Raw genomic sequence first — 56,494 nt, 5'->3', positions numbered from 1 at the left:
ACCTGCGCTGGGAATTCGGCAAGGATTACAGCGTGCAGACGGTGGGCGTGCACCGCGGCCTGCAGCAGGCCGGTTCCGCCGCCTACAAGAAATGGCAGGAGCAGGTGCTGCAATTCCGTGGCGGCGAACCGCCGCCGTACGGCGCCATCTGGCTGACGCTGTATCCGAACATCATGGTGGAATGGTATCCGCACGTGCTGGTCGTCTCGACCCTGTGGCCCGATGGTCCGCAAAAGACGCGCAATGTGGTGGAGTTCTATTACCCAGAAGAAATCGTGCTGTTCGAGCGCGACTTCGTCGAGGCGGAACGGGCCGCCTACATGGAAACCTGCGTCGAGGACGATGAAATCGCCCAGCGCATGGATGCGGGCCGCAAGGTCCTGATGGCGCGCGGCGTCAACGAAGTTGGTCCTTACCAGTCGCCCATGGAAGACGGCATGCAGCATTTCCACGAGTGGTACCGCAACAATATCGAACTGTAATATCAGTAGAGGGGCCGCATGACGCGGCCCTCTTTCGTTTAGTTCTACACTTACAACACCTGACAAAACCGTAGCGAGCGGCAGCGCGGCGTGGCTAAGAAGCGCAGCTGTACTTTAGTACAGCGAGCATCGCAGGCCGCGCCCCGCGACGCGCAGTAGGTTTGGTCAGGTGAAAGGCCAAAATGCAGTCTTTGTGGATGTTATTTGCCAGTTTCATGTTCGCCATCATGGGCGTGTGCGTCAAGCTGGCGTCGGAGATGTATTCGACTTCCGAAATCGTCATGTACCGCGGCATCATCGGCATGACCGTCATGACCTGCACCATCCTGTACCAGGGCGGCAGCTTTAAAACCACAATGCCGGGCCAGCATCTGTGGCGCGGCGTCGTGGGCGTGATCGCCCTGTGGCTGTGGTTTTACGCCATCGCCATCCTGCCGCTGGCCACCGCCATGACCTTGAATTACATGGCGCCCATCTGGATCGCCGTGATCCTGCTGGCCGGCGGCTGGTGGAAAGGCATGAAACAGGTCGAGTGGCCGCTGGTGGCGGCCATCGCCATGAGCTTTGTCGGCGTGACGCTGCTGCTGCAGCCCGTGTTCGAGACGGACCAGGTGGGCGGCGCCATCACGGCCTTGATTTCCGGCATGCTGTCGGCCCTCGCCTACTTGCAGGTGCGCAAGCTGGGCTTGCTGGGCGAACCCGAATACCGGGTCGTCTTCTATTTCTCCATCGTCAACTTCCTGGCCGGCGTGATCGGCCACGTGGCCAGCGCCGGCGGCGGCCCCGTCGTCTGGCATGCACACACGAGCGGCTATGGCATCGGCTTGCTGGCCGCCATCGGCCTGTGCGCCACCATGGCGCAGATGGCCATGACGCGCGCCTACCGCCTGGGCAAGACCCTCGTCGTGGCGAATCTGCAATACACAGGCATCGTCTTTTCCAGCTTCTGGGGCGTGGTGATCTTTGGCGACCTGTTCGACTGGCATGGCTGGGCCGGCATCGGCATCATCCTGGCCTCGGGTATCGCGGCAACCTATTACAATACCCGCAACACGGCCCGTGGCGCCGCCATCGCGCGCACGGATCCGATTGCCAGCGAAGTGTAAAGGAGCGTTCCTGATGTACACCACCTTGATCCAGGCCAGCGACCTGGCCAGCCATGTGAATGACAGCAACTGGGTGATCCTCGATTGCCGCCACGACTTGCTCAACCCCAATGCGGGCAGCGATGCGTTTGCCGCCGGGCACATCCAGAACGCGCAGTTTGCCGATATCGACACGGCCCTGTCCGGCCCCAAGACGGCGCGCGGCGCGGAGTTTACCGGACGGCATCCTTTGCCGGACCGCAACGCCCTGCTGGCCACCCTGCGCGGCTGGGGCATCGACGACGACACGCAAGTAGTCGCCTACGACGGCCAGGGCGGCATGTTCGCCGCGCGCCTGTGGTGGCTGCTGCGCTGGGTCGGCCATCCTGCCGTTGCCGTGCTCGACGGCGGCCTGGCCGCCTGGCAGACGCAGGGCTTGCCGGTGGTGACGCCCGTGGCACCGCGTGCTGTCGGCAGCATCACGGAAAAAGCCAGCCTGACGCGCACGGCCAGCGCACAGGAGATCGTCGCCAACCTGGAAACCCAGGCCCTGACGATCATCGACGCGCGCGCACCCGACCGTTATCGCGGTGAAAACGAAACCATCGATCCTGTGGGCGGCCATATCCCCGGCGCGAAAAACCGTTTCTTCAAGGATAACCTGCAGGCGGACGGCCGCTTCAAGCCGGCCGAGGCATTGAAAAAGGACTTCAGCGCGCTGATCGCTACGCCGCAAGCGGCCATCATGCAGTGCGGTTCCGGCGTGACGGCTTGCCATAACTTGCTGGCCATGGAAGTGGCCGGATTGTCTGGCGCCGCCCTGTATCCGGGCTCGTGGAGCGAGTGGTGCGCCGATCCGGCGCGGCCGGTAGCAACGGGAAATTAAAAAATGGCGGACCAGAGGGTCCGCCATTTTTCTACCTGTGGGTAACTATCAACTTATCCCCAGCACCTGATTCAGGCACTCCAGCTCCGCCAGCCACGCCTGCTGGCTGGCCGGCTTCTGATGCCGCGGCTTGCGGGCCAGGTCTTGCGCCAGCAATTGCTCCAGTTCGCACAAGCGTTCCAGCTGCACGTCGACATCGCCAGGCGCTGGCGCATGCGCAGCCGCGTCCACGCGCGGCGCGGACAGCGGCCCCTGGCCATCTTCCGTACTCAGCCGCGCATACGCGCTGGCGGCGTCCGGCCACTCCTCCAGTTGCCCATCGGCCACCACCCAATAGCGGTTGCAGGCCGTCTCGATCAGGTCGCGGTCGTGCGACACCAGCAGACAGCCACCCTCAAAACCCTGCAGGGCCAGGCCCAGCTCCGCCTTGCCCTGCATGTCCAGGTGGTTGCTTGGCTCGTCCAGCAGCAGCAGGTGATAGCTGGCCAAGGACAGTCCCAGGAACAGCAGCCGCGCCCGTTCACCGCCGCTCAGGGTCGCCACCGTCTGGCCGTGGCGCGCATACGGAAAGCCGGCCGAGATCAAGGCCTGCCTGCGCGCCACCTGGCTGCGCGCGGCCTCGTTCTGCACGGCAAACGGGTACAGGGCGTCGGACAGGTCGGCGTCATCGGACAGCTGCCTGAGCGACTGGTCGTAGTAACCGATGTTGGCGGCGTGGTGGTAGCGCAGGTCGCTGCGTTCCTCCTGCGCCTGGATGGCTTGCCAGCACAGGCGCAGCAGCGAGGACTTGCCGCTGCCGTTGGCGCCCAGCAAGGCAACCCTGTCCCCCGGTTTCAGCCACAGCTGGTCCGTCCGGAACAGTACGGCAGACGTGGGCACGGCGCGCACATCGAGCCCGTCGAAGGCCAGCAGCTGGTCGGCCGCCAGCGCCTTGCCGCGCAGGCGCAAACACCACGGCGCGCCATCGCTGACAAACGCTTGCGCATCCTTCAATTTATCGATGCGCCGCTGCATGGTCTTGGCCTTGCGCGCCAGGTCTTCGTTGTCATAGGTGCGCCCCCACAGGGCCAGGCGCGCGCTGCTGGCGGCCAGGCGGTCGATTTCCTTTTGCTCGGCCGCATGGCGCGCGGCGGCGGCCACGTCCATCTCTGCCAGCGCCGCCAGCGCGGGGCCGCACGGCAGCTCGAAATCGTAGAGGCGGCTATCACGCAAGATCCAGCTGCGCGTGGCCACGTTGTCGAGCAGGCGCTGATCGTGCGAAACGAGGATGAAGGCACCGCGCCAGGCCAGCAGGAATTGCTCCAGCCACAGCAGCGACGGCAAGTCCAGGTGGTTGCTTGGTTCATCGAGCAGCAGCACGTTCGGTTCCTGCAGCAGGGCGCGCCCCAGCAGCAGGCGCGTGTGCTGGCCGCCGGACAGCGAGTGCACGGGCACTTGCGCGGTTTCTTGGTCGAAACCCAGCTCAGCCAGCAGGCTATCGACGCGCCAATGCAGTTCCGGCTGCTCCAGCACGGGCGCCAGCAAGGCGTCGTACAGGCTCAGGCTGGCCAGCGCCGCCGGCAAGTGCTGTTCCACGTGCTGCAAACGGCAGGCGCGGGCGTAGTGAATAGTGCCGGCGGTGGCTACACGCGTGCCGCCGAGCAGGCCCAGCAAGGTGGATTTGCCGCAGCCATTGTGGCCGATCAGGCCGATGCGGTCGCCCTGGCGCAAGGTAAAGGCGAGTTCATTGAACAGGAAACCGTCGTGGGTATCCAACTGTAAAGCTTGTGCAGAGATAAGGGTAGTCATGGCTCTTGTCTTTGTTCGGGATGCAAGCATCCGCGTTAACAGGAGCGCTAACGACAACCATGAGCCGAGAAAGACTCTATAGAGAGGGGTGACTTTGCTCTGACCCGGTTATCGCAGCGCGATAGAACGTGGGCAAGAGCTGGCAAATGCGCTTAAAGAACGCGCATCCCATAGGGCGAGCATAAAAATTTCCATATTTTCCTCCTTTCTGTTCAAGTTGGTCAGAAAGGCAATACTACACCCGCACAGTCAGTACATCAACCGCCGTGGCGCTTGTGCGTCAGGAACAGCACGATGCACACGCCCAGCGCGATCAGCAGCACTTGCGGGATGGTTTCGCGCAAGGTGGAGCGGCGCTGCATCTGCGGCATCAGGTCGGACAGGGCAATATAGATGAAGCCGGACGAGGCAAACACCAGCACATAAGGGATCAGGTTGCTGGCGCGGTCCAGGGTGAAATAGCCGAGCAGGCCGCCCGCCACCGCCATCAGGCTGCACAGCAGATTGAAGATGTAGGCGCGCAGGCGCGAGAAGCCGGCGTTGAGCAGCACGATGAAGTCGCCGATTTCCTGCGGGATTTCATGCGCGATGATGGCCAGGCCCGTGACCAGGCCCAGTTTCGGGTCGGCCAGGAAGGCGGCGGCGATCAGGATGCCATCCGTGAAATTGTGCATGCCGTCGCCGACCAGGATCATCCAGCCGGCCTTGCCCGCCTCGTGCTTGTCGTGGCCGTGCGCATGGTGGTGGCCGTCGCCTTCGTGGTGGTGCGAATGGCGCAGGATGGCAAATTTTTCCAGCATGAAAAAGGCCAGCAAGCCCGCCAGCAGGGTAGCGAACAGGCTGCGCGGGTCGGCTTGCGATTCGAACGCTTCGGGCAAGGCGTGCAACAAGGACGTCGACAACATGATGCCGACAGACAAGCTGACCATGCGCTCGACCACCTTGGACAGGAATGCAAACGAAAAGATCGCCGCCGCGGTAATGCTCAACACACCCGCGATCGTGGTCGCGAGCAAAATGGATATAAGGACGGGATCGATGATTTTCTTACCTCAAAATGGCGCCGGCCTACGGGCGCCCGCTATGCTGGCGTCTGGCTTGATCTGTATGGTATTGCTTATTATTTAATCTTGTGCGCACCTGGCGGCGGCGTGGCGCAGCGAAGATGCAATTGTACTGCATTGGCGCGAACCGGGCATTTTACAGCCCGGTGCGCCTTTCGCGGCAATTTCCGGAAAATTTAACTATTTTGCTGTTGCGGCGTCACGCCACGCCGTGTGCCTTGAACCATGCCAGGCAGCGCGCATAGCCGTCCTTCGCATCGGCTGCTACATAGCTGGGGCGGTAATCGGCATTGAAGGCGTGGCCCGCATCGGCGTAGACGACAAACTCGGACTTGCTGGCGCCCTTGGCCAGCGCTTCCTTCATCTTGGCGATCGATTCCTGGCTGATGCCTGTATCCTTGCCGCCGTACAAGCCCAGCACGGGTACCGTCAGGGCCGGGGCGATATCGACAGGGTTCTTCGGCTGCAAGGCATTGGGCTCGCCCACCAGGCGGCCATACCAGGCCACCCCCGCCTTGACGGCCGGATTGTGCGCCGCGTACAGCCAGGTGATGCGCCCGCCCCAGCAAAAGCCCGTGATGCCCAGGCGGCTCGTGTCGCCGCCATTCTGTTTCGCCCACGCCACGACGGCGTCGAGGTCCGCCATCACCTGCGCATCCGGCGTCTTGGCGATGATGCCTTTCATCAGCTCCGGGATGCTGCTGACTTTGGTCGGATCGCCCTGGCGCACGAACAGGTCGGGCGCCAGCGCCAGATAACCCTGCTTGGCGAAACGGCGCGCCACGTCGGCAATGTGTTCGTGCACGCCAAAGATCTCGGAAATGACCAGCACCACGGGCAAGCCCGTCTTGCCTTCCGGCTGCGCCGCATACACGGGCACGGCCTGGCCGTCGACCATCACCGACATTGTGCCCGTCACCAGGCCGGCGGAATCCGTCTTGATGACATTTTGCGCCGCCACCGGCAACACGGCCACGGCAAAGCCCGCGCCCAGCGCCACTTTCAGGAAACCACGCCGGCCGTCGGGCCCGGACACGCTGCTCTGGCCCAGCAAACTTTCACAATCGGTGATCATGTCGCTCATGCGTTTCTCCTGAAGGGGGTGTTCACAAAAAATGTCGGCTTACGCGCTGCGCGCCAAGCCGACCTACGGTCATTGCCAATGTTAAACATGGAGGTCGGCTTAGCGGGAGCATGTCCCGCATAAGCCGACATCGCATCAGTGCGCTTCGTCCCAATTCCTGCCCACACCTACCTCGGCAGTCAGCGGCACTTTCAGCGCGGCCACGCCGGCCATCAGTTCCGGCAGCTTGCGCTTGACCAATTCGAGCTCGGCGTCCGGCACTTCCAGCACCAGTTCATCGTGCACCTGCATGATCATTTTTGTTTGCAAGTTGTCCGTTTCCAGCCAGCCCTGCACGGCAATCATGGCCAGCTTGATCAGGTCGGCGGCCGTGCCCTGCATCGGCGCATTGATGGCCGCCCGTTCCGCCCCCTGGCGGCGCGGGCCGTTGGGCGAATTGATTTCCGGCAGCCACAAACGGCGGCCAAACACGGTTTCCACATAGCCACGCGCCTTCGCTTGCTGGCGCGTGTCTTCCATATACTGTTTCACGCCGGAGAAACGGGCAAAGTAACGGTCGATATAGCTTTGCGCGGCCGTGCGGTCCACGCCCAGGTTGCCGGCCAGGCCAAACGCGCTCATGCCGTAGATCAGGCCGAAGTTGATGACCTTGGCATAGCGGCGCTGTTCGCTCTGCACTTCCGCGGCCGGCACGCCAAAGATCTCGGCGGCCGTGGCGCGGTGAATGTCGATGCCGTCGGCAAATGCGCGCAGCATGGCTTCGTCGCCCGAGATATGCGCCATGATGCGCAATTCGATCTGCGAATAGTCGGCCGACACGATGTGGCTGCCCGGTGGCGCAATAAAAGCTTCGCGGATGCGGCGGCCTTCCGCGCTGCGGATGGGAATATTCTGCAAGTTCGGGTCGTTCGACGCCAGTCGTCCGGTTACGGCCACGGCTTGCGCATAGTTGGTATGCACGCGGCCCGTCGTGACGTTGATCATCTTCGGCAACTTGTCCGTGTACGTCGACTTCAGCTTGGCCATGCCGCGGTATTCCAGCAGCACTTTGGGCAGCGGATAATCCTCGGCCAGCTTTTGCAGCACCTCTTCATCCGTCGATGGCGCGCCCGTCGGGGTTTTCTTAACTACCGGCAACTTCAGTTTTTCAAAGAAGATCTCGCCGATCTGCTTGGGCGAACCCAGGTTGAATGGCTGCTCGGCCAGTTCGTAGGCTTTCGTTTCCAGTTCCAAAATCTTCACGGCCAGCTCGGCCGACTGGATGTTGAGCAAGGCATCGTCGATCAGCACGCCGTTGCGCTCGATCTTTTGCAAGACCACGGCCGTCGGCAGCTCGATCTTTTCATAGATGAAAGTGAGCTTTTCATCGTTCGCCACATTGCCCCACATGGCATTGTGCAGGCGCAAGGTAATGTCGGCATCCTCGGCCGCATATCTGGCCGCCTGCTGCACTTCCACCTGGTTGAAGGTGATCTGCTTGGCGCCCTTGCCGCATACATCCTCGAACGGAATCGTCGTGTAGTTCAGGTGGCGCAGGGCCAGGCTGTCCATGTCGTGTTTCTTGTGCGACTCGAACACATACGATTCGAGCAGGGTATCGTGGGCGATGCCGCGCAGGGTCACGCCATGGTTGGCGAAGATATGGCTGTCGTACTTCAGGTTCTGGCCCAGCTTGGGTTTATTGGCATCTTCCAGCCATGGGCGCAGTTTCGCCAGCACGTGTTCGCGCGACAACTGTTCCGGTGCGCCCGCGTAATCGTGGGCCAGCGGAATGTAGCAGGCGGCATGTTCGGCCACCGACAGGGAAATGCCGACCATTTGCGCCGTCATCGGTTCCAGCGAGGTGGTTTCCGTGTCGACAGCCGTCAAGGGCGCCGCGTCGATCAGGGCGATCCATTTATCCAGCTGGGCGTCCGTCAGCACGGTTTCATATTCGGCTTCAGGGGCCGGAGCGGCATCGGCGAACATGTCGCCTGTCGTGTTGGCAGCAGTGCCACCGGCAAGCGGCGCACCGACGGGCGACATCGGCGGCGGCGCAGCGCCCAGTTCGCGCAGCAGCGCCTTGAAGCCGTAGCGGTTGAAGAAGGCCAGCAGCGCTTCCTTGTCTTCCTGTTTCGCCGCCAGCGAGTCGGCGATGCTGCCCATGTGGTCCGACAGGTCGCAGTCCGTCTTGACGGTGATCAGGGCGCGCGCCTGCGGCAGCCATGGCAGGGCCGTGCGCAGGTTTTCGCCCACGGCGCCACCCACGCTGGCCGCATTTTCCATGATGCCTTCCAGGCTGTCGTATTGCGTCAGCCATTTGACGGCCGTCTTCGGGCCGCATTTCGACACGCCCGGCACGTTGTCGACCGTATCGCCGATCAGCGACAGATAATCGATGATGCGGTTCGGCGGCACGCCGAACTTGGCCAGCACGGCCGCTTCGTCGAGCTTTTCATTGCTCATGGTATTGATCAGGGTCACCTGGCTGTTGACCAGCTGCGCCAGGTCCTTGTCGCCCGTCGACACCACCACGTTCATGCCGGCGGCGGCCGCCTGCACGGCCAAGGTGCCAATCACGTCGTCCGCTTCCACGCCGTCGACCATCAGGATCGGCCAGCCCATGGCGCGCACGGCTTCGTGGATGGGCTCGATCTGCAGGCGCAGGTCGTCCGGCATCGAGGCGCGCGTGGCCTTGTATTCCGGATACATGTCATCGCGGAAAGTTTTCCCTTTGGCATCAAAGACGCAGGCGATATAGGCGGCCGGGTAGTCGGCGCGCAGGCGGCGCAGCATGTTGACCATGCCGTGCATGGCGCCCGTGGGATAGCCGTCCGGGCTGCGCAAGTCTGGCAGCGCATGGAAGGCGCGATAAAGGTAACTGGAACCATCGACTAACAGCAGGGTGTTTTGCATAATGCCAATAAAATAAGGTGAGCCGCGCCTGCCTGGGAGAAACAGTGGCGGGCGGGTGGAATATCGCACAATTATCGCAGAGTTTGGGGCTGCGCCACCGGGTGCGCCGCACGGGTTTTTCACGCTTCCAGCCGGGCCAGCCGCGCCGCCCGGGCGCCCGGGCGACGCCCACGCCGCATTTGTGCGCGTTTAATCGAGCGTATTAAACAGCATTGCTTACCAGTTTGTTACAATGCCCTATAGATAAATTGACGGCATGACCCCACTGCACGCGCTGCAGTCCACACATGGAAGCGAACCCCATCATGATGCGTACATCGACACTCTGGAAATTCCTCGCCCTGCCACTGTTGGCATGCTCAGCCATTGTCAGCGCCCAGACGCCTGCCAAGCCCAGCGAAGCGCCACCGCAGCTGGAGCGCATCGAGGAAATGGGCGAAGCTCCCATCACCGTGGCGCCAGCGGCAGCCAAACAGCAGATTACGGAAAAACGCGAAGCGGGCGTAACGTCCGAAGTCAAGGTCACCAGCGGCGGCAGCACGTATTACATGAAACCGGCCGCCGGCGCCGACCAGGCCAATGGCGGCGCCTTGCGCGGCCCGCAATGGAAAGTGCTGGAATTTGACCTGGGCAAGAAGAAACAGAAACAGCGCGACGACGAAGCGGCTGACGCGCCTGTGCCGCCAGAAGCCACGAAATAAGCGGCACGGCAAGCCGCCGCGCCCTGACGCCCTGCCCCGGCCACACGCGGGGCAGCCGGCTTTTTTACTCTCTAGACCTCTTTTTTCCCATGGCAGTTTTTACCGCGCTACAACTGGACGATATCGGCCAGTGGATCACGCAATTTCCACTCGGCAAGCCTCTGGCGCTCAAAGGGATCGCTTCCGGCATCGAAAACAGCAATTTCTTCCTGAACACGGAGCGCGGCGAGTATGTGCTCACGATCTTTGAAAACCTGAGTTTCGAGCAATTGCCGTTCTACTTGCAGCTGATGCGCCACCTGGCGGACCGCGACGTGCTGGTGCCCGCACCGATTCCCAATGCGGAAGGCGAACTGGTGACAGCCCTGCAAGGCAAGCCGGCCGCCATCGTCAGCAAACTCGACGGCAGCTCGCAGATGGCGCCGCAAGCCGTGCATTGCGCGGCCGTTGGCGCCATGCTGGCGAAAATGCACCTGGCGGCGCAGGACTTCCCCCTGCAACAGCCAAATCTGCGGGGCCTGGACTGGTGGAACACCACCACGCCACTGGTCTTGCCGCACCTCGATGATGCCCGTGCGCATCTGCTGCGCGCGGAAATCCATTTCCAGGACGCCTTTGCCGCTTGCGCCACCTACAAGGCCCTGCCGCGTGGTCCCGTGCATGCCGACTTGTTCCGCAACAACGTCATGTTTGACGGCGAACAACTGACGGGCTTTTTCGACTTTTACTTTGCCGGCTGCGACACCTGGCTGTTCGACGTGGCCGTCACTGTCAACGACTGGTGCGTGGACCTGGACACGGGCGTGCTCGACACGACGCGCGTGCGCGCCCTGCTCGACGCCTACCACGCCGTGCGTCCGTTCACGCAGGAAGAACAGACGGCATGGCAACCGATGCTGCGCGCCGCCGCCCTGCGTTTCTGGCTGTCGCGCCTGTACGATTACTATCAGCCGCGCGCAGCCGAAATGCTGACGCCGCACGATCCCACGCATTTCGAACGCATATTGCGCGAACGGATTGCCACACCTGCTCCGGAACTGTTTTAAAAAATGGAAAAATTACCTGCAAGTACAGGCTGGCTCTGGGTGAAACAAGGCTTTGGCCTGTTTCGCAAGCAGCCTGGCGGCATGTCGATGCTGTTTCTCGGCTATATGTTCTGCATGCTGGCCGTCAGCATCGTCCCCGTGCTGGGCCAGTTGCTGCCCGTCATCCTGGTCCCCGTGTTTTCCGTCGCCTTCGTGCAAGGCTGTTTGAACATCGACCGGGGCAAGCGCGTCCTGCCCAGCCTGTTGATTTCAGGCTTCCGCAAGCCTGCTTTCCCCGTACTGTTCGGCCTGGGCGTGCTGTACATCATCATGGCCATTTTGGCCATCGGCGCCTCGACCCTGGTCGACGGCGGCGTGCTGTGGCAAATGGTCACGGGCCAGCTGGACCAGGAAGCGGCCAAGGAAGCCATCCTCAATTCCAACATCGGCATGGCCATCCTGACAGCCATCGCCCTGTACGTACCGGCCGCCATGGCCTTCTGCTTTGCCGCGCCGCTGATCTACTGGCAAAAAGTGAGCCTGGGCAAGTCGCTATTCTTCAGCTTTTTCGCCGTCTGGCGCTCGTTGTCGGCCTTCATCGTCTTCGCCGCCACCTGGTTCGCCATCAGCGTCGTCACCAGCCAGCTGCTGGCCATCATCTTTGGCCGCAGCCCGCTGATGATGCAACTGATGATGCCGCTGTCCATGATACTCACCATCATCATGCACTGCTCGTTCTACGCCGCCTACCGCCAGATCTTCGGCGTGCCGGTAGATGAGGGCAAGAGCGTGTCGCTGGACAAGCCGAACGACTGATTTCGGCTTTGCACAAAAAAGGGCAGCCTGCACAGGCTGCCCTTTTTATTTGTCGAATGCCAGGCAATGCCACAGCGTAGCTTGGATTAGCGGCGGCAGGCCGTGTAATCCGACGCTGCGAGGCCAACAATGGTGTCGGATTACGCTGCGCTAATCCGACCTACGCGACGGTTTTCCTTCCTGCGGTGGTGTCGGATTACGCTGCGCTAATCCGACCTACGCGACCGGCCGGTAGGTCGGATTAGCGCGCAAGCGCGTAATCCGACAACATTGTCAGCCCCAGCGCGGGATCACCCCCCCAATCGTTCCAGCTTGGCAATCCCCAGGTCCAGCACCTTCATGCCGTGCTGGCCGAAGTTGATCTGCGCGCGCGCATTGCCGCCGCCGCCTTCGATGTTGACGATCACGCCTTCGCCGAACTTGGCGTGCGCCACCGATTCGCCGATGCGCCAGCCGCCGCCCGTGGCTTTTTGCGCGATCTTTTGTGCAATCGCATTGTCCGAACCGAGGCTGGCCACGCGCGGCGCCTCGTCCCAGGCCGACTTGCGGTTGCCGAACCAGTTCGCCTGCACCTTCGGCGACAGCCATTTCAACGACTCTTCCGGCAATTCGTCGAAGAAGCGCGACTTCATGTTGTAGCGCGTCTGGCCGTGCAGCATGCGCGTCTGCGAAAAGCTCATGTACAGCCGCTTGCGCGCGCGCGTGATGGCCACGTACATCAAACGGCGTTCTTCTTCCACGCCATTGTCTTCCTTCGAGCTGCTTTCGTGCGGGAACAGGCCTTCTTCCAGGCCAGTGATAAACACGTTGTCGAATTCCAGGCCCTTGGCCGAGTGCACCGTCATCATCTGCAGCGCATCCTGACCCGCCTGCGCCTGGTTGTCGCCCGCTTCCAGCGACGCGTGCGAGAGGAAGGCGGAGAGCGGCGACATCACGGCCGGCAACGGCGCGTCGGCATCGAGGATTTCGATGCCATCCTGGTTGACGACGGGCGCGCCCGACTGCGCCTGGGCGGCAGGCCCCAGATGGGCCGGTGCGCCCTGGCCAAAACCTTCCTCGGAAATGAACTGGCTGGCCGCGCTGACCATCTGTTCCAGATTCTCGATGCGGTCGGCGCCTTCTTTTTCATTCTGGTAATGCTGCAGCAAGGTACTCGCTTCCAGCACCACTCTGACCATTTCCGGCAAGGACAATTGCTGGGTTTCAAAGCGCACGCCCTCGATCAGCTTGACGAAGCCGGCCAGCACGCTGCCCGCCTTGCCCGCCACGTAGGGCACGGACGCATACAGCGAAATGCCGTACTGTTCCGACGCCGCCTGCAATTGCTCGATCGAGCGCATGCCGATACCGCGCGTAGGGAAGTTCACCACGCGCAAGAAGGCCGAATCGTTGTGCGGGTTGTCCATCAGCTGCAAATAGGCAATCGCGTGCTTGACCTCGGCGCGCTGGAAGTAGCGTTGGCCGCCGTACACGTGATATGGAATGGCGGCCGAGAACAGCGCGTGCTCGATCACGCGCGACTGCGCATTCGAGCGGTACAAAATCGCGATTTCGCTGCGCGAGGCGCCCTCGGCGATCAGGCTTTTCGCTTCCTCGATGATCCACTGCGCTTCCTGCAGGTCGGAACTGGCTTCATACACGCGCACCTGTTCGCCATGGCCCGCGTCCGTGCGCAGGTTCTTGCCAAGGCGCTTGCTGTTGTTGGCGATCAACAGGTTGGCGCTGTCGAGGATGTGGCCGTGCGAGCGGTAATTCTGCTCCAGCTTGATCAAATTCCTGACCTGGAATTCGTGCTCGAAGGCGCTCATATTGCCCACGTTGGCGCCGCGGAACGCATAGATGCTTTGGTCATCGTCGCCGACGGCAAACAGGGCGCCGCCATCGCGGCTGCCGTGGCCGGCCAGCAATTTGAGCCAGTTGTATTGCAGGTTATTGGTATCCTGGAACTCGTCCACCAGGATGTGGCGGAAGCGCGCCTGGTAATGTTCGCGCAGCGGCTGGTTGCGGCTCAGCAATTCATACGTGCGCAGCAGCAATTCGGCAAAATCGACCACGCCTTCGCGCTGGCACTGGTCGTCGTACAGCTGGTACAGCTCGACCATCTTGCGCTCGTGCGCGTCGTACGCTTCCACGTCCGTGGCGCGCAAGCCCTGGTCCTTGGCATTGTTAATGAAATACATCACCGTCTTCGGCGGGAATTTTTCATCGTCAATATTGTTTGCCTTCAACAAGCGCTTGATCACCGACAGTTGATCCTGCGAATCGAGGATCTGGAAGGTCTGCGGCAAGGCCGCGTCGCGGTAATGCGTGCGCAGCAGGCGGTTGCACAGGCCGTGGAAGGTGCCGATCCACATGCCGCGCGTGTTGATTGGCAGCATGGCCGACAATCGCGTAAGCATTTCCTTGGCGGCTTTATTCGTGAAGGTCACGGCCAGGATGCCGGGCGGCGACACCTGCTGGGTCTGGATCAGCCACGCGATGCGGGTCGTCAGCACGCGGGTCTTGCCCGAGCCGGCGCCCGCCAGGATCAGCGCATGCTGGGCCGGCAGGGTGACGGCGGCGTATTGTTCGGGATTGAGGTTGTGAAGAAGATTTTGCATCCGGTGATTATACCGGCATGGCTAAAAATACTGTGCATTTGTCCAGCGGTCGCGGCGTTTTTCCCGTGCACGCGCTACAATCGGCGTTCCCGCAACCCTGAGAAAATTGCCCCGCATGCTACCCCCCAGCCACATCGACGGCGCCCGCCTGCTGGCCTGGGCCTGGTCCGACTTGCCGTTCGGCCACGTCGCCAGCGAAGCCGGCGCGGCCCCCATCGCCATCCATGGCCTGGCCCTGTGCCAGTACGCGGGCGCGACCGGCGTCTACCGCTTCAGCTGCGATGCGCAGTGGGAAGCCGTGCAAGACGAGGTGTATGCGAGCGCGGACGAGGCCAGGCAGCAGCTGCCGGCCCAATACCGCGCCGTGGCCGCCACCTGGCACCGAGCTGGGTGTAGCAACTGAGCGCAGTAACTTAACGTACCAGCCTGGCCTTGCCTTCGCTGAGCGCCTGGGCGATCACCTGGCGCGTGGCCTTGTCGGCCGCTTTCGAGGCTTTCTCTTGCTGGCGGCCCAGCTCGCCCATCTGCTTACCCAGGCTATCCATGGGCTTGCTTCGTTCATCCATCTGGCGCGACAGCGCATCGGCCTTGTCCGCCTCGCGTTCCTGTGCGCTGGCGATGCGTTCGTTGACGTCTTCCATGGCGTCCTGCGCATCTTCCATCTGCTGCTGCAGGCGTTCCACTTCGCGCTCGGCCGCGCGGCGCGACGTGTCCGTCGTCGCCTGCGCCTGGCGGCGCGACGCCTCGCCCAGCTTGCGGCCCAGTTCCTGCTGCTGGCGGCCCAGCGCCTGCAATTGCCCCGCCTCACGCGTGCCGACCTGCGCCTGTGCCAGGCCCTGCGCGCCCATCTTGCTGCCCAGTTCGCCCATCACCGTGCCATGCGCGCCCATCTGTTTGCCCAGGCCGCCCATCTGCTCGCCGAGTTGCCGCACCGGCTTCCAGGCCGCGTTGACCCGGGCCAGCAGCGCCGCATCCTGCATCACATAGCTGTTGCCCTGGTCGCGGAACCACAGGAATTGGCCTTTGATGGACTGCTTCAATTGCTTGATCTGCTTGCCGTCGAAATCGCTGCCGCTTATCGTGACGCTGTCGCGGCTGCCATCGACGAGCGCAAAGCCGTCGCCGCTGTCCATGGAAATATTGATCTGCTTGCTCTGCGGCGCGGGCGGCGCCGGGGCGACGGGAGGTTCCGGCGGCTGGACGGCCAGCGCGCTGGCGCCGACCAGCATGCCGGCCAGGCTGAGGATCAAACGGTGGGAAGTGGACATGGCGGCCTCGTTATCAGTATGGTTGGAGCATCCACTCTAGCCAGGCACCGCGCGGGCAGCCAGCGCCATGCGACAGGCTGCAAAAAAAGCCGCCTGGATGGCAGCTTGGCACGATGAGTGGAAATGGAGGGAAAGGCAGGCAAAAAAAAACGGGGGGCGGAGTCCCCCCGTGAAACTCGCCGTGGTACGGCGAGGTTTGACTGTAGCGCCGACGCACCCAACGCTCCAGCGCCATGCGACGAATCGCCTCAATGGCGGAATGAACGGCGCATAGCCGCGATGAATGGAAAATGCCGGGATTCAAAAAAAACGGAGGCCCAGGGCCTCCGCAGCACGCCGGGATACGGCGTATTCAGATCAGGAGCGTGGCTTAATACCGCACGATTAATACAATACGATTAATACAGCACGATTAATACAGCACGACCGAACGGATCGATTCGCCGCTCTTCATCAGGTCGAAGCCTTCGTTGATGCGTTCCAGCGGCAAGCGGTGCGTGATCAGGTCATCAATGTTGAGCTTGCCTTCCATGTACCAGTCGACGATCTTCGGCACATCCGTGCGTCCCCGCGCGCCGCCGAAGGCCGAACCGCGCCATTCACGCCCCGTCACCAGCTGGAATGGACGCGTGGAAATTTCCTGGCCCGCCGCCGCCACGCCGATGATGAACGATTTCCCCCAGCCCTTGTGCGTGCACTCGAGCGCCTGGCGCATCAGGGTGGTGTTGCCGACGCATTCGAAGGAATAATCAGCGCCGCCATCCGTCAGCTGCACGATGGCGTCGACGACGTTTTCCACTTCGTTCGGATTGATAAAGTGCGTCATGCCGAACTTGCGGGCAATCGCCTGGCGCGCCGGGTTGATGTCGATGCCGATGATTTTATCGGCGCCCACCATCTTCGCCGCCTGGATCACGTTCAGGCCGATGCCGCCCAGGCCGAACACGGCCACGTTGGCGCCCGCCTCGACCTTGGCCGAGAACAGCACGGCGCCCACGCCCGTCGTCACGCCGCAGCCGATGTAGCAGACTTTATCGAATGGCGCGTCTTCGCGGATCTTCGCCAGGGCAATTTCCGGCACGACGATGTAGTTGGAAAAGGTCGAGGTGCCCATGTAGTGGAACAGCGGCTGGCCATTGAGCGAGAAGCGGCTGGTGGCGTCCGGCATCAGGCCGCGGCCCTGGGTCGAGCGGATGGCCTGGCACAAGTTCGTCTTTTGCGACAGGCAGAACTTGCACTGGCGGCATTCCGGCGTGTACAGGGGGATGACGTGGTCATCCTTTTTCAGGGTCGTCACGCCCGGGCCGACGTCGACGACGACGCCGGCGCCTTCATGGCCGAGGATGGCGGGGAACAGGCCTTCCGGATCGGCGCCGGACAGGGTGTAGTAATCGGTATGGCAAATGCCGGTGGCTTTCAGCTCGACCAGCACTTCGCCGGCGCGCGGGCCGGCCAGGTCGACTTCTTCTATCGTCAGCGGGGCGCCCGCCTTCCATGCAATCGCGGCTTTGGTTTTCATGTGTGTCCTGTCAGTAGTTGAACCCGGCGCGCGAGCGCGCCGTATCCGCACATCATAACAAGCCAGGGCGAAAAGCAGGCGCCTGGAAAACAGTTACCTGGCTTACTTGGTTTTTGCGCGGTTCAAAAACGCGCCGTGCAAGCCGTTCAAGGTTTCCTCGGCCAGCAACAGCTGGCTGGCGATTTCATTGATCTTGCGGCGGCTGGAGCGGGCGTGGTCGCGCAGCACCTCGAACGCCGTGTTGCGATCCGTCTGGAACTTGCCCATCAACAGGCCCACGGCCAGGCTGGTTTCGCGGCCGGCGGCCAGGGCCGCGTTCAGGTTCAGTTCCGTGCGGCGCAGCTGGCGGATTTCATCGGCGCGCGCCAGGCCCGCTTCAAACGCGGGCATCAAGCGGCCTTCATCGACGGGTTTCACCACGTAGCCAACGGCACCGTAGGCGGCCGCCTGCTTGCCCGATTCGCTGTCGCCGCTGCCGGACAGGAACATGAAGGGCACGGCGGTTTCGCCATGCAGGCGCTTGGCCAGCTCCAGGCCGGACATGCCCGGCATGTGGATGTCGAGCAAGGCCAGGTCCGGTTCGCGCTGGGCGATCAGCTGCAGCGCCACCTCGGCCGAATTGGCCAGCACCGTTTCGTAGCCGGCATGGCGCAGGACTTCGCCGAGAAATTCCAGCAGGAGCTGGTCATCGTCAACGATCAGGATAAGGCGTTTCGCGGCGGCTGGCTGACTCATGGGTAAAGGCACCTTGTAAATATAGATGCTCTTATTATATGCCGATTATTCGCCAAATCCCCCCGCTCACGCGCCCTCTGCGCGGGCAAACAGCATATTGAATTGCTGCACCGCAATATCCACATCGTGCGCCTGGCTGCCGTTGCCAAATACGCTGCTGATCGCCGCCACCATGTCGGCGCCGCGCGCGACCAGCGGCGCCGCGTTTTCCGCCGTCATGCCGCCGATCACCACGCAGGGCAAGGCGATCTCGTGCTTGGCCTGCAGCACGATGTCCAGCGGCGTCGTCACCGGATACTTTTTCACCAGCGAGGGATAGAAGCCGCCGAAGGCCACATAGCTGGCGCCGCCCGCCTGTGCCGTCCGTGCCAAGGCCAGGTCGCCATAGCACGAGGCGCCCACAATCTTGCCGGCGCCCAGGCGCGCGCGTACCTGCGCCACGGACGCGTCCGTGCCGCCCACGTGCACGCCATCCGCATCGAGTTCCTCGCATAGTTCAATAAAGTCGTTGATGATGAAAGGCACGCCATATTTGCGCGCCAGCGCCAGCAGGGCGCCCGCCTGTTCGCGCCGCTGCTCTGCCTCGGCGCTCTTGTGGCGGTATTGCAGCAGGGCCACGCCCTCCTGCAAGGCTTGCTCGCTCACGTCGAGCAAGCGGTCGGTGTCATCCCAGTTGGGGGTGACCAGATACAGTCCACGCATGGTATTTCCTTATTCAGTCAGTCGTTGCGGCATCAGCTGGCCCGGCGCAATGGCATACGCCTTGTCCAGGGCAGCATGGCAATAGTTTTGGGCCAGGTCCAGCGCCCCGGCCAGCGGCACGCCTTGCGCCAGCCGGGCCGCGATGGCCGACGCCAGGGTGCAGCCGCTGCCGTGAAATTCGCCGGGCAGGCGCTGCCAGCGCCATGCGCACTCCCCGCCATCGCCATCGAGCCAGCGGTTGACGATCACCTCGCCTTCCCCATGGCCGCCCGTCACCAGCACGTTGTCACAGCCTTGCGCCAGCAGATATTCCACGCCGCCGAGCGCCACCGCTTCCGGCCCGTTCGGTACGATCACGGTAGTCACTGGCAACAAGGGCGCCAGCGCCAGCACGGCATCGTCACGGTTCAGCACGTCGCCGTGGCCGCTGGCCAGCACGGGGTCGAGCACCACGGGCAGGCCAGGATGAGCCTGGCGCAATTGCCCGATCAGCTGCGCGATGACGGCCGCATTCGCGCAACTGCCGGGAATGCCGATCTTCACGGCGTGGATGGCCACCTTGTCGATCAGCGCCTGCGCCTGCCGGCGCAGCAGTTCCGGCGCCACCGGTTCAACGCCAAAGACCCTGTCGTTGTCCTGCACCGTCAGCGCCGTGATGACGGGCAGCGCATGCGCGCCCTGCGCCGCGATCGCCAGGATATCGGCGGCGATGCCGGCGCCGCCCGAGGGATCGACACCGGCAAACACCAGCACCGCCGGCAAGCTGCCTGGCTTCACGCCAGCCGGCCCGCCATCGGCGACGACGGCGAGGCGGCGAATTTGCGCGGCATGCGCCCCGCCAAAAATGCTTCGCGCCCGGCCCGCACGGCCAGCTTCATGGCGCGCGCCATGCGCACGGGATCGCGCGCACCGGCAATGGCCGTATTCATCAGCACGCCATCGCAGCCCAGTTCCATGGCAATGGCCGCATCCGACGCCGTGCCCACGCCCGCGTCCACCAGCACGGGCACTTTCGCCTGTTCGATGATCAGGGACAGATTCCATGGATTCAAGATGCCCATGCCCGAGCCGATCAGTGACGCCAGCGGCATCACGGCCACGCAGCCGATGTCTTCCAGGATCTTCGCCTGGATCGGATCGTCGCTGCAATACACCATCACGTCAAAGCCATCCTTGACCAGCGCCTCGGCCGCAATCAACGTTTCCGGCATGTGCGGAAACAGGGTCTTTTCGTCGCCGAGCACTTCGAGTTTCACCAGGTTGCGCCCGCCCAGGAGTTCGCGCGCCAGTTGCAGGGTATACACGGCATCCTTGGCGTTGTAGCAGCCGGCCGTGTTCGGCAAAATCGTGTACTGGTCCGGCGGCACGAAATCGAGCAGGCTGGGCGCGTTCGGATCCTGACCGATATTGACGCGCCGGATGGCCACCGTGATGATCTGCGCCTCGGCCGCGTCCGTCGCTTCGCGCGTCTGCGGCAAATCCTTGTACTTGCCGCTGCCCACCAGCAGGCGCGATGGGTATTGTTTTCCTGCGATGGTCAGCAGGTCGTCGTTGTGATTGCTTGTCATTGCTTTTTCCTTAGTCTAGCCGCCACCGATGGCGCGGACGATCTCAACCTGGTCTTGTACTTGCAAGACCTGTCCCGGCCACGCCTTGCGCGGCACCACATGGCGGTTCACGGCCAGCGCCAGCGCCTGGTTTTCCAGCGACAGCGCGGCGATCAATTGGTCCAGGGTTTGCCCGGGCGGCACCTGGTGCGGTGCGCCGTTGAGGGTGATCTGTATCAATGCACTCATCACGCTCCCCTCAGACCTTGCGGTACAGTTCGGCGCCGTTCTTGATGAACTCGATGGCCTTGACTTCCATGCCCTGCTTGAGCGCCTTGTCTTCCGCGATGCCCATGCCGGCCGCGTACTCGCGCACTTCCTGCGTGATTTTCATGGAGCAGAAATGCGGGCCGCACATGGAGCAGAAATGCGCCACCTTGGCAGAATCCTTGGGCAAGGTTTCATCGTGGAATTCGCGCGCCTTGTCCGGGTCCAGGCCGATATTGAACTGGTCGTCCCAGCGGAATTCAAAACGGGCTTTCGACAGCGCGTTGTCGCGGATCTGCGCGCCCGGATGGCCTTTCGCCAGGTCGGCCGCATGCGCCGCGATTTTATAGGTGATGATGCCGTCCTTGACGTCATTCTTGTTCGGCAGGCCCAGGTGTTCCTTCGGCGTCACGTAGCACAGCATGGCCGTGCCATACCAGCCGATCAGGGCCGCGCCGATGCCGGACGTGATGTGGTCATAGCCGGGAGCGATATCGGTGGTCAGCGGCCCCAGCGTATAGAACGGCGCTTCGCCGCACTGGTCCAGCTGCAAGTCCATGTTTTCCTTGATCAGCTGCATCGGCACATGGCCCGGGCCTTCGATCATCACTTGCACGTCGTGCTTCCAGGCGACTTGCGTCAGTTCGCCCAGGGTTTTCAGTTCGCCCAGCTGCGCTTCGTCATTGGCGTCGTAGATGGAGCCGGGGCGCAAGCCGTCGCCCAGCGAGAACGACACGTCATACGCCTTCATGATCTCGCAGATCTCTTCGAAATGCGTGTACAGGAACGATTCCTGGTGGTGCGCCAGACACCATTTCGCCATGATGGAGCCGCCGCGCGAGACGATGCCCGTCAGGCGCTTGGCTGTCATCGGCACATAGCGCAGCAGCACGCCAGCGTGAATGGTGAAGTAATCGACGCCCTGCTCCGCCTGCTCGATCAGGGTGTCGCGGAAGATTTCCCAGGTCAGGTCTTCCGCCTTGCCATTGACCTTTTCCAGCGCCTGGTAAATCGGCACGGTGCCGATGGGCACGGGACTGTTGCGGATGATCCATTCGCGCGTCTCGTGGATGTGCTTACCCGTCGACAGATCCATGACGTTGTCGCCGCCCCAGCGGATGGCCCAGGTCATCTTTTCCACTTCCTCGCCGATCGACGAGGTGACGGCGGAGTTGCCGATATTCGCGTTGATTTTCACCAGGAAATTGCGGCCGATGATCATCGGCTCGACTTCCGGATGGTTGATGTTGGCAGGGATGATGGCGCGGCCGCGGGCGATTTCCTCGCGCACGAATTCGGCCGTGATTTCGGCCGGAATACTGGCGCCGTAAGCCTGGCCCGGATGCTGTCGGCCCATCAGCTCGGCCAGGCGTACGCCCATGGGGCCGGAGGCCTGCAGCTCGCGCAGATACTCCTGGCGGCGCATGTTTTCGCGGATGGCGACAAATTCCATTTCCGGCGTGATGATGCCGCGCCTCGCGTAATGCATTTGCGTGACGTTCTTGCCGGCGACGGCGCGGCGCGGCTTGCGGTGCAGGTTGAAACGCAGCTCGGCCAGCTTCGGGTCGGCCAGACGCGCGATGCCGTAGTCGGAAGTCGGACCGGGCAATTCTTCCGTATCGGCCCGTTCCATGATCCATGGCAGGCGCGGCGTGTCGAGGCCCGAGCGGATGTCGATCTGCACGTCCGGGTCCGTGTAGGGGCCCGAGGTATCGTAGACATAGATGGGCGGGTTCTTTTCGCCGCCGAACGACGCTTCCGTGTCGGACTGGCTGATTTCGCGCATGGGCACGCGAATATCGGGGCGGCTGCCCTGCACATAAATCTTGCGGGAATTGGGCAGCGGCGCGATGGCGGCTTCGTCGACCGTGGCGGTGGCGGAAAGAAATTTCGGATTGGCGTTCATTTTGGCTCCTTGGCTTGGCTTTTATTCAGCCTGGAGCCAGCTAAGGAGGTTCGGATGCGCGCACGCGGAAAAAGCAGGTGCGGTCATCCTAAAGCTTCCCTTCGCTGGCATTATCCAGATCAGGTTCGGAGGGTATTTCTCACCCGCGCTTGCACTGTGTTTTCACAGCGAAAGGCAGGACCCCTAGCGTTTGCCGCCTTGCGGCAGCGAGCCAATTATACGCGTTTCAAGGCGCGTGGCCAGATGATTTCGTGCAGGTGTCGCGTTTGCGTCCCGGTCTTATTTTTTCTTGCCCCAGCGCCAGCTGGTCGGTTCGCCCTTCAGCCAGCACACGCCGACGAGCGCGCCGGCGATGACCACTTCATACACGATGTACAGCGCCAGCCCGTCCTGCGGCGGAAACAGGAAGGCGCCGCAGGCGAACAGCCCCAGCGCGCCCAGAAAGACCAGCCAGCCCTGCCAGGTGATGGGCATGCCCCAGCCCCAGCCATAGGTCTTGGCGGGAAACCAGTATTGCGGCGGCGTTGCGGGTGGCGCTTTGTCAGCCATGATGCTTTCCTTGTCGATGTGGATAGCGGCAAGTATAAATCAGCGGCTGTGATGGCGTGCGCTGACATCGAGGCCGATGCCCCGGTAGCCGATGAAGCGGCTGCCATTGTCGAACATCGGCTCGCCGCTCACTTGCAGGTACTGCACGCTGCCGTCCGCGTTCGTGCGGCTGTAGATGAAGTCGAGGAACGGCTCGCGCGCGGCGATTTTCGCGTCCAGCAAGGCGCGCTCGCTGGCGTTCCAGCGCTGCGGCTCTTCCTCGCTGCCGATGCCCAGCATCTCGGCGACGGGGCCGGAAAAGCGCGTCAAATTGCCCTGCGCATCCTGTTCCCAGTACCAGTCGGACGACAGTTCCGTGAAGCGCTGGAAGCGTGCTTCGCTTTCGCGCAATTCCGCCGTGCGTTCTTCCACCATCTGTTCCAGCGACTTGCTGTACTGACCCAGCTTCTGGTACAGCAACCGCACTTCCAGCATGTTGTGGATGCGCGTCTTCACTTCCACCAGGTCGAAGGGCTTGCTGACAAAATCCTTGGCGCCGGCCTGCAGCGCGCGCAGCTTGTGGCCGGGCTGGGCCGTGATGACCAGCACCGGCAGATAGCTGCCCGCTTCGAGTTCGCGCAAGCCTTCCATGACTTCAAAGCCATCCATTTCCGGCATCTGCAAGTCAAGCAGGATCAAATCGTAGCGGTGCTGCTGGTGCAGCGCGCGCACGGCTTGCGGGTCCATGGTGGAGGCGATGCGCGTATAGCCGGCGTTGCGCAGCACCTGTTCCAGCAGCATGACGTTGGCCTCCTGGTCATCGACGATGAGGATGCTGGCGTTCAGGATCTCGGTGGCTTGAAGCATGGCGGTATTCCTAAAAATAAGTGCTGAATCAGCGTACTGCATGAGTGTCGTCGGCCAGGCCATGCGCAGCCGCATGGTGCAGGGCCACGTCGAGCGCGTCCATGAATTCGACGACCTTGATCGGCTTGGTCAGATAGCGGAAGAAGCCGGCCTGCAAGCCTTTTTCGATGTCGCGCGGCACGGCGTTGGCCGACAGCGCCATGACGGGTATGTGGCTGGTGAGCGGATCGCCGTGCAGGATGTGCAGGGCGCCAAAGCCGCTGATGCCGGGCAGGTTGATGTCCATCAGGATCACGTCCGGCTGGTAGGTGCGCGCCAGGTCGATGCCCAGGTGCGCATCGATGGCCGTCAGCAGTTTCAAATCGCTGCGGCGGGCGATCAATTGTTCCACCAGCGCCAGGTTGGCGGGATTGTCTTCCACGTACAGCAAGGTGCGCTGCAAGTCCTGCTGCGTGCGCACTTGCGGCAACGCGTCGCCATGGCCCAGCACCAGTTCCGGCGCGCTGCTGGCGGCCAGTTCGAACCAGAAGGTGGTGCCCACGCCCACCGTGCTGTCGACGCCTATGGTGCCGCCCATCAGCTCGACCAGCTGCTTGGTGACAACCAGGCCGATACCGGTGCCCTCTTCCGTGCTGTTTTCCTGGCCCAGGCGGTTGAACGGCTGGAACAGCTGCGCCAGCTGCTGCGCATCGAGGCCGGCGCCGCTGTCGCGCACGCTGACCCGCACCTTGGCGCCGCGCCGGCTGCACTCGACCGTGACGGCGCCGCCGCCCTGGTTGTACTTGATGGCGTTCGACAGCAGGTTGATCATCACCTGCTTGACCCGCGTGCGGTCCGCATGCACGAAGTACGGTTCGCCGCAACGGGGGAACTGCATGGCGATGCCGCGCTTTTCCGCCTGCGGCGCGATCATCGCCTGGCAATCCTGCAGCACGTCGAGCAAGGACATGGCTTCCTGCGACAGGGTGACCTTGCCCGATTCGATCATGGCCAGGTCGAGGATCTCGTTAATCAGGCGCAGCAGATACCAGCCGCCCTTGAGGATCTGCTCGATCGAGCGCTGCTGCGGCGGGCTCGGCGGTGGCACGTCGGAGGCCATCAGCTGCGCAAAGCCCAGCACGGCATTCAGCGGCGTGCGCAATTCGTGGCTCATGCTCGACAGGAATTCGGACTTGGCGCGGTTGGCCTTTTCCGCCACCTGGCGCGCTTTCTTCAGCTCGATATTATTCGTTTCCACCAACGAACGCGTGTATGCCTGCTGTTCGCGCAGGCGCTGGTCCAGCAAGGCTTGCTCCGCCTCGACCTGCTTGCGCGCCGTATTGTCGGTGCCGATCAGCAGATAGCCGATGACCTTGCTCTGCGCATCGCGCAGGGCCGTCACGGACACGATGGCGGGAAAGCGGCTGCCATCGTTGCGGATATACGTCTGCTCATAGATGTCTTCGATGCCACGCCCGGCCTTGAACACCAGCGCTTCCACGCCGGGCGTAATGACAGTATCGAGTTCGGCGCTCAGGGCGGCGGCGCGGGCAATGAGTTCCTGGGCGTCGGAAATGCCGGCCGGCGTCAGCTTGTCGACCACGTCGCCCGCTGCGTAGCCCAGCATGCGCTCGGCGCCCACGTTGAAAATCTGGATCACGCCCTGCGCGTCGGTGGCGATGCAGGAAAAATTGGCGCTGTTGAAAATTGCATCCTGCAAGGCGCCGGCCTTGAGCACCTGGCGCGGCAGGCTGGCCGCCAGGGTACGCCGGTACAGCGCCACGAGCAGCAGCAGCAACAGGAAGACCAGCGCATCGATCAGCACGGCCGTTTCAAACGGCGCGCGCCAGGCCAGCGCGCCAACGGCCAGCAGCACGACGGCACTGAACGAAAAGGCCAGCGCCATGGGCCAGCGCGACGGTGCGCGCGGGGGAATGTTTTCAACAGATTGCATGAGGTAGCCTGGGCGATGACAACGATAAGAGGAAAAATCCGAGGAAAGATACGGTGTTCAAGCGCCCTGGCGCTGGCGCACGTCCGACAGCAGGCGCGCGAATTCCTTCTTCACCACGCCATAGCATTCGCATACGGTGTCTTCCAGTCCGGTGCGGTTCTGCACGGAAATATGCCCGCGGCGGTAGCTGATGAAGCCGCGCGCCTGCAGGCGCCCCGCCGCTTCCGTCACGCCTTCGCGGCGCACGCCCAGCATGTTGGCAATCAGCTCCTGCGTCATGGTCAGTTCGCGGTTCGGCAAACGGTCCATGGTCAGCAGCAGCCAGCGGCACAATTGTTGCTCCACCGTATGGTGGCGGTTGCACACGGCCGTCTGCGACATTTGCGTCAGCAGCGCTTGCGTGTAGCGCAGCAGCAAGCGCATGACAGGGCCGGCGCGGTCGAATTCTTCCATCAGCAAGTGCGCCTTCAGGCGAAAGCCGACGCCGCCCGTCTGCACCACGGCGCGGCTGGGAGTGGAATTGCCACCCATGAACAGCGACACGCCCACCATGCCCTCGTTGCCGACGCCGGCAATTTCGGACGAGCCGCCGTTTTCCAGCAGGTAGTGAAGGGAAACGATGGCGGTGGTAGGAAAATACACATGCTGCAATTTATCGCCCGAGTCATAAATCACGTCGCCCAGCAGCATCGGCACTTGCTCCAGGTACGGCGCCAGGCGCGCGAAATCGGCGTCGAGCATGGCGGCGAGCAAGTGGTTCTGATTCGGATTGTGCGGCAAAGCGGGGAGGACAGCATACGAGCTGGACATGGTCAGGATTCCTGGTTTCCAGTCGTCAGCTAGGGGATGTTTGAAAGGCGTCCGAACGAGGGGCGCCATGAGGTGCAGCGTAACACAGCGCTGGCACAGTGGCGTGACTATATTTCCTGTTGGCATTTCCGTCCGTTCGCTAGCGAACGGACGCTATCTTGCCGCGCGCCCTACAGTCGGTCACTGCCAGGGCTGGCTGAACATGGGCCGGCCTGGCGCTTACACCGGACGCCATCATGCAATCATTCTTCAAGCGTATTTCCATCTCCGTTTCCACTTCGGCCCTGCTGACCCTGGCGGCCGGACTGTGCCTGACAGCCTTGTGCTATGTGTCGGCGCGGCAGATCGAAGCGGAAAGCGCCCGGCTGCTGTTCCAGCACCACGCCAGCGGCCATTCGCTGAGCGCGGCCCTGCTGCCCGCGCACGGACTGAGCCTCGATGCGAACCGCCGCGGCTCGCTGTATGTGCTGCTGGGCGGAGTGCTGTCTAGCCTGCTGGCAACGGCGTATGTGTACCAGCTGGTATCGCGCAACAGCGTCATCGAGCGCATCACGGGCGAGCGCACGGCGGCCCTGCAGTTTGCCAACCTGCGCCTGTCCGAGGACATCGCCGCGCGCATGCGCAATGAACAGTCGCTGCGCCTGCGCGAGCGCATCATCGAAGTGTCGGCCAACGCCATCATCCTGTGCAGCGCCGACGCGCCCGGCTACCTGATCGAATACGTGAACCCCGCCTTCGAGCGCATCACCGGCTACTCCGCCAGCGAAGTCATCGGGCAACGGCTGGAAGACTTGCAGGGGCCGGAACATGCGCGCCAGGACATGCATGCCATCAGCGCGGCCCTGCACGAGCAGCGCGAAGGCAAGGCCATCGTGCGCAATTTCCGCAAGGATGGCAGCACCTACTGGAGCGAACTGTTCGTGGCGCCCGTGCGCGACGACGGGAATGGCCCCGTCAGTCACTTCGTGGTGGCGCAATACGACATCAGCACCGTCATGCGTTTCGAGCAGGAACTGGAATTCCAGTCGCGCCACGATGTCCTGACGGGCCTGGCCAACCGCCTGCTGCTGCGCGAACGGCTGGAGCAGGCGATGGCCGTGGCGCGCCGCAGCACCCTGCCCCTGTGGGTGGTGTTCATCGACCTCGACCGTTTTAAATTTGTCAATGACACCTTGGGCCACGATGCGGGCGATACCCTGCTCAAACTGATCGCCGACCGCCTGCGCGCGGCCACGCGCGAAATTGACACGGTGGCGCGCCTGGGCGGCGACGAATTCGTCCTGTTGCTGCCGCAGCACGCCAATGGCGATCCGGGACAGGCCATTTTGCAACGCGTGCTCGATGCGGTGGCGCAGCCGCTGCTGGTGGCTGGCCACGAATTTTTTCTGACCTGCAGCATGGGCGTGGCCACCTATCCGCTCGATGGCGACAGCGCGGAAACACTGATCAAGCACGCCGATATCGCCATGTACCGTGCCAAGGAGCAAGGGCGCAACCACTGGCAAAGCTATGCGCCGGCCATGAATGCCAGCATGCTGGCCCGGCTGAGCCTGGAAAGCGAACTGCGCCATGCACTCGAGCGCGGCCAGTTCCACCTCGTCTACCAGCCGCAGGTGGAATTGCGTAGTGGCAAAATTGTCGGCATGGAAGCGCTGCTGCGCTGGCAGCATCCCACGCTGGGCGCCATCGCGCCGGGCGACTTCATCCACCTGGCAGAGGAAATGGGCTTGATCGTGCCGATCGGCGCCTGGGTGCTGCAGACGGCGTGCGCGCAGGCGAAAGCCTGGCAAAAGGCGGGACTGGGCCACTTGCGCCTGGCGGTGAATTTATCTGCGCGGCAATTCCGGCAAAGCGGCTTGCTGCAATCGGTGCGGGAAATATTGGCCGTGACGGGCCTGGAGGCGCGTTTCCTGGAGCTGGAGCTGACGGAAAGCATGATGATGCAGGATGTGGAGCAGGCGATCGCCACCATGGGCAAGCTCAAGGCGCTGGGGCTGCAACTGTCGATCGACGACTTCGGTACCGGCTATTCCAGCCTGGCGCACTTGCGCCACTTCCCTATCGACGTGCTGAAGATCGACAAATCCTTCGTCAGCGACATTATGTACAGCGCCGACGATGCGGCCATCGTGCAAGCCATCATCGCCCTGGCGCACAGCCTGCGCCTGAAAGTCATCGCCGAAGGCGTGGAAACGGCGCAGCAGCTGGCGTTTTTGCGCCAGCACGGCTGCGACCAGATGCAGGGCTATCTGTTCAGCCGCCCGCTGGCCGCGCCCGCCTTTGAACAGCTGTTGCGCCAGGGCCGCATGCTGCCCGCCCTGGCGATCGTGTGCTGATGGTGTAGCGATGGCTTAAAACGCGTGCCGCAAGCCGATGTTCAGCGCGCGGTCGCCCGTTCCCACTTCCGTGGCATTGCCGACCATGTAGGCGGCGTCGTTGCGGTTGCGGATGTGCGCATAAGCAAGATAGATCTTGCTGCGTTTCGACAGCGCGTACGTGGCGCCGATGGCCAGCTGCTGCGCATCGCGGTTAGCGGCATCGCGGTCATCCTTGTGGATGAACGAAGCCAGCAAGGTCGTCGCGCCCAGCGGCACGGCCACGCCGACGATGGCGTCGCGGCTGTCCGTGGACTGGGCCGGCGCCTGCGCCGCACCGTATGGATTTTCCGCAAAGAACATGGTGCTGCCATCGCCCGTGTTGCGGCCATAGCCGGCAAACGCCGTGGCCACGCCAAAGTTGTAGTTACCGGCCAGGATCGTGTTGTTGACGTCGGCCTTGCCGAACTCGCCGCCACGGCTCTGGCGCGCCAGGCGCAGGGTCAGCGGACCGTTCACGTAGCCGAGGGCCAGGCCCAGCGAACGCTGGTCGGCGGCAACGCCCGTGTGTTCGCCAAAGCCATACATGACGGTGGCCGTGACGCCGCGCATTTCCGGCGAGGTATAGCGCACGGTATTGTCGATGCGCGTGGCCGAATAGCCGGCCAGGTTGGTCGAGGCGCCGGCCATGCCGCCCTCGAACGGGTCGGCCACGTCCGTCAGCGCCTGGCTTTGCAGGTTGTACTGGCGGCCCACGGTGAGCATGCCCAGCGGGCTGTTGAGGCCGACAAAGGCCTGGCGACCGAACAATTGTCCCGCCTGGTCCGAGCGGCCCGTGTCGCCCTGCACGCCCGCTTCCAGAGTGAACACGGCTTGCCAGCCGTCACCCAGCGATTCCGTGCCCCGCAAGCCCAGGCGCGAACCGGCCGAGACACCACTGGTGAGCTTGCTGATGCCGCGTTCCTGCACCACGGCCGCATCCATCAAGCCATACACTTCGACGGAAGACTGGGCGTGGACAACAGGCAAGGCGCCGATGGTGCCGAGCGTGGCAACGGCTAGACAGATCTTTTTCATGGTGGTTTTCCTTATGCAGGCAAAACCGGGAAAGCGTGCGGCCATGGCAAGGCCACAGGCGGCAAGGCGCGCTGTGATCTATGCCGTATCGAAAGACGACTGGCCAGACAACAATTCCTGGCTAAGCTGTGGCGGCGCGGCCGGTGAACGATGGCGCGCGGTGGTCCGCCGTGAATGGTGCACCGCTGGCGGTGCGCGTGGCTCAGGCGCCCGGCCCGCAGGGGACGCACTGAAATGGCTGGCAACGCTGCGCGCCCAGCCCTGGTGATGCAGGCAAAGTGATAGCCGACTCTGGCCCGCTGGCACCGTCCGCAAAGTTGAGGCAGGAGGCGCCGAGGCCAACATTATAACATCGCCGGCTGTTTTACCCCCGTCCCGTTGGCCGCCAACGGCCCGCAAAGCCGCCAAAACACTGAAAAAGGCGGCTTTCCACGCTGCAGGCGATGCCGCGTCATCTATAATGGTTCCTTTTGCCAATCACACGCCAAATCATGGAATTAGCCAAGTCTTTCGAGCCCGCCGACATTGAACAATTCTGGCGCACCGAGTGGGAACAGCGCGGTTACTTTACCGCCACCCTCGATGCGGGAAAACCTTCCTTCAGCATCCAGTTGCCGCCGCCGAACGTCACCGGCACCCTGCACATGGGCCATGCGTTCAACCAGACCATCATGGATGGCCTGACCCGCTACCACCGCATGCTGGGCCACAACACGGCCTGGATCCCCGGTACCGACCACGCGGGCATCGCCACGCAAATCGTCGTGCAGCGCCAGCTGGACGCGCAAAAGATTTCGCGCCATGACCTGGGCCGCGAGAAATTCGTGGAAAAAGTGTGGGAATGGAAAGAAAAATCCGGTTCCATCATCACTGGCCAGATGCGCCGCCTGGGCGCCTCGGCCGACTGGCAGCGCGAATACTTCACGATGGACGAGCCACGCTCGAAAGTCGTCACCGACGTCTTCGTGCGCCTGTTCGAGCAAGGCCTGATCTACCGCGGCAAGCGCCTGGTCAACTGGGACCCCGTGCTGGGCACGGCGGTGTCCGACCTGGAAGTGGTGTCCGAGGAAGAAGACGGCTCCATGTGGTACATCAAGTACCCGCTGGCCGACGGCAGCGGTTTCCTGACGGTGGCCACCACGCGTCCTGAAACCATGCTGGGCGACGTGGCCGTGGCCGTCGATCCGACGGACGAGCGCTACCTGCCGCTGGTGGGCAAGATGCTGAAACTGCCTTTGAGCGACCGCGAAATCCCCATCATCGCCGACGAATACGTCGACAAGGAATTCGGCACCGGCTGCGTCAAGATTACCCCTGCGCATGACATGAACGATTACGCCGTGGGCCAGCGCCATAAACTGGCGCAGATCGTCATCCTGACCCTGGACGCGAAAATTACCGACGACGCGCCGGCAGCCTACCGCGGCATGGACCGCTTCGCCGCGCGCAAGCAGATCGTCGCCGACCTCGATACACTGGGTTTGCTGGAGCAAGTCAAGCCGCACAAACTGATGGTGCCGCGCGGCGACCGCACGGGCGTCGTCATCGAGCCGATGCTGACGGACCAGTGGTTTGTCGCCATGAGCAAGCCGGCCCCGGAAGGCACTTTCTTCCCTGGCAAATCGATCGCCGAAACGGCGCTGGACAAGGTCGCCAATGGCGAGATCAAGTTCGTGCCGGAAAACTGGAGCACCACCTACAACCAGTGGCTCAACAATATCCAGGACTGGTGCATCTCGCGCCAGCTGTGGTGGGGCCATCAAATCCCGGCCTGGTACGACGACGCCGGCAATATCTTCGTTGCCAAGACGGAAGCGGAAGCCATCGCCAAGGCGCAGGCGGCCGGCAGCACGGGTCCGTTGAAGCGCGACGACGACGTGCTCGACACGTGGTTCTCGTCCGCCCTGGTGCCGTTCTCGACCATGGGCTGGCCCGAAGAAACGCCGGACATGAAGGCGTTCCTGCCATCGTCCGTGCTGGTGACGGGTTTCGACATCATCTTCTTCTGGGTCGCCCGCATGGTCATGATGACGGCGCACTTCACGGGCAAGGTGCCGTTTGAAACCGTTTACGTGCATGGCCTGGTGCGCGATTCGACAGGGCAAAAAATGTCCAAGTCGAAAGGCAACACCCTGGACCCGATCGACCTGATCGACGGCATCGACCTGGAAGGCCTGATCGTCAAGCGCACCACCGGCCTGATGAACCCGCGCGACGCGGAAAAGATCACCAAGGCAACGCGCAAGGAATTCCCGGAAGGCATTTCTGCCTACGGCACGGACGCCGTGCGCTTCACCATGGCCAGCTATGCATCGCTGGGCCGCAACATCAATTTCGACCTGGGCCGCTGCGAAGGCTACCGTAACTTCTGCAACAAGATGTGGAACGCCACGCGTTTCGTCATGATGAATACGGAAGGCAAGGATTGCACGCCGAATGACGCCGACCTGTCACAGGCGGACAAGTGGATCATCTCGCTGCTGCAAAAGGCGGAGCTGGACGTGGCCAAGGGCTTTGAGGACTTCCGTTTCGACAATATCGCCGCCACCATCTACAAATTCGTCTGGGACGAGTATTGCGACTGGTACCTGGAAGTCGCCAAGGTGCAAGTGCAGCAAGGCACGGAAGGCCAGCAGCGCGCCACCCGCCACACCCTGTTGCGCGTGCTGGAAGTGGTGCTGCGCCTGGCCCACCCGATCATTCCGTTCGTTACAGAAGCGCTGTGGCAGAGCGTTGCGCCGCTGGCCGGCAAGCTGCCGAAGGCCGAGGGCGAGCCCAAGGGCGTGTCCATCATGATGCAGCCGTATCCGATCGCCAACACCGACAAGATCGATGAAGCGGCCGAAGCGTGGATGCTGCAGCTGAAAGCCTTGACGGACGCGACACGCAACCTGCGCGGCGAAATGCAGATCTCGCCTTCCGTGCGCGTGCCGCTGATCGTCGAAGCGGGCAATGCCAGCGAGAAAGCAGCGCTGGCCTCGTATGCGCCGTACATCCAGTCGCTGGGCAAGCTGGCCGACGTGCAGATCGTCGATGCGCTGCCGGATTCGCCAGCGGCCGTCGCCATCGTCGGCACCACCAAGCTGATGCTGAAAGTGGAAATCGACGTGGCTGCCGAGCGCGAGCGCCTGGGCAAGGAAATCGCCCGTATCGAAGGGGAAATTGCCAAGGTCAACAGCAAGTTGGGCAATGAAAGCTTTGTCGCGCGCGCCCCGGCCGCCATTGTTGCGCAAGAAAACGAGCGTTTGCTCAGTTTTTCGGCGACAATTGAAAAACTGCGCGAACAGTTTGCTAAACTAGCCAGCGCATAAGGCAAGTTTGCAAGGATTGCGCGGCCGTCCCCCCTGACGCCGCGCAGCACTCTTGGTCTTGCCTTGGTAAATACACTGTTTCGTGACAGATCAAAAAAACCACAGGAGACTAGCGATGCATAAACTATTCACAGCAAGCGTCAAAGCAAGCGTATTGGTGGCCGCCCTGGCCATCGCCGGCAGCGCCACCGCGCGCGACGGCAACTACACCCCCGTCGGCACCTGGAAAACCATCGACGATGCCAGCGGCAAGCCGAAATCCCTCGTCGTCATCACGGAAAGCAACGGCGTCTTGCAAGGCAAGATCGAAAAGCTGTTCCGCGCCCCGAATGAAGACCAGAACCCCAAGTGCGACAAGTGCACGGGCGCCAACAAGGACCAGCCCATCATCGGCCTGGTCATCCTGACGGGCTTGAAAAAAGACGGCGATGCATGGACGGGCGGTGAAATCACGGACCCGGCCAGCGGCAAGGTCTACAAGAGCAAGGCCGAACTGCAGGAAGGCGGCACCAAGCTGCAAGTGCGCGGCTATGTCGGCGTGCCGATGTTTGGCCGCTCGCAGACGTGGGTGCGCGAAGAATAATCAGGCATCAGCTGCCCTGTCAAAGCCGGCCCTGCGCCGGCTTTTTTGCGTGCCGCGCGGGCGCTGTCGTGTTGTTTTCCAGGCCTCGCTCGATCATTTAGATAATATTTCCGAATGACAATAGCCTATGCGCGCCACCGAACATACTTGTAGTTTCCAAAATGAAATAGTGCATGCCTGTGACGCCATCGCCCTGTAGCGACGGGCGGCATGGCGCTGCGGATGACCCCATCCGCAGATGCCCGGCAAGGTTTTGCCCATGCACAAAGGAAACACATGAACATCTTCAAGCGATATATGACCCCGCTGCTCGTCTCGGCAGGTTTGCTTGCCATGGCCGCCCTCGCCGGTTGCGGCGGCGGTGGCGACCAGGGACGCGAGCCCATCCTCGGCTTGCCGGGCGCTACCCTGTCCAGCCTGGCCGTCACGCCAGCGACGGCCACGGTCGCCATCGGCGCAGGCCAGCAATTCACGGCCATCGCCACCTACAGCGACGGCTCGTCGCAAGACGTCAGCGCCAAGGCGGCCTGGACTTCCGCCACGCCGGCCGCCGCCACCGTCAACGCCAGCAGCGGTGTCGCCGCTGGCGTGACCGCCGGCAACAGCAACATCGCCGCCACATTTGGCGGCAAGAGCGCGGCGGCGCAATTGACCGTCTCGCCCGCCACCTTGACGGCCATCGCCATCACGCCGCTCACGCCATCCATCGCCATCGGCGGCACACAGCAATTTGCCGTGAGCGGCAGTTTCAGTGACGGCGCCACGCGCGACGTCACTGCCGTCTCGGTCTTTGCCTCGGCCAACCCCGCCACGGCAAGCATGGCCGCTGGCGGCCTGGCGCTGGGCAAGATTGCCGGCACCACGCAGATCACCGCCACCACTGGCACCTTGACGGCCAGCACCGTGCTGACCGTGACGCCTGCGGTGCTGCTGTCGATCGCCGTCACGCCGCAAAATCCCACCGTGCTGATTGCCGCGACGCGCCAGCTGGCCGTCATTGCCACCTACTCGGACAGTAGCACCGCCGACGTAACGTCCGGCAGCACCTTCGTTTCCGCCACGCCAGCCTCGTCCAGCGTCGCCAGCGGCGGCCTGGTGACTGGCGTGAGCGCCGGCACCAGCGTCATGACGGCCAGCTTCAGCGGCAAAACAGCCGGAACCACTGTCACCGTGCCTGCCGCTACCCTGGTCAGCATCGCCGTCACGCCAGCCACAACCAGCATCGCCGTCGGCGGCGTACAGCAATTCGTTGCCACCGCCACCTATTCCGACAACTCGAACGCCATCATCACCAACAGCGCCATCTGGACCTCGGGAACTGTCGCCAATGCCACCGTGCTGAACACCGGTATCGCCACCGGCATCGCCGCCGGCACCAGCAGCATCACCGCGACGGCTGCCGGCCAGTCGGGCAGCGCGCTGCTGACCGTCACCAGCGTGGCCATCCCACCCGTCCTCAATCCGATCATCCTGGGCCGCGCGGCGCCGTTCGGCGTACTGGCCGGCACGTCGATCACGAATAACTCGGGCGGCACCACCCTGATCACGGGCGACGTCGGTTCGCCATCGCAAACCGTCGATCCGACCCAGGCGGCAGGCTTTACCAACTACAAGTCGGGCGCCATCCTGGCCGGCGCCATGACGGACCTGCAAGCGGCGATCACGGACGGCAACAGCCGCATCTGCGACGTCACCTTTGCCGGCGGCATCGACCTGGGCGGCCAGACCTTCGGTCCTGGCGTGTATTGCTATGCCGGCGCGATCAGCATCACGGGTACCCTGACCCTGAACGGTCCAGGCGTGTATATCTTCCGCACGGCGCTGACCTTGAACTCGACCGTCAACTCGGTGGTGGCCCTGAACAATGGCGCCACGGCCGACAACGTCACCTGGCTGCCCGTCGGCCCGACCACCCTGGCCGCGAACAGCGTCTTCAAGGGCAACATTCTGGGCCAGTCGGCCGCCATCACGGTGGGCGACAACACGACCCTGCTCAATGGCCGCGTGCTGACGGCAGCCGCCGTTACCCTGCGCAACAACCAGATCACCAAATAAACGGGACATGACCATGACTATCGCAAACACACTGGGCGCCCTGAGCGTGATGGCTGGCGCCTTGCTGGCGGCGCAATCGGCGCAGGCACAGGACAACACCTTCATCAATCCGGACTGGGCCAACAGCGCCTGGTACATCGGCGCGGGCGTGGGCCAGTCGCGCGCCAATATCGACGAGCCGCGGCTGCGCGCCAGCCTGGCCGCGAACGGCGAAACCGTCACCGGTTTTGCCAAGGACCAGCGCGACACCGGCTATAAACTGTTTGTCGGCAAGCAGCTGAACCAATACATGGCGGTGGAAGCGGGCTATTTTGACCTGGGCAAGTTCGACTTCCAGTCCACCACCAGCGGCAACGGCGTACTGAACGGGCAAGTGGGCTTTCGCGGCGTGAACCTGGACCTGCTGGGCCAGCTGCCACTGTCGCAGCGCCTGTCCTTGCTGGGGCGTGTCGGCATGCACTACACCCAGACGAATACCGAGTTCAGCGGCAACCGCCTGCTGGGGTCGTCCGATATGCGTGCGAGGGACCGCAAGCTCAACGCCAAGCTGGGCCTGGGCCTGGAATACAAGTTCAGCGAAGCGCTGGCCTTGCGCGGCGAAGTGGAACGCTATCGCGTGAACGACGCCGTCGGCAACCGTGGCGACGCGGATCTGTATTCCGTCAGCCTCGTGTATAAACTGGGCCGCCCGGCCAGTGCCACGCCGGCCTACCAGCCCGCGCCAGCGGTGGCATTGCCGCCCATCAGCGAAACCATGCCGGCCCCCGTGGCCGAAGTGAAGCCGGCGCCCGTCTCGGAAAAAGTCTCGTTTGCCGCGGAAGCGCTGTTTGATTTCGATCAGTCGACACTCAAGCCGCAAGGCAAGGCGGCGCTGGACCAGCTGCTGGGCCAGCTGCAAGGCATGGACCTGGAAGTGATCGTCACGGTCGGCCATACGGATGCCGTCGGCCCGGACGCCTACAACCAGAAACTGTCCCTGCGCCGCGCCGAAGCCGTCAAGGCGTATCTGGTGACGCAAGGCGTGGAAAGCAACCGCGTGTATACGGAAGGCAAGGGAGAAACCCAGCCTGTGGCCGACAACACGAGCGCCGCCGGGCGCGCCAAGAACCGCCGCGTGACGGTGGAAGTCGTGGGTACGAGAAAAGTGGCACGCTAAGTCAGCTGCACACGTAAAAAAACCGGCGTGGCCGGTTTTTTTACGTCCTCGGATTATGGCGTTGGCGCCGGCTTCCGATGGTGCTTGCTCAGATGCCGGTCCAGGCTGTTGGCAAACTGCTGCCGGTCCGACTGGCTGAAGGCGGCCGGGCCGCCCGTGTCGACGCCGCCGCTGCGCAATTCTTCCATGAAGGCGCGCATCGTCAGTTGCTGGGCGATATTGTCCTTGGTGTAGAACTCGCCGCGCGGGTTCAGCGCATAGCCGCCCTTGGCCAGCACATCGGCGGCCAGCGGGATGTCGCCCGTGATGACCAGATCACCCGGGTTGAGCAGACGCACAATTTCCTGGTCGGCCACGTCGGCGCCGGACGGCACTTGCACGGTGCGGATGAAACGCGACGGCGGCACGCGCAAGCCCTGGTTCGCCACCAGGGTGACGGGCAGTTCCAGGCGGTCGGCGACGCGGTACAAAATTTCCTTGATGACGACGGGGCAGGCGTCGGCGTCGATCCAGATTTGCATGCCCGCAGTCGCTTGCAAGCCCTCTTGCGCCATCACAGTTCCCACGCTTCGCCGCCGGGACCCATGCGCGGCGCGCTGACGCCGAAGTGCAGGTAGGCGGCCGGCGTGGCGACACGGCCACGCGGCGTGCGCTGCAAGAAACCTTGCTGTATCAGGTACGGTTCCAGCACGTCCTCGATGGTATCGGCCGCTTCGCCGATGGCTGCCGCCAGGTTCCCTATGCCGACGGGGCCGCCGCCGAACTTGAACAGCACGGCTTCAAGCAGCTTGCGGTCCATCACGTCGAAGCCGGCGGAATCGACGTCGAGCATGGCCAGCGCGCGGTCGGCCACCACCTTGGTGATCTCGCCATTGCTTTTGACTTCCGCGAAATCGCGCACGCGGCGCAGCAAACGGTTGGCGATGCGCGGCGTGCCGCGCGCGCGCTGGGCGATTTCGTGCGCGCCTTCCGGATCGATCGGTGCTTTCAACAGGGCGGCGCTGCGCGTGACGATTTTCGTCAATTCGCCCGTGTTGTAGAACTCCAGGCGCGCGACGATGCCGAAGCGGTCGCGCAGCGGGTTGGTCAGCATGCCCGCGCGCGTGGTGGCGCCGACCAGGGTAAACGGCTGCAAATCGAGTTTCACGGAACGGGCGGCAGGCCCTTCGCCGATCATGATATCGATCTGATAATCCTCAAGCGCCGGATACAGAATTTCTTCCACGACCGGCGACAGCCGGTGGATTTCATCGATGAACAGGACGTCGTTCGCTTCCAGGTTCGTCAGAATCGCCGCCAGATCGCCCGGGCGTTCCAGCACGGGGCCGGAGGTCTGGCGCAAGTTGACGCCCATTTCGCGCGCGATGATGTGCGCCAGGGTCGTCTTGCCCAAGCCCGGCGGGCCGAACAGCAAGGTGTGGTCGAGTGCTTCCTTGCGCTGGCGCGCGGCCGTGATGAAAATTTCCAGCTGGTCGCGGATCTTTTCCTGGCCCACATACTCATCTAACTGCTTGGGGCGCAAGGCCCGTTCGATGGCCTCCTCGTTGTGCGAGATGGGCGCCGCGTCGATGATGCGCTGTTCCGTGAAGCTGTCGGTCTGGATGCTCATGCCCTATCAGCCTTTCGACAGCGCTTTCAGCGCCAGTTTGATACCGTCCGACACGCCGGTACCGGCCGGCACGTTCTTCACGGCGGCCAGCGCTTCCTTGTCCGAATAGCCGAGCGCGACCAGTGCATTCAAAATATCCGATTGCGCGTCCGGCGCCGCATGCGCGCCCAGCGGGCCAAGATCGGCACCGATCTTGCCCTTCAATTCCAGCAACAGCCGTTCCGCCGTCTTCTTGCCGATACCGGGCACTTTCACCAAACGGCCGGAATCCTGCAGGGTGATCGCCTGCGCCAGGTCGGCAATCGTCATGCCGGAGAGAATCGACAAGGCCATGCGCGCGCCCACGCCCGTGATCTTGATCAACTGGCGGAATACGGCACGCTCTGCCGCATTGCCAAAGCCAAACAGCAGGTGCGCATCTTCGCGGATGGCCTGGTGCGTAAACAGCACGACTTTTTCGCCCACGTGGGGCAAGTTGTAAAAAGTGCTCATCGGCACGTCGACTTCATAGCCGACGCCCTGGCAATCGACCAGCAATTGTGGCGGATTCTTTTCAAGCAAAGTACCGGAGAGACGGCCTATCATCGCGTGTTCCTAATGTTATGTATATATATGGGGGCCATGCGCCTACCCTACTAAACGGCCGCGCTTCATGCGCAAACCCTGCAGCTGGGGCGCCAGCGCGCCGAGCATGGCCAGCGCATCGAGGCTGTTGGCATGGCAGATGGCCACGCCCAGCGCATCGGCCGCATCCGTGCCGGGCAAGCCGGGCAGTGATAACAGCCGGGAAACCATGTCCTGCACCTGCTCCTTGGCCGCCTTGCCGTGGCCCGTGACGGCCTGCTTCACTTGCAGCGCCGTGTATTCAGCCACCGACAGGTCGGCGTTGACGAGCGCGCAAATGGCCGCGCCACGCGCCTGGCCCAGCAGCAGGGTCGATTGGGGATTGACGTTGACAAACACTTTTTCGATGGCCGCGCAATCGGGCTGGTAGGTGCCGACGATCTCGCCCACGCCCTGCAGGATGACCTTCAGGCGCGGCGGCAATTCCCCTTCGGAACCCGTCTTGACGGTACCCGACGCGATATAGCGCAGCTTGTTGCCGTGTTTTTCAATGACCCCGAAGCCCGTGGTGCGCAGGCCAGGATCGATGCCAAGAATAATCATCGCCAGATTCTATAATGAATACGGCAGGCACCGGTGAATAACCGGTGCCTGCCGTTTTATACATCTTCACCCCACAAGCAACATCCGGGGTCGGACGGGCACGCCGAGTCCCGGCGGGTCTGACCCCAGCATTTGCCGTTGGGTTTAATTAATGACGGAAGTGACGCGTGCCCGTGTACAGCATCACGACGCCGCGCTCGTCCGCCGCGTCGATCACTTCCTGGTCGCGCATGGAGCCGCCCGGGTGGATGACGCAGGTCGCGCCCGCGTCGACAACCACGTCGAGGCCGTCGCGGAACGGGAAGAAGGCGTCCGACGCCACCACGGAACCGGTCAGCGACAGGCCCGCGTTTTGCGCCTTGATGGACGCGATGCGGGCCGAATCGATACGGCTCATCTGGCCAGCGCCCACGCCCAGGGTCATGTTATTGCCGCAGAAGACGATGGCGTTCGATTTGACGAATTTCGCCACTTTCCAGGCGAACATCAGGTCGGACAATTGCTGCGGCGTTGGCTGCAGCTTGCTGACCACGCGCAAGTCGCCGATACCGACGTTTTTCGCGTCCGGCGATTGCACCAGCAGACCGCCACCGACGCGCTTGAAGTCCATGGCGTTGACGCCTGCGCCCAGCGGGATTTCCAGCATGCGCACGTTTTGCTTGCTCGACAGAATCTGTTTCGCTTCCGCCGAGAACGACGGGGCGATCAGCACTTCGACGAACAGCTTGGCGATCTCGCCGGCGGTGGCGCCGTCGAGTTCCGTGTTGAAGGCGATGATGCCGCCAAATGCGGAAGTCGGGTCCGTCTGCAGGGCGCGCGCGTACGCTTCGGCCGCATTCTTGCCCAGGGCCACGCCGCATGGGTTCGCGTGCTTGACGATGACGCAGGCCGCGCTGTGCTCGAAGCCGCCCAGGCTCTTCACGCATTCCCAGGCCGCATCGGCGTCGGCGATGTTGTTGTACGACAATTCCTTGCCTTGCAGCTGGCGGTAGTTGGCCAGCGCGCCATCGGTGGTGACCAGGTCGCGGTAGAAGGCGGCGCTCTGGTGCGGGTTCTCGCCGTAGCGCATGTCCTGCACTTTTTCAAAGGCAACGTTCAGGATCTGCGGATAGGCACCGCGCTCGGCGTGCACCTTCGTCGGACCCAGGCTGGTCAGGTAGTTGGTGATGGCGCCATCGTATTGCGCCGTGTGCGCAAAGACTTTTTTCGCCAGCATGAACTTGGTGTCATAGCTGACGTCGCCTGCCTTGCCGTCGGCCGCACGCATTTCCGCCAGCACCACGTCATAGTCGGTCGGATCGCAGATGACGACCACGTCCTTGTGGTTCTTGGCCGCCGAACGCAGCATGGTCGGGCCGCCGATATCGATGTTCTCAATCGCGTCTTCCAGGGTGCAGTCGGCCTTGGCGACCGTGCCCTGGAACGGGTACAGGTTGACCACCACCATGTCGATGGTCGGCATGTCGTGCTCGACCAGTTTGGACATGTGCTCAGGGAAATCACGGCGCGCCAGGATACCGCCGTGCACTTTCGGGTGCAGGGTTTTCACACGGCCATCGAGCATCTCCGGGAAACCCGTGTAGTCGGCGACTTCCGTCACGGGTACACCGTTGTCTGCCAGCAATTTTGCGGTACCGCCGGTGGACAGGAGGTTGACGCCGAGGGCGGACAGGGCACGGGCGAATTCGAGAACGCCGGTCTTGTCGGAAACGGAGAGGAGAGCTTGTTTGATCATGGCTGTGGCTAGGTGGTTAAGTGTTCTTGGCGAATGGCGCAGGGGCAAAGGCTGCGGCGGATTCAAATCTTGGCGTCACTTGCATGCCGGCATTACAGCAAACCGTGCTCCTGCAATTTCTTGCGCAGCGTGTTGCGGTTAATGCCCAGCATCTGCGCGGCATGCGACTGGTTGCCATCGGCGCGTGTCATCACGACTTCCAGGATGGGCTTTTCCACGGTCAGCACGACCATGTCGTAGATATTCGATGCTTGCTGTTCGCCCAGGTCATTGAAGTAATCTTCTAGACTTTTCTGTACGACTTCCTGAATGCTTTCTTTGCTCATTTGTATGCTTCAACCGGCTGAACACCTGACAATCCACTGCCGCGGCGCTCATGCGGGCCGCTTGCTGCCATCTTGTCTCGGTGTTGTAATTAATATTGCATGACGCTCTGTATAGGCGCTCGCCCTTGTACTGCTGGTAACTTATTCACCTGCTTGTTGCTATCTGCTCATGCTGCCGTGGCCATAGTTTTGATCTCATCGATCAGGCCACTTTCACTGGATTCGGAGAGGCGGTATTGTAACCGCTCGCCAAATTTCCATTGCGACTCAAAAAATTGATCGACGGCCAGCAATTGCGCATCCGTCGACTCCAGCACATTCATTTGCTGGCGGAACGCTTCCCCGCCTTCCAGGTCCTTCACATACCAGCCGATGTGCTTGCGCGCCGTGCGCACGCCGAGAAATTCGCCATAAAACGCGTAATGGGCGCGCAAATGCTCGTCCATCAGGCTGCGCACTTCGTCCACGTACGGCGCTGGCAGCAAAGTACCGGTGCGCAGGAAATGGTCGATCTCACGGCAAATCCACGGCCGGCCCTGCGCCGCGCGGCCGATCATGACGGCATCGGCGCCCGTTTGATCGAGCACAAAGCGGGCCTTTTCCGGACTGGTAATGTCGCCATTGGCCACCACGGGAATACCCACCGACGCTTTCACAGCGGCAATGGTTTCATATTCGGCATCGCCCTTGTAGCCATCGGCGCGCGTGCGGCCATGCAAAGTCAGCATCTGGATGCCGGCTTGCTCGGCGATGCGGGCGATTTTCAGGGCATTCCTGTTTTCGCGGTTCCAGCCCGTGCGAAATTTCAGGGTGACGGGCACGTCGACGGCATTGACGACGGCGTGCAGGATCTTTTCGACCAGGCTTTCGTTTTGCAACAGGGCCGAACCGCACCAGCTGTTGCATACCTTCTTCACGGGGCACCCCATGTTGATGTCGATGATCTGCGCGCCCCGGTCCACATTGAACTTGGCGCAATCGGCCAGGTCTTGCGGATCGGCACCGGCGATCTGCACGGCTTTCGGCTCCATCTCGCCTGCATGGTCCGTGCGGCGCGAGCTTTTTTCCGTCGCCCACAGGCGCGGATTCGACGCCGCCATTTCCGACACGGCGTAACCGGCACCCAACTGCTTGCACAACTGGCGGAAAGGCCGATCCGTCACACCCGCCATGGGAGCGACGAAAACGTTGTTGCGCAGAATGTGAGGGCCGATTTGCACTGAGGAACCTGGAATGGACGGAGGAACCTGCTATTTTAACCGATTCCCTGCCTAATTAATAAGCACTATTTTTTTGCTTCAGTGCGCCTGGGCGGGCGCCGCGCTTGTGCAGTACAGCAAAACAGGGCGCCGGCGGACAGCGCCGGCGGCTCGCCCGGCTCTTGACCCGGCGCTTAGCCCAGCTCGTCCATTGCGGGCGCGCTCAGGTGTTCGATATTGCCCCAGTGCACCAAATGCAGCTTGCCGTCCGCATACGAGAAACGGTTGACGCTGGCATTTTTCACCTGGAAGTCGCGCGGACTGTCGAGCGTCATGCCGACCGCTTCGCGGTAAGCGCATTCGAGCACGCCGCCATGCGCCACGATGGCGATGGTCTGGCCGTCATACCGTTCGGCCCAGCGGGCGATGGCGCCATTCGCGCGCGCATAAAACTGTCGGAAGCTCTCGGCTTGCCGTTCGCCCGAGGGCATCACGGCATCGATCTGGCGCGATTGCCACTGCGCATATTCATGCGGATAGCGCTCGGCGATATCGGCATACAGCAAGCCTTCAAAGGCACCATAGCAGCGCTCGCGCAGCAAGGGGTCCGTCTGCACGGGCAAGTGCTTCACGTCGGCAACGGCTTGCGCCGTCTGCCGCGCGCGCTGCAGATCGCTGGCAATGATGGCGGCCAGCGGCTCACCGGCCAGCGCCTGCCCCAGCGCGCAAGCTTGCGCCAGGCCCGCTGCGTTCAGGGCGATGTCGATATGGCCCTGCAGGCGGCGGCCCGCATTCCAGGCCGTCTCGCCATGGCGTATCAGTAAAATCGTGGTGCTCATGCTTTATTTTTTCAGGGTAAGTGCCAGCTCGGGGTTCAGCGAATAGGCAACGACGAGCTGGGCTTCGTCGAGGATGTGGCCGTAGAGCGCGGCATGCGCCTGCTGCCCCGTAAAACGCTCGGGCAAGGCCAACTGCGCCACGTCGAGCGCATACAGGCGAAACAGGTAATGGTGGATGCGTTCGTCATTCCACGGCGGGCACGGGCCATCATAGCCGTAATAGTCGCCAGCCATGGCGGCATCGCCGGCAAACCAGGCCGTGTAGTCGTTAATGCCCTGGCGCAGCCCAGGACCGGCAGCCTTGCCACGCGGCGTGATGCCACTGGAAAATTCACCGGCGGCAATAACCCGCATGGCCGGCGGCAAATCGAGCAAGCTCCAGTGATAAAAGTCGCTGCGCAGCGCCGTCAGCGGCAGGGCCTGATCATCGCGGTTGGCCAGGCTGGCGTCTTGCGGCGCATCGGGGTCGATGCAGAACAGGGCCAGCGACTCGGTGCCGTTGGGCACCTCGTCCCAGGCCAGATGGGGATTGCGGTTGCCCGCGAGGCGCACGCGGCTGGCCGGATCGATCTCGGCAAAGGCATACTCGGCCGGCATCAGGCCGCCATCACGAAACGTCTCGCTCCACAATTTCATCGCTTGCTCCTCTTTATAGTTATGGCTTTGCGCTTATTTGGCATTCACTTGCAGCCAGAACGTGACCGGGCCATCGTTGGTCAAGGACACTTGCATGTCGGCGCCAAACTGCCCCGTTTCCACGCCCGCATGGCGGCTGCGCGCCTGTTCCACGAAATGCGTGAACAGGCGCAAACCGTCCTGCGGCGCGGCCGCCGGGGTGAACGACGGGCGGGTGCCGGACTTGGTGTCGGCCGCCAAGGTGAACTGCGGCACCAGCAGCAGGCCGCCGGCCACGTCCGCCACGCTGCGGTTCATCTTGCCCGCCTCGTCGGCAAACACGCGGTAGCCAAGCAGCTTGGTCAGCAGGGCGTCCGCTTCCTTCTGCGTATCGCCCCGCTCCGCGCACACCAGCACCATCAGGCCCGCGCCGATGGCGCCAATGGTGGCGCCATCGACATCGACTTTGGCCTGCGTGACGCGCTGCAGCAGCGCGATCATGCCGTCAAGGTGACGCGCGCGAAGCTGCGCTTGCCAACTTGCAGGACGAACTGGCCGGCCGCCACTTGCAAGCCCTTGTCGCTGATGACGGTGCCGTCGATGCGCACGCCGCCCTGGTCGATCTTGCGCATGGCTTCCGAGGTGGATGGGCACAGGCCCGCCTGCTTGAGCAATTGCGGGATGCCCAGCGGCGCGCCGGCCAGGGTCACTTCCGGGATATCGTCGGGAATGCCGCCTTTCGAGCGGTTGACGAAGTCGGCCAATGCATCTTCGGCCGCCTGCTGCGAGTGGAAGCGGGCAACGATCTCTTGCGCCAGCGCAACCTTGGCATCGCGCGGATTGCGGCCTTCCTCGACTTCGCGCTTCAGCTGCGCCAGCTCGTCGATCGAGCGCCACGACAGCAACTCGTAGTAACGCCACATCATGACGTCGGAAATGCTCATCAGCTTGGCGAACATGGTGTTGCCCGGCTCAGTGATGCCGATGTAGTTGTTCTTCGACTTGGACATTTTTTCCACGCCGTCCAAACCTTCCAGCAGCGGCATGGTCAAAATACACTGCTGCTCCTGTCCGTACTGCTTTTGCAGTTCGCGGCCCACCAGCAGGTTGAACTTCTGGTCCGTGCCGCCCAGTTCCAGGTCCGATTTCAGGGCCACCGAGTCATAGCCCTGCATCAGCGGGTACAGGAATTCATGCACGGAAATAGGAATGCCGCCCTGGAAGCGCTTGGTGAAGTCGTCGCGCTCGATCATGCGCGCCACCGTGTAATGGGAAGCGAGCTGGATGATGCCGCGCGCGCCCAGCGGATCGCACCATTCGGAGTTATAGCGGATTTCCGTCTTGCTGGCGTCCAGCACCAAAGATGCTTGCGCGAAATACGTCATCGCGTTAATCTCGATCTGTTCCTTGGTCAGCGGCGGGCGCGTGACATTGCGGCCCGAAGGGTCGCCGATCATGGAAGTGAAGTCGCCGATGAGGAAAATGACTTGATGGCCGAGGTTTTGCAGCTGGCGCATCTTGTTCAGGACGACAGTATGACCCAGGTGCAAGTCAGGTGCGGTCGGATCCAGGCCCAGTTTGATGCGCAGGGGAATACCGGTTTTCTCGGAGCGTGCTAATTTTTGCGCAAATTCGCTTTCGATCAAGAGTTCGTCGACGCCACGCTTGGTAATCGCGAGGGCTTCTTGTACTCTGTCCGACAGCGGAAGCGCGGTCTGAGCTGCGTTAGCCTTTGTAGGCGATGCGGTGGTGTTGATTTCCATAAAATTTGACTGTAGATCTCAAAATGGTAGTAGGTTTGCGGAGTTTGTTATAATGCTCGATCCCATCAATCTTGCCGTATGAAAACGAATCAAAATAACAATAACAAAGAGCGCTAGCTCAGGTCACGTTCAAGGGCAAATTTTAACTGATTGCATGAACCCTATACATAAAATCACAGGCTCACGCTTGTACACACAGCTGACGACGACGCGCAAGGCACGCATTATCAGCGTGTCGGCAGTGTTGCTCACCGTGGCCGCCTTTGGCGCCGTCGCGGTGTCGCCCATGGCGCCTGATGCCTCCGATCTGCCGGTCACCTCGATCGCCCAGAACCTGGAAATGCCGGACATCGCCTCGCAAATCTCCGCGATGGAACAGGTAGACCAGAATTTCACCCACGAAGAAAAAGTCCGCGCCGGCGATACCCTCGCCACGCTGCTGACCCGTCTCGGCGTGGATGATGCGGCGGCCGCCAATTTCATCAAATCCGACAAGATCGCGCGCGGCGTGATGCTGCTGAAATCGGGCAAGCGCGTACAGGCGCAGACCTCCGAAACCGGCGAACTCAACTGGATGCGCGCCACCCTGGTCGACGGCACCGACAAATCGGTCAAGAACATCCTGATCACCCGCAAGGGCGACAAGTTCGTGGCCACGGAAGTGGCAGCCCAGCTGGAACGCCGCGTTGAAATGCACGCGCGCAAGATCACTTCCACCCTGTTCGCCGCCACCGATTCCAGCCTGGACGGCACCCGCCTGCCAGACTCGATTTCCGCGCAAATCGTGGAAATGTTCTCCACCAATATCGACTTCCGTTCCGACCTGAAACGCGGCGACTCCTTCAATGTGGTCTACGAAACGTTCTGGCAAGATGGCGAATTCGTCCGAGCGGGCCGCATCCTGGCCGGTGAATTCACCAACCGCGGCACGACCTACCAGTCCGTTTGGTTTGAAGACCCGGCCACCAAGCAAGGCGGCGGTTACTACAGCTTCGACGGCAAGTCCCTCAAAAAAGCCTTCCTCAAATCCCCTCTCGAATTCTCCCGCATCTCGTCCGGCTTCTCCATGCGCGTGCACCCGATTTCCGGCAACTGGAAAGCGCACAAAGGCATCGATTTCGCCGCAGCAACGGGCACGCCTATCCGCGCGTCGGGCGATGGCGTGGTCGATTCGGTCGGCATGCAAAATGGCTACGGTAATGTTGTTGTCCTGAAACACTGGTCCAACTACAGCACCGCCTATGCACACATGAGCCGCTTTGCTTCCGGCCTGAAAAAAGGTCAAAAAGTGAGCCAGGGCGATGTGATCGGCTATGTCGGCACCACCGGCTGGTCCACGGGCGCCCACTTGCACTATGAATTCCGCGTCGGCGGCGTGGCGAAAGATCCGCGCACCCTGAACGTGACGGCGCAAGCCCCGCTGACGGCCGCTGAACTGAGCCGCTTCCGCCTCGTCTCCAACGACATGATGCACCGCTTCACCCTGCTGCGTCCGAACGACACGGCACTGGCTTCGCGCTAAGCAACACTGCCTTCGGGCAAGCAACAAAGGCACCGCCCATGCAGATGGCCGGTGCCTTTGTTTTATGCGGCGTGCGTTTGCGGCGCGCAGAAAATGCGGCACAATAAGCGCCTCACACTGCCAACACCAAGGAATTCCCATGCTGTATATCGGTTTGATGTCGGGCACCAGCCTCGATGGCGTTGACGGCGCACTGGTCGACTTTGCCGACGATGGCAGCGTGCGCAGCCTGGGCGACGCGTACATTCCGTTTCCCGCCAGCCTGCGCGCCGACCTGATGGCATTGCAAAGCGCGGGCCCGAATGAAATCGAACGCGAGGCGCTGGCCGCCAACGCGCTGGTACGCCACTACGCGCATTGCGTGGCCATGCTGCTCAACAATGCCGACATCGGCGCGGACGCCATCGCCGCCATCGGCGCGCACGGCCAGACCATCCGCCACCGCCCCGAACTGGGCTTTACGCGCCAGTTGAACAACCCGGCCCTGCTGGCTGAACTGACAGGCATCGACGTCATCGCCGACTTGCGCAGCCGCGACGTGGCGGCCGGCGGCCAGGGCGCGCCGCTGGTGCCCGCCTTCCACCAGGCCATCTTCAATGTGCCGGGCCACACGCGCGTGCTGGCCAATATCGGCGGCATCAGCAATATCAGCGTGCTGCACGCGGACGGCGGCGTGGCGGGCTACGACACGGGCCCCGGCAATGCGCTGATGGATGGCTGGGTCCTGCGGCACCTTGGCCAGCCCTACGACGCCAACGGCGCCTGGGCGGCGACGGGCCAGGTGATTCCCGCCCTGCTGGCCGATTTGCTGAACGAACCCTATTTCGCCCTGCCGGCGCCAAAAAGCACGGGACGCGACCTGTTCCATGCCGACTGGCTGAACGCCAAGCTGGGAAATTATCCATCCGCCCTGCCGGCCGACGTGCAGGCGACCCTGACGCAGCTGACGGCCGCCAGCCTGGCGCAGGCCATCGCGCGCGACGGCGCGCAGGCGGAACATGTGTATGTATGTGGCGGCGGCGCGCAGAACGCCAGCCTGATGGCGGCCCTGGCCGCTGAATTGCCGGGCATGGCGGTGGCCTCCACGGCAGACCTGGGCGTGGCGCCCAGCCAGGTCGAGGCGCTGGCGTTCGCCTGGCTGGCCTGGCGCTTTACGCAGCGCAAGCCGGGCAACTTGCCGGCCGTGACGGGCGCGCAGGGATTACGCGTGCTGGGGGCGCTGTACCCGCGCTGACACAGAAGGTTGCTTCAGAAACACAAATAGCGGATCATCGATCCGCTATTTTTTATGCGACGCCTGCAAACCGCCGCGCCTGAAAAACGTTCAGGCCAAGGCGCATTGCCAAAGACAGTACGAATAGTACGACGAGGCAAGGCAACGCCGCCATGGGCGTTTTCCCAGGTGTGCTTATACCGAGAAAGACGAACCGCAACCGCAGGTGGAAGTCGCCGTTGGATTCTTGATCACGAACTGCGCGCCTTCCAGGTCATCCTTGTAGTCGATTTCCGCGCCGACCAGGTACTGGTAGCTCATGGAATCGATCAGCAGCTGGACGCCATTCTTGACCATGGTGGTGTCATCTTCGTTGACGATTTCGTCGAAGGTGAAGCCATACTGGAAACCGGAGCAGCCGCCGCCCTGCACGAAAACGCGCAATTTCAGGTCGGGATTGCCTTCTTCTTCGATCAGCTGCGCGACTTTTTCAGCGGCGCTATCGGTAAAGATAATAGGGGAAGGGATCACATCTTGCATTTCAGCGACGGCATTCATATCAGGCACTCCTACTAGAAAACATTAAGTCATTATAGACTGTTGGCGCAAGTCGCGCTGCGACCGCCGCTGATGCGGCTGGCCGGTGTTGTTCCTGCTCACATTTCCGACACGGCAAGGTGCAGCACGGGGTCGGCGCTGTCGTGGCGGCTCAGCTTGCCCTGCACCAATGCGCCGCTGTGCATTTCCAGCACCTTGTAATACACCTCACCTACAATGCGGGCCTTGGGCTGGATTTCAAGCATTTCGGACACATACACGGGGCCGTTGATCTCGCCGCTGACCACCAGGCAGGAACAGCGCACTTCGCCATCGATGCGCCCCGCCTCGCCCAGCACCACATAGGTGGTGTCGCCCGGCTCGCCTGTGACATTGCCGCGCACATGGCCATCGATGCGCAGGCCGCCGCAAAACAGCAAGTCGCCCTCGATCCGCGTCGAGGCGCCGATCAGGGTGTCGATGGGGTTTTTCGCGTTGCGCTCGAACATGAACGTCATCCTATCGGGGTACGTGGCAGTCCAATTTATCACAGGTCCGGCAAAAAGGCGCCGGACCTGCACAAGCAGCGGCGCCTGTGCTTAAGGCATCACGGCGATATGTTGCAAACCGGCAGTTTCTTTCAAGCCAAACATCAAGTTCATGCACTGCACGGCCTGGCCGGAAGCACCTTTGACCAGGTTATCCTGCACCACCAGCACGATGACGGTGTTGCCGCCTTCAGGACGGTGCAGCGCCAGGCGCAGCATGTTCGAGCCGCGCGTGGAACGGGTTTCCGGGTGCGAGCCGAATGGCATCACGTCGACGAAAGGCTCGTCCTTGTATTGCGCTTCGAACAAGGATTGCAATTCTTCATTGCTGACTTCCTTGTTCAGCTGCGCGTACAGGGTCGAATGCATGCCGCGGATCATCGGCACCAAGTGCGGCGTGAAGGTCAGCGCCACTTTCTCGTCCGTGAAGCGCTGCAGCTGCGCCGTCGTTTCCGGCAGGTGGCGGTGGCCGGCCACGCCATAGGCCTTGAAGCTGTCGCTGCTTTCCGAGAACAGGATGCCGATTTCCGCCTTGCGGCCGGCGCCGGACACACCCGACTTGCAGTCGGCAATGAGACCTCCGGCATTGACCAGGCCAGCCTTGAGCAGCGGGTAAAAGCCCAGCTGCATGGTGGTCGGGTAGCAGCCTGGATTGGCGATCAGCGTGGCTTGCTTGATATCTTCACGGTTCAGCTCCGGCAAACCATACACGGCTTGCGCGATCAGTTCCGGCGCCGTGTGGGGAATCTTGTACCACTGCTCGAACTTGGCCTGGTCTTTCAGGCGGAAGTCGGCGGCCAGGTCGATGACTTTCACGCCGGCGGCCAGCAGGGCCGGGGCTTGTGCCATGGCAACGCCGTGTGGCGTGGCGAAAAATACCACGTCGCACTGCTCCAGGTTGGCCTTGTCGGGCGAAGTGAACGCCAGGTTCACGTGGCCGCGCAGGGAAGGATACATGTCAGCAACGGGCAAGCCATCTTCCTTGCGCGAGGTAATCGCCGTCAACTCGACATCCGGATGGGTTGCCAGCAAACGCAGCAATTCCACGCCCGTGTATCCAGTGCCGCCGACGATGCCAACTTTGATCATGTTCTTTCCTTGTAGAGGTGTTGCTTGAAGATGAGGGGAAACGTTCCCCATGGGGTTTTTCGCGTATTTTACAGCGCAACGGCGCATCCCGCTGAAATGCAAAAAAGCCGCGGGACCGAAGTCCAGCGGCTTTTCGACCAGCACCCCGGAAGGTGCTGTAGCGTAGAAATTAACGCTTCGAGAATTGCTTTGCGCGACGTGCTTTGCGCAGACCAACTTTTTTACGCTCGACTTCACGTGCATCGCGGGTCACGAAGCCGGCTTTCGCCAGTTCCGGTTTCAACGCTGCATCGTAGTCGATCAGAGCGCGGGTGATGCCGTGACGAACTGCACCAGCCTGGCCCGACTCACCGCCGCCATGGACGTTGACTTTGATGTCGAAACGCTCGACATTGCCGGTCAGTTCCAGTGGTTGACGGATGACCATCAGACCCGTTTCGCGCGAAAAGTATTCGTTTGCTGGTTTGCCGTTAACAACGATCAAGCCTGTGCCAACTTTGATAAAAACCCGAGCCACTGCACTTTTGCGACGGCCGGTTCCATAATTGTAATTACCGATCATGTCAGTTCCTTAGAGAACAAGTGCTTTAGGTTGCTGAGCAGCGTGCGGATGGGAACCTTCCGCGTACACTTTCAGCTTCTTGATCATTGCGTAGCCGAGTGGGCCTTTAGGCAGCATGCCTTTGACCGCTTTCTCAAGCGCGCGACCTGGAAAACGCTGTTGCATTTTCTGGAAGTTAGTTTCGTAGATGCCGCCTGGATAGCCAGAGTGACGGTAGTAAATTTTCTCAGTAGCTTTGGTACCGGTCACACGCAGTTTGCCTGCGTTGATGACGACGATGAAGTCGCCGGTATCGACGTGAGGAGTAAATTCTGGTTTGTGTTTGCCGCGCAGTCGGAGTGCCACTTCGCTGGCAACACGTCCGAGGACTTTGTCCGTCGCGTCAACCACGAACCAATCGCGCTGGACTTCATGTCCTTTAGCGGAAAATGTTTTCATGTTGACTTCCTAATAGATTACACGCTCAAATGGTGGTTCCGCCGATGCTGCTATGCGGACTCTGCCTTATTTACTTTTCCTGAGCGAACGGAAAGCCGACAAGTATAAGCGGCTTTGCCTTGCCGCGTCAAGCCGCAATGCAGGCAGGCTGCGGCCCGGCGGGCGGCACATGGACAGGCATTCCTCTATTACAATACAAAACGCTTACAATTTTCGGAGAGTACGATGGAATGCAAAGTCAGCTGGAATGGCCCGTCGGGCATGAGTTTTCGGGCAGAAACGGGTTCCGGCCATCTGGTGACCATGGATGGCGCGCCCGATGGCGGCGGCCACAACCTGGCGCCACGCCCCATGGAAATGGTCCTGCTGGGCACGGGCGGCTGCACCGCCTATGACGTGGTACTGATCCTGAAACGCGGACGCGAAGCCGTCAGTGGCTGCGAAGTCACCCTGAAGGCCGACCGCGCCGAGACGGACCCGAAAGTATTTACCAAGATCCACTTCCACTTCAGCGTACGCGGCAAGGCCCTGAAACCGACGGCCGTGGAGCGGGCGGTGGCCTTGTCGCATGACAAATATTGCTCGGCATCCATCATGCTGGCCAAGACGGCGGAAATCACGCATTCCTTCGAGATCATCGAGGAGTAGGCCGGATTGGCGGGGCAAGGCCCCGCGTAATCCGACGACACCGGTAGCGCCAACAATGTTGTCGGATTACGGCCTGCGGCCTAATCCGACCTACCCGACCTGTCAAATGTAGTAAGCGGTTTTTGTCATCAATTTACCCATGATGCCCATCAGCGCCTTCACGGGTGCCGGGGTGTCGATGGCGCCCAGTCGCTGGGCGGCGGCGCCGTGCTCCACTTCGTCGATGGCCATCTGCTTGACGATGGCGCGCGATTTCGCGTCCTGCGGCGGCAATTCTTCCAGGTGGCTGGCCAGGTGCGCTTCCACCTGGCGTTCCGTTTCCACCACAAAACCCAGGCTGCGGCCGTCGCCCATGCGCGCGGCGATGGTGCCCAGCGCAAACGAACCGGCATACCACAGGGGATTGAGCAGGCTCAGGCGCGAGCCCAGCTCCGTCAGGCGCTGCGCCGTCCAGGCCAGGTGATCTTCCTCTTCGCGTCCCGCTTCGTCGAACTGTTCACGGATGGCGGCGCTATGCGCATAGCGCGCCTGCGAGTTGTACAGCGCTTGCGCGCACACTTCACCGACATGGTTGACGCGCATCAGGCCGGCGCTGTGGCGCTGTTCCGCCGCGCTCAGTGCCGCATCGGGCGCGTGCGCGGCCGGCGACGGGCGCGAGGCGGAAGCCACGCCTGCCATCACGCGCAAGGCCTTGTCGGCACCAACAATCAAACGGTCCAGGGGGTCAAAGTAGCGGTGGGCGGTCATCGTGGCTGGGCTCATGTATGGGAAAACATGAATTATAGGACGATAGTGGCTGGCAGTCCCCACGCCGCGCGCAGGGCGAACGGGGCTTTATTGACCTGTGCGCGCTTTTTCCTGCTCGATCCAGTCCACCACGGGACCGACGGCATCGAGGCCGGACAGGCTTTTTGCCACGCCCAGGTTCAGTGAAATCAGGAAGGAGATACTGTCGACGGGGATATCCGGGCAGTGCTGGGCGAAGGCGGCAAGAAAGCGCTCCGATTGCAGCACGCGCAAGACTTTCTCGCCGCTCATGAATTGCAGCACGCTGGCAATGCTGTGCCCGCCACCGAGCGAGTGGTAAATGAAGCGGTTGTACTGCGCGTCGATCAGCTTGAAATCCAGCGTTTCTTCCGTCATCAGGCCCGCCAGGTAATACAGGCCCAGGCTGACGCGGAAGAAACCGATGGCTTCGGCACTGGTCATGCCGGCACGCGCCACGGCCAGTACCTTGTCCTGCATTGCCTGATCGATCGTTTGCATTGCGCTCTCCCGCGCCGTCCGCCGGCGCCCACCGGGCCAGCTTGCATGAAAGTGCTGTTTTTTTCAATAGACCAAACGATATTTCCACCTTGCAAGTTACATTTTTTGCATGCTACTCTAGCTCCTCACTGTCGAATGGATGAAACACATGATTGAGGTCAAGCACCTGGCAAAACGTTTCCGCATGCCGCCCCACAAGGGCAAGGCCATGCACATCAGCGATCCACGCGAACATGACGGCTGGTTCCATGCCGTGCGCGACGTCAGTTTCAGCTGCGCTCCCGGCGAAGTGCTGGGGCTGCTGGGGCCAAATGGCGCCGGCAAGACCACCACCTTGCGCCTGCTGTCGACGGCCTTGCAGGCGGACGCGGGCAGCGCCCTCGTCAATGGCGTCGATGTGCTGAAGCAACCGCTGGTGGCGCGCCAGAGCATCGGTTTCCTGTCCGGCTCGACGGGCCTGTACGGCCGCCTGACGGCGCGCGAAAACGTCGAATATTTCGGCCGCCTGCATGGCATGCCGGCCGACAAGCTGAAACGCCGTTGCGACGAACTGTTCTCCCTGCTGCAGATGGAGGAATATGGCGGCAAGCGCGCCGATCAATTGTCGACGGGCATGAAACAGAAGTGTGCGATCGCCCGCACCGTCGTGCACGAGCCGCAAGTGGTGATCCTCGACGAACCGACCACGGGCCTGGACGTGATGTCGGCCAAGATCCTGCTCGACTTCATCGCCAGCTACAAGGCCCTGCGCGTGCCGCTGATCTTTTCCACGCACCACCTGCACGAGGTGGAAAAGCTGTGCGACCGCGTCTGCATCATCAATCGCGGCACCACCGCCTTCAACGGCACGGTCGACGAACTGCGCCATCTGGGCGGCAGTGCCGATCTGTACGACGCCTTTGTCAGCGTCATCAACCAGGGAGCCTGAGCCATGTGGACCATTTATCTGAAAGAACTGCTGGAGCTCACGCGCGACCGCAAGACCCTGATCTTCACCATTTTGATCCCGATCTTTGCCATGCCGCTGATCTTCGGCGGCTTCGCTTATGTTTCCAGCAATATGTTCAAGAACGCCAAGACGGCGGAAATGCGCTACGCCCTGTTCGGCAAGGACCATTCGCCGGGCCTGAGCGCGCGTTTTGCGCAGCAGCACAATTTGCGCGAAGTGCCGCTGGCCAGCGAGGCGGAGATCCGCCGCGCCATCGGCGACGACACCATCAAGTTCGCCGTGGTCATCCCGCCGCATTTTGAAGACACGCTCAAGCAGCAGGAACAGGCCAAGGTGACCCTGCACTACAACAGCGCCAGCTCGGTGGACGTGACGCACCAGCGGGTGCGCGAGATCGTCGAGGCCTACAATGCCGGCCTGCGCGAAGGCGCCTTGTCGACCCTGAACCTGAGTCCGGCCCAGCTGGCCTTTGCCCTGAATCCCATCGTGCTCGACAAGCAGTCGACGGCCAACGAGCGCGAGCAGATGGGCGCCATCATCGGCGGCATGCTGCCGTATCTGCTGCTGATGGTCTGCCTGACGGCGGCCATGTACCCGGCCATCGACCTGGGTGCCGGCGAAAAGGAACGCGGCACCCTGGAAACCCTGCTGCTGGCGCCCGTGCCGCGCAGCGCCATCGTGCTGGCCAAGTTCCTCGTGCTGTTTACGGTAGGCATGACGTCGGCCGTGCTGATGGTCGGCAGCATGGGCGCCCTGCTGGCCATCTTCGGCAGCTCGCTGGAAGGCCACATGGCGATCCTGGTGAAGAGCATCGGCTTGCCCGACCTGGCCATGGTGACCCTGATGCTGGTGCCGACGGCCGCCATCTTCGCCTCGCTGCTGCTGTCGATCTCGATCTACGCGAAGAGCTACAAGGAAGCGGCCGGCATGATCACGCCGCTGATGCTGTTTGTCATCCTGCCCACGGTGACGGCCATGCTGCCCGGCGTCGAACTGAACTGGATCTGGGCCATGGTGCCGCTGACCAACGTCTCGCTGGCCATGAAGGAGCTGGTGAAAGGCACCATGGATTACCGCATGTTTGGTGTGATCCTGGCCTCGACCACCATCATCGCCGGCGCCCTGCTGATGCTGTGCCGCTGGTGGTTCAACCGCGAATCGGTACTCTTCCGCAACTAGACGCTGTCAAAACCTGCCGCGCGTCGCGCCTTGCGGCCTGCGATGCGCACTGTGCCAAAGCACAGCTGCGCTTCCCAGCCACAACTCGCTGCCGCTCGCTACGGTTTTGCCAAGTGTCGGACGTGTAAGGCGGGGTGCCACCCACCCCGCCCATCTGCACTCTGGGCACGCGAAAATGCCGTGTATCGCATGCAACTGCCCAGTACGTCTTAAATTCAATACAATGCCAGCATAGATAAGCTCCGCAACATGGGGCGGCAACAGCATGAGCAAGGAGTTGTATGG

At 62.3% G+C, this 56,494-nt stretch carries 54 protein-coding genes and 1 riboswitch (2 of these 55 running past the window's edge); of the genes, 18 read left to right on the top strand and 36 right to left on the bottom strand.

Features of this window, described 5'->3' with window-relative positions; genetic code table 11:
• The 3 genes from ACQ4WR_RS19995 to ACQ4WR_RS19985 all read left to right on the top strand — a co-directional run.
• On the top strand, positions 1-482 hold the end of the coding sequence (locus ACQ4WR_RS19995) for an aromatic ring-hydroxylating oxygenase subunit alpha (RefSeq protein ID WP_102292839.1). The gene continues 619 nt to the left of window position 1, outside the view; 482 of the gene's 1,101 nt are visible here — the last part of the coding sequence; the start codon falls outside the window, past its left edge; the stop codon is at positions 480-482.
• A gap of 182 nt (positions 483-664) precedes the next feature.
• Complete coding sequence (locus ACQ4WR_RS19990) at positions 665-1,588, top strand: DMT family transporter (protein ID WP_102292840.1); 924 nt, start codon at positions 665-667, stop codon at positions 1,586-1,588.
• A 13-nt stretch (positions 1,589-1,601) separates the two neighbouring features.
• Positions 1,602-2,453, top strand: a complete 852-nt coding sequence (locus ACQ4WR_RS19985) for a sulfurtransferase (protein ID WP_436489450.1) — start codon at positions 1,602-1,604, stop codon at positions 2,451-2,453.
• Positions 2,454-2,501: 48 nt separating this feature from the next.
• On the opposite strand, the gene ACQ4WR_RS19980 is transcribed toward ACQ4WR_RS19985, so the two are convergent.
• The 4 genes from ACQ4WR_RS19980 to polA form a co-directional block, all read right to left on the bottom strand.
• Positions 2,502-4,241, bottom strand: coding sequence for an ABC-F family ATP-binding cassette domain-containing protein (locus ACQ4WR_RS19980; RefSeq protein ID WP_436489448.1), 1,740 nt, complete (start codon positions 4,239-4,241; stop codon positions 2,502-2,504).
• A 257-nt stretch (positions 4,242-4,498) separates the two neighbouring features.
• Positions 4,499-5,257, bottom strand: coding sequence for a ZIP family metal transporter (locus tag ACQ4WR_RS19975; protein WP_436489446.1), 759 nt, complete (start codon positions 5,255-5,257; stop codon positions 4,499-4,501).
• Positions 5,258-5,504: 247 nt separating this feature from the next.
• On the bottom strand, positions 5,505-6,389 hold the full coding sequence (locus ACQ4WR_RS19970) for a dienelactone hydrolase family protein (protein WP_102292844.1): 885 nt from the start codon (positions 6,387-6,389) through the stop codon (positions 5,505-5,507).
• Between the two features lie 135 nt (positions 6,390-6,524).
• Positions 6,525-9,284 (bottom strand): DNA polymerase I, encoded by a 2,760-nt coding sequence (polA, locus tag ACQ4WR_RS19965; protein ID WP_436489444.1) that lies wholly within the window; start codon positions 9,282-9,284, stop codon positions 6,525-6,527.
• 287 nt (positions 9,285-9,571) lie between these two features.
• On the opposite strand from polA, the gene ACQ4WR_RS19960 reads away from it, so the two are divergent.
• The 3 genes from ACQ4WR_RS19960 (at position 9,572) to ACQ4WR_RS19950 (ending at position 11,826) form a co-directional block, all read left to right on the top strand.
• Complete coding sequence (locus tag ACQ4WR_RS19960; RefSeq protein ID WP_258002786.1) at positions 9,572-9,985, top strand: hypothetical protein; 414 nt, start codon at positions 9,572-9,574, stop codon at positions 9,983-9,985.
• An 89-nt stretch (positions 9,986-10,074) separates the two neighbouring features.
• Positions 10,075-11,031, top strand: a complete 957-nt coding sequence (locus ACQ4WR_RS19955) for a homoserine kinase (RefSeq protein WP_436489442.1) — start codon at positions 10,075-10,077, stop codon at positions 11,029-11,031.
• Positions 11,032-11,034: 3 nt separating this feature from the next.
• The gene (locus ACQ4WR_RS19950) at positions 11,035-11,826 is read left to right on the top strand and encodes a BPSS1780 family membrane protein (RefSeq protein ID WP_436489440.1); all 792 of its coding nucleotides are present in this window, start codon (positions 11,035-11,037) and stop codon (positions 11,824-11,826) included.
• Between the two features lie 290 nt (positions 11,827-12,116).
• Here the strand turns inward: ACQ4WR_RS19950 and ACQ4WR_RS19945 are convergent, their stop codons facing one another.
• Entirely contained in the window at positions 12,117-14,426 is a 2,310-nt protein-coding gene (locus tag ACQ4WR_RS19945) for a UvrD-helicase domain-containing protein (RefSeq protein ID WP_436489438.1), read from the bottom strand.
• A gap of 115 nt (positions 14,427-14,541) precedes the next feature.
• On the opposite strand from ACQ4WR_RS19945, the gene ACQ4WR_RS19940 reads away from it, so the two are divergent.
• On the top strand, positions 14,542-14,829 hold the full coding sequence (locus ACQ4WR_RS19940; RefSeq protein ID WP_436489437.1) for a hypothetical protein: 288 nt from the start codon (positions 14,542-14,544) through the stop codon (positions 14,827-14,829).
• Between the two features lie 10 nt (positions 14,830-14,839).
• On the opposite strand, the gene ACQ4WR_RS19935 is transcribed toward ACQ4WR_RS19940, so the two are convergent.
• The 12 genes from ACQ4WR_RS19935 to ACQ4WR_RS19880 form a co-directional block, all read right to left on the bottom strand.
• Positions 14,840-15,694, bottom strand: coding sequence for a hypothetical protein (locus ACQ4WR_RS19935; protein ID WP_436489435.1), 855 nt, complete (start codon positions 15,692-15,694; stop codon positions 14,840-14,842).
• A 412-nt stretch (positions 15,695-16,106) separates the two neighbouring features.
• Positions 16,107-17,213: an S-(hydroxymethyl)glutathione dehydrogenase/class III alcohol dehydrogenase gene (locus ACQ4WR_RS19930; RefSeq protein WP_436489433.1), complete on the bottom strand. Its 1,107-nt coding sequence runs from the start codon at positions 17,211-17,213 to the stop codon at positions 16,107-16,109.
• 102 nt (positions 17,214-17,315) lie between these two features.
• Positions 17,316-17,948, bottom strand: a complete 633-nt coding sequence (locus ACQ4WR_RS19925) for an ANTAR domain-containing response regulator (protein ID WP_436489431.1) — start codon at positions 17,946-17,948, stop codon at positions 17,316-17,318.
• Positions 17,949-18,014: 66 nt separating this feature from the next.
• Positions 18,015-18,650 (bottom strand): thiamine phosphate synthase, encoded by a 636-nt coding sequence (gene thiE, locus ACQ4WR_RS19920; RefSeq protein WP_436489429.1) that lies wholly within the window; start codon positions 18,648-18,650, stop codon positions 18,015-18,017.
• Between the two features lie 9 nt (positions 18,651-18,659).
• Complete coding sequence (gene thiD / locus ACQ4WR_RS19915; protein ID WP_436489427.1) at positions 18,660-19,427, bottom strand: bifunctional hydroxymethylpyrimidine kinase/phosphomethylpyrimidine kinase; 768 nt, start codon at positions 19,425-19,427, stop codon at positions 18,660-18,662.
• On the bottom strand, positions 19,424-20,218 hold the full coding sequence (locus ACQ4WR_RS19910; RefSeq protein WP_102294357.1) for a thiazole synthase: 795 nt from the start codon (positions 20,216-20,218) through the stop codon (positions 19,424-19,426). Before ACQ4WR_RS19910 ends, thiD begins: the two co-directional genes overlap by 4 nt.
• 15 nt (positions 20,219-20,233) lie before the next feature.
• Positions 20,234-20,437 carry a sulfur carrier protein ThiS gene (thiS, locus tag ACQ4WR_RS19905; protein WP_102294356.1) on the bottom strand — a complete coding sequence of 68 codons (204 nt, stop codon included), beginning with the start codon at positions 20,435-20,437 and terminating at the stop codon, positions 20,234-20,236.
• A gap of 19 nt (positions 20,438-20,456) precedes the next feature.
• Positions 20,457-22,370: a phosphomethylpyrimidine synthase ThiC gene (thiC, locus tag ACQ4WR_RS19900; protein ID WP_436489425.1), complete on the bottom strand. Its 1,914-nt coding sequence runs from the start codon at positions 22,368-22,370 to the stop codon at positions 20,457-20,459.
• 79 nt (positions 22,371-22,449) lie between these two features.
• A riboswitch (TPP riboswitch) is annotated at positions 22,450-22,565 on the bottom strand.
• Between the two features lie 84 nt (positions 22,566-22,649).
• Positions 22,650-22,919, bottom strand: coding sequence for a hypothetical protein (locus ACQ4WR_RS19895; protein ID WP_436489423.1), 270 nt, complete (start codon positions 22,917-22,919; stop codon positions 22,650-22,652).
• Between the two features lie 39 nt (positions 22,920-22,958).
• Positions 22,959-23,765 (bottom strand): response regulator, encoded by an 807-nt coding sequence (locus ACQ4WR_RS19890; protein WP_436489421.1) that lies wholly within the window; start codon positions 23,763-23,765, stop codon positions 22,959-22,961.
• 28 nt (positions 23,766-23,793) lie between these two features.
• Positions 23,794-25,698 (bottom strand): PAS domain-containing hybrid sensor histidine kinase/response regulator, encoded by a 1,905-nt coding sequence (locus ACQ4WR_RS19885; RefSeq protein WP_436489419.1) that lies wholly within the window; start codon positions 25,696-25,698, stop codon positions 23,794-23,796.
• 57 nt (positions 25,699-25,755) lie between these two features.
• A complete protein-coding gene (locus ACQ4WR_RS19880; protein WP_102294351.1) occupies positions 25,756-26,508 on the bottom strand; it encodes a Crp/Fnr family transcriptional regulator in 753 nt (250 codons plus the stop codon).
• Between the two features lie 236 nt (positions 26,509-26,744).
• Here ACQ4WR_RS19880 and ACQ4WR_RS19875 point away from each other — a divergent pair, with 236 nt between their 5' ends.
• Entirely contained in the window at positions 26,745-28,844 is a 2,100-nt protein-coding gene (locus ACQ4WR_RS19875; protein WP_436489417.1) for a putative bifunctional diguanylate cyclase/phosphodiesterase, read from the top strand.
• 15 nt (positions 28,845-28,859) lie between these two features.
• Here the strand turns inward: ACQ4WR_RS19875 and ACQ4WR_RS19870 are convergent, their stop codons facing one another.
• Entirely contained in the window at positions 28,860-29,900 is a 1,041-nt protein-coding gene (locus tag ACQ4WR_RS19870; RefSeq protein WP_436489415.1) for a porin, read from the bottom strand.
• Positions 29,901-30,391: 491 nt separating this feature from the next.
• Between ACQ4WR_RS19870 and ACQ4WR_RS19865 the strand changes: the two genes are divergently transcribed.
• The 4 genes from ACQ4WR_RS19865 (at position 30,392) to ACQ4WR_RS19850 (ending at position 37,005) form a co-directional block, all read left to right on the top strand.
• Positions 30,392-33,211: a valine--tRNA ligase gene (locus ACQ4WR_RS19865; protein ID WP_102294348.1), complete on the top strand. Its 2,820-nt coding sequence runs from the start codon at positions 30,392-30,394 to the stop codon at positions 33,209-33,211.
• A 115-nt stretch (positions 33,212-33,326) separates the two neighbouring features.
• Entirely contained in the window at positions 33,327-33,794 is a 468-nt protein-coding gene (locus ACQ4WR_RS19860; protein WP_102294347.1) for a DUF2147 domain-containing protein, read from the top strand.
• Positions 33,795-34,070: 276 nt separating this feature from the next.
• Complete coding sequence (locus ACQ4WR_RS19855) at positions 34,071-35,849, top strand: ice-binding family protein (RefSeq protein ID WP_436489413.1); 1,779 nt, start codon at positions 34,071-34,073, stop codon at positions 35,847-35,849.
• Between the two features lie 13 nt (positions 35,850-35,862).
• The gene (locus ACQ4WR_RS19850) at positions 35,863-37,005 is read left to right on the top strand and encodes an OmpA family protein (RefSeq protein ID WP_436489411.1); all 1,143 of its coding nucleotides are present in this window, start codon (positions 35,863-35,865) and stop codon (positions 37,003-37,005) included.
• A gap of 53 nt (positions 37,006-37,058) precedes the next feature.
• On the opposite strand, the gene ACQ4WR_RS19845 is transcribed toward ACQ4WR_RS19850, so the two are convergent.
• From ACQ4WR_RS19845 to tyrS, 11 genes are all read right to left on the bottom strand, one after another.
• Positions 37,059-37,526: a YaiI/YqxD family protein gene (locus ACQ4WR_RS19845; RefSeq protein ID WP_102294346.1), complete on the bottom strand. Its 468-nt coding sequence runs from the start codon at positions 37,524-37,526 to the stop codon at positions 37,059-37,061.
• Between the two features lie 32 nt (positions 37,527-37,558).
• Complete coding sequence (ruvB, locus tag ACQ4WR_RS19840) at positions 37,559-38,614, bottom strand: Holliday junction branch migration DNA helicase RuvB (RefSeq protein ID WP_034749202.1); 1,056 nt, start codon at positions 38,612-38,614, stop codon at positions 37,559-37,561.
• 6 nt (positions 38,615-38,620) lie between these two features.
• On the bottom strand, positions 38,621-39,199 hold the full coding sequence (gene ruvA, locus ACQ4WR_RS19835) for a Holliday junction branch migration protein RuvA (protein WP_436489409.1): 579 nt from the start codon (positions 39,197-39,199) through the stop codon (positions 38,621-38,623).
• A gap of 42 nt (positions 39,200-39,241) precedes the next feature.
• Complete coding sequence (ruvC, locus tag ACQ4WR_RS19830; protein WP_102294344.1) at positions 39,242-39,781, bottom strand: crossover junction endodeoxyribonuclease RuvC; 540 nt, start codon at positions 39,779-39,781, stop codon at positions 39,242-39,244.
• A 148-nt stretch (positions 39,782-39,929) separates the two neighbouring features.
• The gene (gene purH / locus ACQ4WR_RS19825; protein WP_102294343.1) at positions 39,930-41,516 is read right to left on the bottom strand and encodes a bifunctional phosphoribosylaminoimidazolecarboxamide formyltransferase/IMP cyclohydrolase; all 1,587 of its coding nucleotides are present in this window, start codon (positions 41,514-41,516) and stop codon (positions 39,930-39,932) included.
• 92 nt (positions 41,517-41,608) lie between these two features.
• On the bottom strand, positions 41,609-41,842 hold the full coding sequence (locus ACQ4WR_RS19820; RefSeq protein ID WP_008445162.1) for a helix-turn-helix domain-containing protein: 234 nt from the start codon (positions 41,840-41,842) through the stop codon (positions 41,609-41,611).
• Positions 41,843-42,009: 167 nt separating this feature from the next.
• Positions 42,010-43,062: a tRNA dihydrouridine synthase DusB gene (gene dusB, locus ACQ4WR_RS19815; RefSeq protein ID WP_436489406.1), complete on the bottom strand. Its 1,053-nt coding sequence runs from the start codon at positions 43,060-43,062 to the stop codon at positions 42,010-42,012.
• A gap of 173 nt (positions 43,063-43,235) precedes the next feature.
• On the bottom strand, positions 43,236-43,880 hold the full coding sequence (locus tag ACQ4WR_RS19810) for a histidine phosphatase family protein (RefSeq protein ID WP_102294341.1): 645 nt from the start codon (positions 43,878-43,880) through the stop codon (positions 43,236-43,238).
• Between the two features lie 3 nt (positions 43,881-43,883).
• Complete coding sequence (locus ACQ4WR_RS19805; RefSeq protein WP_436489404.1) at positions 43,884-44,516, bottom strand: YbhB/YbcL family Raf kinase inhibitor-like protein; 633 nt, start codon at positions 44,514-44,516, stop codon at positions 43,884-43,886.
• 33 nt (positions 44,517-44,549) lie between these two features.
• The gene (dtd, locus tag ACQ4WR_RS19800) at positions 44,550-44,996 is read right to left on the bottom strand and encodes a D-aminoacyl-tRNA deacylase (protein ID WP_102294339.1); all 447 of its coding nucleotides are present in this window, start codon (positions 44,994-44,996) and stop codon (positions 44,550-44,552) included.
• Entirely contained in the window at positions 44,993-46,258 is a 1,266-nt protein-coding gene (gene tyrS / locus ACQ4WR_RS19795; protein ID WP_436489402.1) for a tyrosine--tRNA ligase, read from the bottom strand. The genes dtd and tyrS overlap by 4 nt, the downstream gene beginning before the upstream one ends.
• Positions 46,259-46,412: 154 nt before the next feature.
• Between tyrS and ACQ4WR_RS19790 the strand changes: the two genes are divergently transcribed.
• The gene (locus ACQ4WR_RS19790) at positions 46,413-47,780 is read left to right on the top strand and encodes a M23 family metallopeptidase (protein ID WP_102294337.1); all 1,368 of its coding nucleotides are present in this window, start codon (positions 46,413-46,415) and stop codon (positions 47,778-47,780) included.
• Positions 47,781-47,919: 139 nt separating this feature from the next.
• Complete coding sequence (locus ACQ4WR_RS19785) at positions 47,920-49,014, top strand: anhydro-N-acetylmuramic acid kinase (protein ID WP_436489400.1); 1,095 nt, start codon at positions 47,920-47,922, stop codon at positions 49,012-49,014.
• A gap of 174 nt (positions 49,015-49,188) precedes the next feature.
• Here ACQ4WR_RS19785 and erpA read toward each other — a convergent pair whose 3' ends face one another.
• The 5 genes from erpA to rplM form a co-directional block, all read right to left on the bottom strand.
• The gene (gene erpA / locus ACQ4WR_RS19780) at positions 49,189-49,551 is read right to left on the bottom strand and encodes an iron-sulfur cluster insertion protein ErpA (RefSeq protein WP_029496047.1); all 363 of its coding nucleotides are present in this window, start codon (positions 49,549-49,551) and stop codon (positions 49,189-49,191) included.
• Positions 49,552-49,649: 98 nt separating this feature from the next.
• Positions 49,650-50,039, bottom strand: coding sequence for a bactofilin family protein (locus tag ACQ4WR_RS19775; RefSeq protein ID WP_102294360.1), 390 nt, complete (start codon positions 50,037-50,039; stop codon positions 49,650-49,652).
• Between the two features lie 90 nt (positions 50,040-50,129).
• Positions 50,130-51,167, bottom strand: coding sequence for an N-acetyl-gamma-glutamyl-phosphate reductase (argC, locus tag ACQ4WR_RS19770; protein ID WP_436489398.1), 1,038 nt, complete (start codon positions 51,165-51,167; stop codon positions 50,130-50,132).
• Positions 51,168-51,336: 169 nt separating this feature from the next.
• Positions 51,337-51,729 carry a 30S ribosomal protein S9 gene (gene rpsI, locus ACQ4WR_RS19765; RefSeq protein WP_010393285.1) on the bottom strand — a complete coding sequence of 131 codons (393 nt, stop codon included), beginning with the start codon at positions 51,727-51,729 and terminating at the stop codon, positions 51,337-51,339.
• Between the two features lie 9 nt (positions 51,730-51,738).
• Positions 51,739-52,167, bottom strand: coding sequence for a 50S ribosomal protein L13 (gene rplM, locus ACQ4WR_RS19760; protein ID WP_010393282.1), 429 nt, complete (start codon positions 52,165-52,167; stop codon positions 51,739-51,741).
• A gap of 225 nt (positions 52,168-52,392) precedes the next feature.
• Between rplM and ACQ4WR_RS19755 the strand changes: the two genes are divergently transcribed.
• Positions 52,393-52,815: an OsmC family protein gene (locus tag ACQ4WR_RS19755; protein ID WP_092803779.1), complete on the top strand. Its 423-nt coding sequence runs from the start codon at positions 52,393-52,395 to the stop codon at positions 52,813-52,815.
• A 102-nt stretch (positions 52,816-52,917) separates the two neighbouring features.
• Here the strand turns inward: ACQ4WR_RS19755 and coq7 are convergent, their stop codons facing one another.
• Both coq7 and ACQ4WR_RS19745 read right to left on the bottom strand, forming a co-directional pair.
• Positions 52,918-53,577 (bottom strand): 2-polyprenyl-3-methyl-6-methoxy-1,4-benzoquinone monooxygenase, encoded by a 660-nt coding sequence (gene coq7 / locus ACQ4WR_RS19750; RefSeq protein WP_436489395.1) that lies wholly within the window; start codon positions 53,575-53,577, stop codon positions 52,918-52,920.
• Between the two features lie 72 nt (positions 53,578-53,649).
• Complete coding sequence (locus ACQ4WR_RS19745; protein WP_102297340.1) at positions 53,650-54,081, bottom strand: hypothetical protein; 432 nt, start codon at positions 54,079-54,081, stop codon at positions 53,650-53,652.
• 148 nt (positions 54,082-54,229) lie between these two features.
• On the opposite strand from ACQ4WR_RS19745, the gene ACQ4WR_RS19740 reads away from it, so the two are divergent.
• The 3 genes from ACQ4WR_RS19740 to ACQ4WR_RS19730 form a co-directional block, all read left to right on the top strand.
• Complete coding sequence (locus ACQ4WR_RS19740) at positions 54,230-55,009, top strand: ABC transporter ATP-binding protein (protein WP_102297346.1); 780 nt, start codon at positions 54,230-54,232, stop codon at positions 55,007-55,009.
• A gap of 3 nt (positions 55,010-55,012) precedes the next feature.
• Positions 55,013-56,209 carry an ABC transporter permease gene (locus ACQ4WR_RS19735; RefSeq protein WP_102297337.1) on the top strand — a complete coding sequence of 399 codons (1,197 nt, stop codon included), beginning with the start codon at positions 55,013-55,015 and terminating at the stop codon, positions 56,207-56,209.
• A gap of 281 nt (positions 56,210-56,490) precedes the next feature.
• Positions 56,491-56,494: the start of an ABC transporter ATP-binding protein gene (locus tag ACQ4WR_RS19730; protein WP_102297334.1), read on the top strand. Its footprint extends 890 nt past the window's final position; only the first 4 of its 894 coding nucleotides appear in the window; its start codon is at positions 56,491-56,493; the stop codon falls past the right edge of the window.

Source organism: Janthinobacterium amylolyticum, assembly GCF_051380655.1.
Taxonomy (GTDB): Bacteria; Pseudomonadota; Gammaproteobacteria; order Burkholderiales; family Burkholderiaceae_D; genus Janthinobacterium.
Note: the sequence above shows the minus strand (reverse complement) of the source record. Positions and strands in the feature narration are given on the sequence as shown.

Bases quoted from the DNA above. Each gene is read 5' to 3' on its own strand.
- ACQ4WR_RS19990 (WP_102292840.1), top strand. From the start codon at position 665: ATGCAGTCTTTGTGGATGTTATTTGCCAGTTTCATGTTCGCCATCATG.
- ACQ4WR_RS19985 (WP_436489450.1), top strand. From the start codon at position 1,602: ATGTACACCACCTTGATCCAGGCCAGCGACCTGGCCAGCCATGTGAAT.
- ACQ4WR_RS19980 (WP_436489448.1), bottom strand. From the start codon at position 4,241: ATGACTACCCTTATCTCTGCACAAGCTTTACAGTTGGATACCCACGAC.
- ACQ4WR_RS19970 (WP_102292844.1), bottom strand. From the start codon at position 6,389: ATGAGCGACATGATCACCGATTGTGAAAGTTTGCTGGGCCAGAGCAGC.
- polA (WP_436489444.1), bottom strand. From the start codon at position 9,284: ATGCAAAACACCCTGCTGTTAGTCGATGGTTCCAGTTACCTTTATCGC.
- ACQ4WR_RS19960 (WP_258002786.1), top strand. From the start codon at position 9,572: ATGGAAGCGAACCCCATCATGATGCGTACATCGACACTCTGGAAATTC.
- ACQ4WR_RS19955 (WP_436489442.1), top strand. From the start codon at position 10,075: ATGGCAGTTTTTACCGCGCTACAACTGGACGATATCGGCCAGTGGATC.
- ACQ4WR_RS19950 (WP_436489440.1), top strand. From the start codon at position 11,035: ATGGAAAAATTACCTGCAAGTACAGGCTGGCTCTGGGTGAAACAAGGC.
- ACQ4WR_RS19945 (WP_436489438.1), bottom strand. From the start codon at position 14,426: ATGCAAAATCTTCTTCACAACCTCAATCCCGAACAATACGCCGCCGTC.
- ACQ4WR_RS19940 (WP_436489437.1), top strand. From the start codon at position 14,542: ATGCTACCCCCCAGCCACATCGACGGCGCCCGCCTGCTGGCCTGGGCC.
- ACQ4WR_RS19935 (WP_436489435.1), bottom strand. From the start codon at position 15,694: ATGTCCACTTCCCACCGTTTGATCCTCAGCCTGGCCGGCATGCTGGTC.
- ACQ4WR_RS19930 (WP_436489433.1), bottom strand. From the start codon at position 17,213: ATGAAAACCAAAGCCGCGATTGCATGGAAGGCGGGCGCCCCGCTGACG.
- ACQ4WR_RS19925 (WP_436489431.1), bottom strand. From the start codon at position 17,948: ATGAGTCAGCCAGCCGCCGCGAAACGCCTTATCCTGATCGTTGACGAT.
- thiE (WP_436489429.1), bottom strand. From the start codon at position 18,650: ATGCGTGGACTGTATCTGGTCACCCCCAACTGGGATGACACCGACCGC.
- ACQ4WR_RS19910 (WP_102294357.1), bottom strand. From the start codon at position 20,218: ATGACAAGCAATCACAACGACGACCTGCTGACCATCGCAGGAAAACAA.
- thiC (WP_436489425.1), bottom strand. From the start codon at position 22,370: ATGAACGCCAATCCGAAATTTCTTTCCGCCACCGCCACGGTCGACGAA.
- ACQ4WR_RS19895 (WP_436489423.1), bottom strand. From the start codon at position 22,919: ATGGCTGACAAAGCGCCACCCGCAACGCCGCCGCAATACTGGTTTCCC.
- ACQ4WR_RS19890 (WP_436489421.1), bottom strand. From the start codon at position 23,765: ATGCTTCAAGCCACCGAGATCCTGAACGCCAGCATCCTCATCGTCGAT.
- ACQ4WR_RS19885 (WP_436489419.1), bottom strand. From the start codon at position 25,698: ATGCAATCTGTTGAAAACATTCCCCCGCGCGCACCGTCGCGCTGGCCC.
- ACQ4WR_RS19880 (WP_102294351.1), bottom strand. From the start codon at position 26,508: ATGTCCAGCTCGTATGCTGTCCTCCCCGCTTTGCCGCACAATCCGAAT.
- ACQ4WR_RS19875 (WP_436489417.1), top strand. From the start codon at position 26,745: ATGCAATCATTCTTCAAGCGTATTTCCATCTCCGTTTCCACTTCGGCC.
- ACQ4WR_RS19870 (WP_436489415.1), bottom strand. From the start codon at position 29,900: ATGAAAAAGATCTGTCTAGCCGTTGCCACGCTCGGCACCATCGGCGCC.
- ACQ4WR_RS19865 (WP_102294348.1), top strand. From the start codon at position 30,392: ATGGAATTAGCCAAGTCTTTCGAGCCCGCCGACATTGAACAATTCTGG.
- ACQ4WR_RS19860 (WP_102294347.1), top strand. From the start codon at position 33,327: ATGCATAAACTATTCACAGCAAGCGTCAAAGCAAGCGTATTGGTGGCC.
- ACQ4WR_RS19855 (WP_436489413.1), top strand. From the start codon at position 34,071: ATGAACATCTTCAAGCGATATATGACCCCGCTGCTCGTCTCGGCAGGT.
- ACQ4WR_RS19850 (WP_436489411.1), top strand. From the start codon at position 35,863: ATGACTATCGCAAACACACTGGGCGCCCTGAGCGTGATGGCTGGCGCC.
- ACQ4WR_RS19845 (WP_102294346.1), bottom strand. From the start codon at position 37,526: ATGCAAATCTGGATCGACGCCGACGCCTGCCCCGTCGTCATCAAGGAA.
- ruvB (WP_034749202.1), bottom strand. From the start codon at position 38,614: ATGAGCATCCAGACCGACAGCTTCACGGAACAGCGCATCATCGACGCG.
- ruvA (WP_436489409.1), bottom strand. From the start codon at position 39,199: ATGATAGGCCGTCTCTCCGGTACTTTGCTTGAAAAGAATCCGCCACAA.
- ruvC (WP_102294344.1), bottom strand. From the start codon at position 39,781: ATGATTATTCTTGGCATCGATCCTGGCCTGCGCACCACGGGCTTCGGG.
- purH (WP_102294343.1), bottom strand. From the start codon at position 41,516: ATGATCAAACAAGCTCTCCTCTCCGTTTCCGACAAGACCGGCGTTCTC.
- ACQ4WR_RS19820 (WP_008445162.1), bottom strand. From the start codon at position 41,842: ATGAGCAAAGAAAGCATTCAGGAAGTCGTACAGAAAAGTCTAGAAGAT.
- ACQ4WR_RS19810 (WP_102294341.1), bottom strand. From the start codon at position 43,880: ATGAGCACCACGATTTTACTGATACGCCATGGCGAGACGGCCTGGAAT.
- ACQ4WR_RS19805 (WP_436489404.1), bottom strand. From the start codon at position 44,516: ATGAAATTGTGGAGCGAGACGTTTCGTGATGGCGGCCTGATGCCGGCC.
- dtd (WP_102294339.1), bottom strand. From the start codon at position 44,996: ATGATCGCGCTGCTGCAGCGCGTCACGCAGGCCAAAGTCGATGTCGAT.
- tyrS (WP_436489402.1), bottom strand. From the start codon at position 46,258: ATGGAAATCAACACCACCGCATCGCCTACAAAGGCTAACGCAGCTCAG.
- ACQ4WR_RS19790 (WP_102294337.1), top strand. From the start codon at position 46,413: ATGAACCCTATACATAAAATCACAGGCTCACGCTTGTACACACAGCTG.
- ACQ4WR_RS19785 (WP_436489400.1), top strand. From the start codon at position 47,920: ATGCTGTATATCGGTTTGATGTCGGGCACCAGCCTCGATGGCGTTGAC.
- erpA (WP_029496047.1), bottom strand. From the start codon at position 49,551: ATGAATGCCGTCGCTGAAATGCAAGATGTGATCCCTTCCCCTATTATC.
- ACQ4WR_RS19775 (WP_102294360.1), bottom strand. From the start codon at position 50,039: ATGTTCGAGCGCAACGCGAAAAACCCCATCGACACCCTGATCGGCGCC.
- argC (WP_436489398.1), bottom strand. From the start codon at position 51,167: ATGATCAAAGTTGGCATCGTCGGCGGCACTGGATACACGGGCGTGGAA.
- rpsI (WP_010393285.1), bottom strand. From the start codon at position 51,729: ATGATCGGTAATTACAATTATGGAACCGGCCGTCGCAAAAGTGCAGTG.
- rplM (WP_010393282.1), bottom strand. From the start codon at position 52,167: ATGAAAACATTTTCCGCTAAAGGACATGAAGTCCAGCGCGATTGGTTC.
- ACQ4WR_RS19755 (WP_092803779.1), top strand. From the start codon at position 52,393: ATGGAATGCAAAGTCAGCTGGAATGGCCCGTCGGGCATGAGTTTTCGG.
- coq7 (WP_436489395.1), bottom strand. From the start codon at position 53,577: ATGAGCCCAGCCACGATGACCGCCCACCGCTACTTTGACCCCCTGGAC.
- ACQ4WR_RS19745 (WP_102297340.1), bottom strand. From the start codon at position 54,081: ATGCAAACGATCGATCAGGCAATGCAGGACAAGGTACTGGCCGTGGCG.
- ACQ4WR_RS19740 (WP_102297346.1), top strand. From the start codon at position 54,230: ATGATTGAGGTCAAGCACCTGGCAAAACGTTTCCGCATGCCGCCCCAC.
- ACQ4WR_RS19735 (WP_102297337.1), top strand. From the start codon at position 55,013: ATGTGGACCATTTATCTGAAAGAACTGCTGGAGCTCACGCGCGACCGC.